Genomic DNA, 57,348 nt, shown 5'->3' with positions numbered 1-57,348 from the left:
TTCTATTGTTTGGTTCATTTTTTTTATCCACCTAAACTATTTTAAGTTTCAGAACTTTCTGTATATTCTGAAAGTTAAAAATACTATTGTTTCATGATTTATAAAGTTTTTGATCTGTGGTGAAATAATTATGATTTATTCATTAACCAACCGAATCTATTTTATTGATATTGAATCTGTAAAATTAAGTTTGTAATTAATATTTTTTTAAATTTTTCCTATTTATAATGGAAGTTGTTGATCTGGACAACAAAATTTATTAATTATACTGATCTAAATTGTATTAGGATGCATTAAGGTGGTTTAATTTGCAGGAATTATAAAAATTAATATTATTGAATTATTTGATATTAATTATTGGAGGATAGGTGAATTATAAATGCTTGCTAAATTGCCTGAACAGCAGAGGAAATCCAGAACATCGGATTTAAATAATAATGTAAATACTAAATTGGTAGGATTGACAGTAGTTTTAATTATTATGTTAGGAGTTACTGGAGGATATTTACTACTTCCATTATTACCAAGCGCACAACCCGCAGATATAGCAATGAATTTAGCCACAAATAACACAACTTACACTCCTGCATCTGCAACACCAACCAAAGTACAGGATACTACAAAGTCGGATAAGAATAAAACTAAAACCACAACACATACAAATACTGCTAAAATCAACAATACATCGCCAAAAACTGTTAAAACAAACAGTGTAAGTAAATCCAATAACACATGACTAAGAATTAAACTCCAATCTAGTGAACTACCCCTCCCTTTCGGAAGGAGCTTCTTCCTTCATTAAATCCACTAATGTGGTTTTTTTCAGAGAAGCTTTAATTTCCGTAGTTCCTACGGTACTGATTAGATTAAGTGTAGTATGCTTGGTTATCGCATACGATAATATTAATTATTGTTAAATTATTATTTATATGTAGTGGTTGGATTCATCCCCACCCTCACACAGGGGGTATTCTCCAACATTAAGATAAAGACAATATTTAATAGATTGAGTTATTTATCTATCTTGTTAATTTTAAAAAAATATAAACCTGAATGAGTCATTTATTATTTAACATCCCGGAGAACTATTATTATTAATTTACTATTCAGTTTCTTGGTTACACCAGTTACTAGATCCTTCATGTATATGGAATAATGGTCAGATGAATCAACCTCATTCCATATAATTTTTGTACCCGAAATATCTGGAGATATAGACATATTTGGTGTTCCAATTTTACTACTTTTTCCGCTTGCAAGATTTTTATAGTATAATGATGAAGTATATGGTTCATCATGCCCTATTGCCATCCATAATACCCTTGTACAATCAATAGCAGCCATAAATATTGTAGATGTGGAACTTGCAAGTTTTGATGTGAATCCTGTTGCTAAATTTTTATAGTTAAGAGTTACAACACCTGAAGTAGTTATCTGCGTCCACACAACCCTGGATCCGGAAATATTAGGAAACATCTGTAGGTCTTTTGTTGCTACTAGTTTACCAACATGTCCAGTTAAAAGATTTTTCATGCAGATTAGTGGTTGACCCGATGAAAGTGTCTGTTCCCATACAACATTGGTTCCGGAAATACTAGGGGATTCCTGATCATATGCCGATGCATATATTTTACCTTTAAAAGTTGTTGCAAGATTTCTCTCATAAATAGCATTGTATTCTGGTGCAATGTTCTGCATCCAGACTATTCTAGTACCTGAGATTTTAGGTTCACTCTGATTTAATGACGATTGGAATACTTTACCACCTGCCCCAGTTGCTAGATTCTTATAGAAGATTGATGATTTGTTAGAGGGATCATACTGTTCCCATACATTGATAGGAGTTTTAAGCCATATTTCTCAATTTTTTTTAAAATTCTTAGTAAAAAAATAAGATTAAGGAATGTTTTATTCAATACTCCAGTAAAATTTCTGTTTTATATCTTCTTGGATATTGTTTTATTGTTTGTGGATTTCGTTGTTAAGGAGTACTTTATCCCCTATTATTTTGATCTTATGGTATGGAATTATTATTTCACCCTTTGAACTTCCAAGGTTGTCAAAGATTCCCCCGTCACCAACAACAAAGGATTCCAATGTTTGGTTTTCAAAGTTTACATCCAGATCTTTTACACGGCCAATTACATTACCTGAAATATCCACAACTTCTTTGCCAATAATTTCTTCTTTTACTTTCATGGTATTTTTCCTTTTAAGATTTTTTTTTATGTATGTTATTATATGTTTGATGTTCTAAATGAAATTTTTTAAAAAAAAATTGATAGAATTTTGAAGTTAGAGAATTATTAAACATTCTTGTTTGGTATGTTTAAAATGGTAGTTCATCATAGTATGCTACCACACCATCTTCTCTGTATATGGAGTTTTCCTGTCCAAATATGATACCATCAGTACTTGCATCGGCATCTACCCAGTTATCATCTATCTTAAATTGTGCTGCTAAGTGCCCATGGGTTAAATGTGAATAATAAAGTAATCATTTGAATGTTTATACCTTGTTCAACATCGATGTCCAGGCTTGTTACCATGGCTATCTCGAGTCGGGATAGTTCACAACAGTTACCAGTCTTATTGTTCATTACCTCGTTAAGGGAACATTCTGTGTTGTCATGATCGTGCCATTTATAATTTGTTTGGACATAACAGAAAATTGCCGGGCATTTATCCCATGATGTTTCTTTATCTTCTGTTATTGATTCAGCAAGTTCAATTATCCTCGGATCTTGGTATGCATTGTCCCAGTTATATTGATTTTGTTGTTCTGGGATAGGTGATAAAAAAAAATACTAATTTATTATTCAAGGTTTAATCTGATTCCCCCAATTCGGGGGGCCAGGAAATTATAAATTACAGCAATTAATGCAAATATCAGGAAGTAACCAATAAAATAGAACAAACCATTCATTACAATGATTAGAATATCGTTTGTTAAATTTGTTACACTTGGATTTCTAGTTAATGCCAGGGATAAAAGGCTTATGAATCCCATGATAACTCCAAATGCACCGAAAACTGCACCTGAAACAGGTGCTGCTGTAGCTACAACTGGTAATGATTTTAGTTCGTGGAGAGTGCCTGATATCTTTTCAAATTCTAACTCCATTTTAATGATCTTTGAAGCTATTTGGTTGTAGAATACTGCAAATAATACACTGCTTACAAATCCGAATAAAAACACAATTACAGGAAATCCAATTATTAACATTGCTGCAAGTGACAATCCATCGGCTCTTATGCTTAGGGGTAAAACTCCAGCAATATTTGCTGCGTCGGGAATTGTGTTGATAAAATATTGAATTAAATTGTTTATTATATCTGTAAATGGTACAACTGCAGCTGCAAGGAATAATCCCAGTATAAATGCCCATATGCCCTCAATAGTTGCAATTAACAGAGCAAATATTTTTTTGGGAATGTGAATTATTTCATTACCCTCCAATCCCACCTTGAAACCTGATATTCTCTGGGCCAGACCATTATACAGAAGGGCTGTAAATAAACTTACAGCCATAATAAGAAAATATGCACCTATAGGCAAGATAATGAGAGATGCCACACCTAAACCTGATATCACATCTTTAAATCCTGCAACTTGAGGTATAAATACCACTAATATTCCAGATATGAATAAGATTATTACTGCATAAATAAATGCTAAAATTGCAGCAGTTGAAGATGCTATTAATGTAAACGATATTAAATGAACCGATTTAACTTCTTTTATATCTTCCATTTTTTCACTTATATTAAATTGGGCCTAACTTTTAATTAATTTAACCCAATATCAGTGTGTTTTTTTGGAAATAGTTGAGATATTTGTATAATAAGAAGATATCTTATAAAAACTGTAGACTTTTTAATTATTATCTATCTTGTTGAGGATGGTTTGAATGTTTTCAATTGATTCATAGAAGGTTTCCTGGTCCTCATCTGATAATGTAGATAATTTCGTTTTAAGGTCATTATTTGAATGCCTTCGCCATTTCCCAACTAGATTCCTTCCTTTATCTGTTATGGCTATGTTGATAACTCTTCGATCATTTTCATCGGGTAAACGTTCAGCCAGTCCATTTTCAACTAATTTATCTATTAATGAAGTCATATTAGACTTGGATATGTAAACTCGCCTTCCAATTTCAGACATTGGCAGTTCACCGCGTTTGCTAAGAACCTTTAGTATATGGTAATATGAATGTGGCATTTTATTTTTATCTGGCCTTTTTTTATGTTTAAAAAGCTTTTTTCTAAACAATGGAAAAAACAGATACAGATCATCTGCCATTTTGTTTAATCTTTCCTCGTCCATAAAATTCACCTTATTTAGTATTAGATATCCATTGTATAAAAATTATTTCTAAAATATGTCAAAAATTAGTGTATTTCAAATTAATCAGAATAAGTGAATAGTAGGATTCTTTGGCAATAATTTATGATAAGTGCTGCTATGAAGGATAATTAAGATTTGATTAGGTGGAGGAAAATGTCTAAAAAAGTAAAAAGCCAATAAATATATATTGTTAGCTCGGATATGGAAAGATTTTTTTGAATTATTTTTTTAGCATATCCCTTGCCATTTTTAGTAATTCAATTTTCTGGTCTGCCATTGATGTTTTCATATCAAATTTTGCTGCTAGAATTTTCTTCTTTTCTTTCATGAGTTCAGATTTTTGTTCTGCCCATTGATATTTTCATATCCAGTTTTGCAGCTAGAAGTTTCTTCTTATCTTCGTCTGAAAGATGTTCCTTTACTTCATTCATGAACATTTCATTCATGAACATCTTTTTCATCATTCCCTTCTTCATTTCACTATGCCTATGTCCTCTTTTCATTCCACCGTACATTTTATCACCGATTTTAATTTTTTTTATAGGGAGAGTTTTCTTTCTATAATTTCACAACAGATGATGGAATTATTACAAGCAGCTGTGGAGTGACTATAAAAATTTATATATATCCATATTCCACCATAGATCAGTAAAGGTGGGATATACTATTGACCAATACTATAGAAAAAAGTCAGCTTAAAAAGGAATTATTTACTTTTTTGATTTTAACATTTACCGCCACTTTCATCTTTTCTTTAGCTGTTTATTTGATTTTAGGACCTTTTTCAAGTCCAGTTTCTAAATTATGGTTTAGTTCGCTTCAGGTGTATATGTTCATACCTGCTATTTCAGCCATATTCTGTTTATCCTTCTTCAAATCTAAGGCACTGACCAATGAGACTAAAATTATATTTTCCATCTTCCTGATCTACGTGCTTGTTTTTCTCCTCGAAAGCTATGGTAAACCATTTATAGGTACTATTGGTTTGCCTCTTGTTTCACTGCACCCAACCAACACAACGGAAATACCTCTGGTTTCTATGAGTGTAGCTGTTATTGGAATTATAACTGTGATCATTTTAAACCTTAAAAAGAAATGGAGAAATAACCTTAAAGACTCAAGATTGTACTTTGGAAAAAATTTAATTTATTACCTGATTATACCCTTACTTCTTTCAGCTGTAATCCTTTTAACCTATCTTTTTAATTATATTACTGGATTGGGCATTCCTGGCAAAGAATATAACCTGTACATTTTCTTAACCACTTTAATTCCCAGCTTAATATTGTCGATCTTCGTACTCTGGCCCAACTACTTTGGAGAAGAATATGGGTGGAGAGCATATCTCCAAGACAGGCTATTCCCGCTTTTAGGCAGTTACAAAGGAGTTCTAATACTTGGAATTATATGGGGTTTATGGCACATTCCACTCATCATGATGGGAGTAATTTATCCCGGACAATCCGTGCTTGGAATATTATTAATGGTCATTAACACCATTTTAATGGGAATTATTCTAAGTTACGCTGTTTTAAAAACAGAAAGCATCTGGATAGCAGTATTACTGCACCTAGTTCCAGATACAATATATCCAACGGCCAACTACTTCATTGCAACATCGATCAATCCTATTTTTGCATTCGGAACAGGGATCTATGGTTCAGTATTTTTAGCAATATTTGCTTTGATACTGTTGAGATCTGATATTTGGAAACTCAAATATTAATGCTTAAAATATTCCTTTTTTATTTTTTTTGGATAAATTTAATAAAATTGCAAACTAAATTTATATTAAAAAAAAAGATTATTTTGCAGATATTAATATGTTTTAAACAATTTATAAGGTGGAAAAATTAATGAGTTCTTCATCAAATGATAATTTAAAAGCCATTGGTCAAACTGTGGTTGGACAACTTTTAACAGCAGATTTTGCAGGAGTCAGAAGTAGATTTGACAGCCAGATGGAATCTTTGAGCGAAGATAAATTAAAAGAATCATGGGAGAAAATTGTTATTGAAGCTGGTAGTCTAATGCAGATATTGCCATCTAAATTTACTGAAAAGGACCATCACAGGATAATTGTTATCAAATGTCAGTTTCAGAGGTTTAATGTTGATGTACAGATAGTATTTAATGAAAAAGAACAAATAAGCGGTTTATTTTTCATACCAGTAAATATGCCATACCATACTCCAGAATATGTTGATAAATCCCTATTTCATGAGTTAGATGTTACTGTGGGTGAGGGGAAGTGGGCTTTACCAGGTACATTGACTTTACCTGAAGGTTCCGGTCCTTTTCCCTGTGTGATACTGGTGCATGGGTCCGGACCCAATGATATGGATGAAACAATTGGACCCAACAAACCTTTCCGTGATCTTGCATGGGGCTTAGCCTCACAAGGTGTTGCAGTTTTAAGATACGATAAAAGAACTTTTAAATATGCCAAAGAATTCACAGCCCAAGATATTGATGAAATAACTGTAAAAGAAGAGGTTATAGACGATGCGCAGGAAGCAGTTCGTTTAATGCACAACATTAAATCCATTGACCCGAAAAATATCTTTGTTATGGGACACAGTTTAGGAGCAACTGTTATGCCCCGTATTGCAATTGACCAGGATCTTTCAGGGGCGGTTATGATGGCAGGGATAACCCGTTCCCTTGAAGAAACTATTTTGGACCAGTTAACTTATCTTTACAATTTAACAGGAAGCATTACAGAGGAACAGAAACAAGAGCTTGAAACTTTGAAGGTAAATGTTGTTAAACTGAAGGATCCTGAATTAGTTGATACGATGTCTCGACAGGATATGCCTTTAGGAATTCCAATGGTTTATTGGAAGGATTTACACGATAATAATCCTGTAGATATTGTTAAAGATTTAAAAATACCCCTACTAATTCTTCAGGGTGAACGTGACTATCAGGTTTTAGCAGCAGTAGATTTTGAAGGATGGAAAAAGGCTTTAGATAAGAATACAAACGCATCTTTTAAGGTTTTCCCAAAGCTGAATCATTTATTTATTAAAGGAGAAGGTAAATCAACACCACAGGAATATGCTGTTGAGGGCCATGTTCATAAAGATGTGATAGATACACTTGTTAAATGGATTTTTGAAAATATAAGATAAAAAAGATGAAAATTTAACCGGAAATTCTACCTACAAATGTTTATTTTAGAAATTTTTATACTTTTTTAGGAAATTTTTTGTGTGATCAAATAGATATATAAAGTTATGAAGGAAATCTATACTGAAATTCAGATCAATGCATCTCCCTCTACAGTGTGGAATATACTCACTGATTTTGATGATTTTAGAAGGTGGAATCCTTTTATTAAAGAAATTTTAGGTAATCTCAAGGTAGGTTCTCAAATTTATGTGCAGATTAAACCTCCAAATTCAAATGCAATGAAATTTAAACCTAAATTATTGAAATATGAACCTGAAAAAGAAATTAGATGGATTGGAAAATTTTACCTCCCCAAATTGGTAGATGGAGAACACAATTTAAGTATTAAGAAATTGGATAATGAGAATGTTCTGTTCGTTCAAAAAGAAACATTCAGAGGATTGTTGGTACCATTTATATCAGGATTACTAAAGGACACCAAAACTGGCTTTGAATTGATGAATAAGGAATTAAAGAAGGAAGCAGAACAAAAATAAATATTATATTCTACGTAGGGATGAATATTTGATATTAAATATTTTTAGAAGTTTAGGGGGGATTTGATGACTGAAACACCTAAGTACTCTGTTGAGAAAAAGGATGAAGATATTGAAATCAGAGTATATCCGGGTTATATTCTGGCCCAAGTAGATGTTGAATCTGATTATGATCAAGCAATTGGATTGGGCTTCCGAATTCTGGCAAACTATATATTTGGAGGAAATAAAAAGCGTTCTAATATCCCTATGACTGCTCCAGTTTCCGGGGAAAACATATCGGTTTCAGAAAAAATACCAATGACAATCCCTGTTACAGAAGAAGCTATGCATTCTGAGAAAATTGAAATGACTGCCCCTGTAAGTGAAGAAGTTGTTGATGAACCAGAGAAGATTGAAATGGTCGTTCCAGTAACTGAAGAAGACAGTGGAAAGCATACATATCGAATTTCTTTTACCATGCCATCCAAGTACACTTTAGACACTCTGCCAGAGCCAGAAGATAATAGAATAATCTTTAAAGAAATTAGAAACCAGAAAATGGTTGTGCTTAGGTTCCGTGGTCGTGTTAATCATAAACTCGCCCATAAAGAAATGGAAGAACTCAAAGGATGGATGGAAAAGGAAGGCATTAAACCAAAATCAAACTATATTGTAGCCCAATATAATAATCCTGTAGTTCCAGGATTTTTCAGGAGAAACGAAGTAATGGTAGAAATTTAAAAACCTCTCCAATCCATTTATTTTTTTATCAATACAAAATATATTGATTGTTTGTAAAAAAGTAGAATATTAAAACGTACAAACATCTGATGGACAAGTTTGCGAATCTGGTTTGATTAGAAGAAATTTGTTTTGATAAATATTTATATTATTCATTGTTTTCCAGTTTGTCTAGTCGGTCCTCGATTTTTTTGAGTTTTTTGTCGGTAAATCCTCTATATTCATTGAATCTACTGTCGAGTTCGCCCATATCGCGTGATATTTTTGAGTACCTCTTTTCAATGTCTATAATATCTTCTTTGGTTGCTAGTTCCCAGTCTTTTATTAGCTGGTCACTTTTATCGTTTAAAAACAGATCTATTTTATTTGAAAGTGTGTCTGTGGATTTTGGAACACCTTTAACCGTGCCTTTTAGTTTTTCACCTACACCAGATACCTTTTCACTGACATTGTTTATCATACTACTATCAGTTGCACCAGAAATTGTTGTACGTACTTTGTCACCTATACCCGTGGATTTTTCAGCACCAGAAGATTTTTCAACCATTACAAACCAACCCCTACTATAATTTATTCAAAATTTACTGGAATTTAAATAATGAATTTAATAATGAATTAATATGAGCTTTATAATCATTTATCTCTATCAAATTTACTTATTCTCCGTTTAAATTCCTGTTCATCCATTTCAAATTTATCTTCTTTCCTCTCGAATTGCCTTTCCCTATTCTCTATTGCACCGAGTGATTTTTGGATTTTTTTAAATCCTGTTGTTGATTCAAAATCCCTTATCTTCTCCCTTATATCGTAATTATAGGATCCTCCCATATCAGATATAGTGGATTTGTTTTCTGTTGTTGACCCTGGAAATTCCGGTGGCAACACCAGATCACTCTTTATTCCATGCGATTTAAGATCTCTTCTTACAAGATCTATTTTCCTTTGAGTTGTCTCCTTTGTCAATGAATCCACATTTTTCTGTGCTTTTCTGATGCGTCTAAATTGTAGGAGTGCAAATATTAATCCAATTATAATTATGATTGCTATGATTATATAAAACATTTTTTGTGAGATTGGCGGAATTTGGGGAATTGCTACCATGATAGTTTACCTCTAAAAAATTATTATTTTAGTTTACAAAGGTTTTTCTAATCTTTATATCTGTATTACTTCCTACATTAAATTTTTGAACTTTTTCATGGTATCCAATCCCATGTTAACTCTCTTGAATATATTTTACATGCTATATTCTGACTGCGTCTATTCAAATGAATCATATTAAATATTTTTATATAATTTCTTCAATATTTTGCAGAGACATCGTTAAAATATAAATTTATTGTGATTTAATATAATATTATTATCATATTCATTATATAAAAATGGTTAATTAAGGCAAATTGCTTTAGATTGTCTATTTCAAAGCTGTATCACTATTTGGATCCAAATAGTACCATTATAAATGTAATTAGTGACTAGAGACATTTAGCATGTTCGGATATATATCTATTTCAAGAAATTATAAGAATACTTTGAGATGATCAAATGAGTGTTTGGCATGAAGAATTGAAAGTTAATCCAGTATCTAATCTCCTATCTTTAGGAAATGAAGCCATCAAATATTTTACTTTGCGGGATCTTCTAGGTAAAAAGGTTGAATCTATTGAAATGTTGTGGGAATTGCCCCAAGCAAATAAAATCCTCAAAAAACAGGAAGATAATGGTTCATGGAAATATCCTACTGGCCCAAATCAGATGGATCATGTTGATTACAACCAATATCAAACTTATCTGATTTTAGGAGAACTAGTTGAAAAATATGGATTTAATAAAGAGCACAAATCAATCCAAAAAGCTGCAGAATATATTTTCAAGTCCCAAAGCGAAGAAGGGGATTTTCGAGGAATTTACGCCAACCAGTATTCCACAACCTACTCTCCCGCTATAATGGAACTTTTAATCAAAGCAGGATACAATAACGATCCCCGCATATTAAAAGGATTTGATTGGTTATTATCCATTAGACAAAATGATGGGGGTTGGGCTTTACCATTTAGAACAATGGGATTTAATATAGGAGATGCCTTTAATAATAAGGAACTTATACAGCCAGATAAATCTAAACCATTCTCCCATCTAGTTACTGCAATGGTACTTCGAGCATTTGCAGCCCATTCAAAGTATCGAAAATCTGATCATGCTAAAAAAGCAGGTCAACTGCTAATTTCTTGCTTTTTTACCAACGATAAATATCCAGATAGAAAAAGTAAAAATTTCTGGGAAAGAGTATCCTTCCCTTTCTTATATACAGATATCATATCTGCACTTGATCCTCTCTATTTCCTGGGTTTTAACACCCAAAATCCAAAAATTAAAGGAGGATTAGAATTTCTAAAAAATAAACAGAATGAAAATGGAAATTTTAATCTAAAGATCACACGTGGAAGTGATAAAGATTTACCATATTGGATCTCTCTCGCTGTTTGTAGGTTGTTTAAACGATATTCATCTTAAAATTTATTCACGGTGAAGTTTGATAAAGAATAATAATTGAAATATACTAATGGCTATACTTTGGAAAAAGTTTAATATTATATGTGGGTAATGGGTCAATAATTCCATGTCATGTATCAAATCTTGATGGTATTGGTCCTGCGGGAAGTATGGGCTGTTCTGTTAACAATATGGTCAACTGGCTTAAATTCCAAATAGCAGATACTGGAATTTATAATGGAATTCGAATTGTTTCAAAAAAGAATTTAGATGAGACAAGAAGAGGACAAATAATGACCCACTCTAGCGATGAATTATATTGTTTAGGATGGGAAAGGGCGATCAATAGTAATCCATACAAAGTCAGGATATACCATGGTGGCGACACCACTTATTCAAAAACTTTTGTGGAAGTTTTCCCATCAAAAAAATTAGGCATAGTTATTATGGTTAATGCAGGACAATATGGACAAGCTTATAGAGATAGTATTGGAAAGAAATTTAATGATTTATTAAATGGCAAATATAACACCAACCCATGGCCACTATTTAAAGAATTAAATAAACCCAAAAATATCCCTGATCCTAACCCCTCAATTATAAAACCAAAAGCTCTAATCACGTATACTGGGACTTATTATAATCCATTTTATGGAAATATCAAAATAATCACTAAAAAGAACTCTTTGTATGGTTATTATGGTAAAAACAAACAGCCTTACAAATTAAGTTATTGGAATAATGATACATTCAATGATCAAGTTCATAGCAATCAGTTTGGCTTTACTAATATCTATAAATGCAAATCTCAACAATTAACTATATACCTCCAAAATTACAGCACTGTACCTGCGGGTACAACATCTGAATTTAAACGTATTAAATAGATTAAACATTTCCAATTTTTTAATTGAGTTTTCAAATCAGTTGATTGGATGTGCTGCAAGGGTATATACAATCCAGGTATGCCTCAAGTCCTCCGTTTTTGTAGATTCAAGATATGTCAATACCAGTGTAATAATAAATCCAAAAAAATTGTTTTCCAGTTATTCATTCTTAACATTTCTAAATTCATTCTTTAATGATTATGGTGAAATAGAATGTTGAACCTTTTCCTGGTTCTGATTCAACCCAAATTTGTCCGCCTTGTTGATGCACAATTTTCTGGGCAATTGCAAGTCCTATTCCCGTTCCTTCATAATCTTCTTGGGTGTGAAGTCGTTGAAATATGGTGAATATCTTTTCCAAGTGTTTAGACGACATTCCGATTCCATTATCTTTAATACTAAAGAGATATTGGTTTTTTTCTTTGGTTGCAGATATATGAATTTTTGGAGGTTTTTCACTGCGGTATTTAATGGCATTTCCGATAATGTTTTGGAACAGTTGAACCTTTAACTGCTTATCTCCATTGATTGTAGGCAATGGATCATGGGTTATAATGGCATTACTTTCTTCTATTTGTACTTTCAAGTTTTCTAAAGCATGTTTTAATACATGTTCAAAATTTACAGGTATGATTTCCTTTTTTTGACTTGATATTTTTGAATATTGTAGAAGATCGTTTGTCATGACATCCAAACGTTTAGCTCCGTCAACTGCAAATCCAATAAACTCATTTGCATCTTGATCTAACTGATCATGATATCTCCTTTCTAACAACTGTAAAAAGCTTGTTATCATCCTTAATGGTTCTCTCAAATCATGAGATGTTATATAGGCAAACTGTTCTAACTCTTTATTTGATTGAGCCAATTTTTTTATGTTCTCATTCAATTTTAATTCTATCTCTTTTCGCTCGGTTATGTCCTGATTAATTCCCACTATTATGCCGGGTTTTCCATTTTTATCAAATTCTGCAACTTCAGCTAATGTATTTAATACTCGTATTGAACCATCATCTAAAATTATTCTAAAATCAAAGTTTTGAGATTTACCTTTAGATAATAATTGAACACGTTGGTTTACGTATTCCTCATCATCTGGATGCATATAATCTGCAAATGAACTTAGAGCAGGGGTGAAAGTATTTGGATCTACCCTATATATTGAATATAATTCATTAGACCAGTTTATATCACCAGTTTTGAGATTCCACTCCCAACTTCCAATATGAGCTATATGTTGTGCTTCAGCAAGGATTTGTTCACTCTTTTTTAAAGCTGTTTCAATCTGTTTACGCTCAGTTATATCTGTGATAAATGAATAATAATATTCAGGATTTCCCTTCAGATCTAAGACCAAGTTGACCAGTAGCTCTATTGGTACTCGCGAACCATCCTTTCGAATATATTCCTTTTCATAAAGGACTGGCTGGCCTGTGCGATTAAGTTCATCTAATCTTTTCTTTTCCATTTCCCTCCACTCTATGGGTGTGAGGGTAGTTGACCAATCAATGGTATGAAGTTCTTCTGTTGTATAGCCAGTGAGTTGTTCAAAGGCTTGGTTGTGTAATCCAAGTCTTCCATCGGGGTAACCTACAGCAAAAGGTTGGGATGCGTGTTCGAGTATATCGGCTAAAAATTCCTTCTCACGTCGTGTTTCACGAAGGGCTTTTTCCTTATCATATGCAGCTGCTTTGTTTCGGTTTCTACGATAAAGTTCTGACACGCTACTTATCATTATTCCAATACTCGTAAAAAGTACAACCCCGATCTCTTCTATTGGTGTTCTTAATGTAAATTGTCCCGAAGATGGTATAATCCAGATTATTGCCATCATCACTGAAACAATTGTTGCAAGTAAACCAGGCCCTAAGCCAGCTATCAGAGCCACTATTATGATTGCCGGATAAAACAAGATGTACGTTGGTAGTCCAGGACCAAACAATGCTGTTAGTGCCGAGTATAGCCAGAATGCCAATATCACCACGAGAATTGCACTAACGTAACGTAACGCCAAATTTAGCCATGGACGTTTCTGAATTTCGTGCAAAACTTCAGTTGTTCTTGTATCCTCGCTTGAAATTTCTAAATCTTCAGCAAATTGTGGTACTCGTTCCGATGGGGGTTTATTCTGTTCTTCATCGGCAAATTTAATGTTATTATCATCTCTGACCATTATAATACACCAAAATTGAATTCTCAAACTGAAAATACGATAGATATTATATGGACTTATCTTTTAATTAAATTTATTTAATTCCAAGAACATTTTCTAATATTCTAAATAAGTAAAAATTATTGACTTTAATATTATTTTGCTTGTTTAATTAAAAAATTATAAAAATAAACTAAATCTTAATTAAAAAAATAATTTGAATAAATATTTCAAAATAATAAATACTATTTTCCCTTTAAAAATCGTTTTATCTCATTTGCAATTGGTTCAGGTTTTCCATAGTCCTGTGCTGAGTCATGGTTAAGGCATTTAAGTTCAACGAGATCAGAACATGGTAATACATTATAGAGTTGGGTCATGCTGTCTTTTAATAAAGACTGGGTTTTGCTTCCCTCAAGTAGCAGAACCTTTGCAGATATAGCCTTGTATTCATCAATGGTTCCTTCGGTTTTTTCAACAACATGTAACTCCGGACCCAATACCGGGATAAGATCCTGGTAGGGTACTTCATCGCCTTTAACGTTTCTTTGGTTGATCCAGAGTATAAGTTTAACAAGAGGTACTAGTACAAGATCGGGGATGGCTCTGACGGGGGCAGCAGAATCTTTTGTAATCTCCACAGTAGCTTTTGCAATATTATTATCGGCTATATTTTTGTCTAAATGCTTTATAGTGACTTTAAATTCATCAAGTCCGGGCTGTCCTGCGAAGATAAGAGGTTCGTAGGCTATGACCTTATGGATCGAAGGTAAAGAAATTGCAGCATGCAATGCAAATAATGCTCCATCTGCAGTTCCAAATACATAATGCGCTCCTGTTTTATTTAACAGGATGTTTAAATCCTGATCTTCCTTTTCGATACTGTAATCACTCCCAAATGGGCCGCTCATGCCACGGCCCCGTCTGTCAGGAATATAGACGGTGAATTCATCAGAGAGTAATTTGCCCATTTTCATAAGATTTTGAGATGCATTCACACCTCCGTGAAGAAGAATAATGCCGGGACCACTGCCCATTTGCCTGTAACCAACGATAGTACCATCTTCAGACGTAACAAAACATTTAGTATATTTTTGTTTTGAACTCATTTTGTAATATATTCTCCAGTTCACAGAAATAAATTAGGTCATATTTGTATAATTAGGAAAAAAATAATAATTTATATTATTTGCAAATAATGAAACATGACATATAGAAATATTTTATCTTTTTGTTAATTTTAAGAGATTTATTTATTCCCTTTTGTCCTATTTTATGTTCCAGAAGAATGGCTACACTAATTATTTTCCATTTGATTTTGCAAGGAATACTACATCTGCTTTTTCTTTTAATAGTTCTCTTATATTGGAGGAGTTATCGTAATGCTCTAGTGATTCTCCACATTTTGGACATGAGAAATTGTGTTCAGATGCTTTTTCAAATTTGTATCTGTGGCCATTAGATTTACATGCGAAAAACATGTTTGCTTCTTCGTATTCAATGGATTTTTCAATTTCTTCAGATAACTTTTCATATTTTTTGGTTATCATATCGAATACATTATCTTGCTCAAATTTCCAACTATAAATGAACCATTTAGTCTCAGGATCCTGACTTTTCTTATATGTAGCAATCCCTGCATCATTTAATTTATATAAAACTTTTCTAACGGTATTTAGCTTTATATCGGTTTCTTCAGCAATTTCTAAGTCAAATGTTTTACCATTTAATATACACTCAATAATTGAAATACTGCCTTTTTCATTATTGGTAATATCCATTAACATTTCTTGGACAACTGGATTGATTAGCATACTTTTCAGCCCTCTTCATCTATAAAAAAATTTATAATGGTTCTAATGTTCTTATAAGTCTTTCTGCAGCATTTTTTATTTCAGGATCCTTTATTTTATCATTTCTTGCTATTTTAAGTGCCATTACTAAAATATTTGGAACATCTTCTGCAGAAATATTTTCCACCATATTTGTATAAGTCTGACCAGATTCATCTTCCATTTCAACCCTTTTCTCTACCATAGTTTCCAACATATCTTTACATTCTTTCATTAAAGTCGGATCATCCTTCATTGCTTCACATTTAGCCATAAGTTCAGTGGTTTTTTTATCATCCATTTATAAAACACTCCTATCTGTTTTAATAATTATGAAGAAGAATTACTCTTAATTCCTAATTTCTTTACATTGTCATTTTTGCAGGTCCTGTAATGAATGGTAATGATATTTTTCCATTTAGATATGCGGATGTGATTTTATTTTGTTTTATAAAGTAACCACATTGTTGGCATTTGACTCCTTTATCCTGTTTTTTCATGAATCCACCATCAGTTTTGTGAATTAAATTACTCATTTTTATCATCACTCCTCTAATTCTATTGATAATTTATTTGTGAGAATAATTAGACTTGTAAGTATTTTTATAGACTGGATATGTACTCATTGGAATTAAGGATAATTTTGTTTGATTTGATTGAAAAATAAAGTTATACTTGAAAGTTTTTTTAATCGGAGACAAGCAGGGATATATTGCTTTTTTTCACAAAAAAATAAGCGATATACTTTTTGGTAAAAATAATAATTATGAAGTGAGTTTTCCCTGCTATATTATTATAATGGGTGGAGGGTCTATATACAAATTTACATTTTTAATAATGAACTTTTTTATTATTTATAATATTTGTTAATTTTCCTGAACAATCAAATATAATTTTGCTAAAAAATTGATATGATGTGAAGTACAACTTAAGCATTTTGATTTCTTTTTCAAGTATTTAAAGAATAATTAAGCTGTCAATCAAACAAGCAAACAATCCATTAATAGAGTGGATCGCATCAATATATACATATAAGCGTTTAACAAAATATTCTGAATATGATTTAAAAGATATATGATTAGTTTTAATTTAAAATAATGTCTATAAATAGCCAAAAAATATAAACTATTTACTTTTATATATTATTTTGCCTGATACTCATTGCAATTGTCATATCATTACGATCTTAAGGATGCGGGGCCATATACATTATTTAAGTAAGAATGGTTGCATTGGTGTCCATTTATCTTTCCAATCAATGGATAAGAGTTGTTTTGCTACAATCTCTGGAGATCCTTGAGTTAATATTGCTCGATCTTCGGGAGATAAGTTATATAATACAAAGGGCATCACCAAGTATGTAGGACCAGTGTGTTCTTGAAAGAACTTTTTATCCTCTTTTTGTAATCTGATCATCTCTTCCAAATCTATGTTCAAACTTCGTATTCGTTCATATAATTGTGTATTCTCAATCTTTATATGGGGATGCCATATCTGATCTATCTTATCGAAGCCTGATTTTAATAGTTTTAGTGAGTCCAATTCGTCGTTTTCTGACGTTAAATGGTCAATTCCAGTGTTTATTTCCTGCAATCCGTCATTAAATATTTCATGTTCTGATGTTAATCGTTCATATGGTACTTCAGGTAATTTGTCTTTGAAGTAAGGAAATATCTTCTCATCTTCAGCCTGATGATGTCCATGTAAGACTGATGAAAAACTCTGAACATATTTAATGAAACCTTCACGATTTAATTTTTCTAGTGCTCCAATCTGCAAAAACTCATTAATATTCTGAAGGGACACTGCAAGGCCACGAGTCATAACTTTGTGAAAACGGATATAGTCCTCTCCTATGTTAGGCTGATTTTCATTAGACATTTAAAAACCTCTTATGTTAATAATTTATTAATAAACACTAATTGTTACAGGAATTTTTTAATATAGATGAGTCACCACCTTTAAAAAGGGAGTAAATGAACCCATATTATTTTTATATCTCACTTTTGAAGTAAATAATTATCATTTTGTATCAAAACAAATGATATATGAAGATATTTGCATGAAATTATAAAGGCGTGTTCTGTGTAATAACCTAGCATATAGTTCAGTTTTATCCGCCAATATTCAATTACATTCAAGAGTTTATTTTTTTATATTGTCAATTTTGTATTTGAGATCTTGCTCAAAAAAAATTCATAAATAACTAATTATTATTTTTTAGTTAAATATTATGTTTTTTAAATTTTGTAGTTATCATCAAATGTTCTATCTTTAATTTCCGATTGAATTTTCTTTCTAGCTTTCATTAATTCTGTTGGTTTTATTATAGATTTAATTTTTCTTCCTGTAAATTCCCTATAAGTTCTTTCAATAGCGAAAGATAATCCTACCAGCATTATTAGTATTAAAATATTAAATGGAGATGTAACTATTGTTTGCCAAACCAATGCAAAAAGGGCAGATAAACACGTAACAATGCCCAAAAATGGGATCCATCTTTTACTTGAAGTTAGTTTATGTATTTTCCAGTTAGATGCGTTCACTGCAGCGAAAATAATTAAAAAACCAGCACTCCCCATAGTAGCAAGGCCAGATATATCAAAAATATTAGCAATTATTAATGTAAGGCCGGCTGTAAGAAGTAATCCTCCGATAGGGCGATTCCAAATATCTTTTTCAAGAATAACAGGTAATTCTCCATCTTTTGCAACAATATAACTAACTCTTGCAGTCCCATAAAGAGTGGCGTTGATGGCAGAACCAGTTGAAAGAAGTGCTGCAATTGCAATCAGAGTAAATCCAAAAACTCCAAGAAATGGCTTTGCAGCAGCAGCAAGAGCATAATCTTTTGCAGCAACAATTTGATTTAATGGTAGATTTCCAACAGTAACAATTGATACGAGAACGTATAATGCTATTACAAATATGACCGTATAATAATAAGCTCTTGGAAGTGTTATTGAAGGATTTTTCACATCTTCTGCTGAATTTGCTATAAGTTCAAATCCTTCATAAGCAACAAAAATTATCATTCCCCCTGCAACAAGCGAAATAAAGGGAGCCCAAGTAGATGGTTGTAATTGACCAGTATTTACGCTCCAAATTCCAACTAATATGAAAAGCATTAAAATAGAAATTTTAAAGGCTACAATCCATTCTTCAGCTTTTCCAACAGTTCGAGCTCCTAACACATTTAGCCCAGTCATTAAAATGATAATACTTGTGATTCCAATATGTCTCCATAAAGCCTGAGAATCTACTGGGAAAAAGCTTGATAGGTAACTTCCAAAGGCAAATGCATACAATGATATCATTACGATATAACTTAAAAAAAGCAATACATTTAACCCTCCGGTAATTAGTCCTGGGCCAAAAGCTTGATCAAGAAATTCAACTGTTCCTCCCTGGCTTGGGTAAGTTACAGATAATTTTGCATAGGAATAAGAAGTAATTAAAGCTACAATACCTGCTAAAGCAAAAGCAATATATGTTCCTCCTCCTGAAAGCTGTACAGCCAATCCCAAGACTGCAAAAATACCTCCGCCCACCATTCCACCAATACCAATGGAGATTACAGCTAATAATCCTAATGGTCCTTTTTTTGCCATTTAAAACCTTCCCTAAATTTGAGATAAATATCCATTGTAAATTAAATTATTTATAAACGTCAAATCCTTCTCTTGTGAAAATTATAGAAATTTACTTTTAAATATATTATGAAAAATGTTGATAAAGCTTCTGCCCAGATTATACCAGCTAAATACTAGCCCCACCATATTATAATATTCCATAAACAGTTGTAAAATGGTTTATAGGAATGTCTAAAATGGTATATAATTCCAAAATACGCCAAAACCAGTGCAACAATATATCCAAAACATAATGCTTCCAATTAACCGTTTTTTTAACCAGACAAATTTATAGGAAATAAACAATATTAGTATTATTTTACTAACTCAAGATTAAATTTATTTAAATTTTTTTGGAATCATTATTAGTTATTCCTACTTTTTTTGTTGTGAGATCATTAACATTCCATTCAACAATTGGATACTTATCAAATTAATAAAGGTGTGTTGCCTGCATATTTTATAGAATAGTGGCAAGAATACCATTTCTTGTTACTTCTTCGTTATTAAATTTAGCTTTGTAGGATTGCTATATTCACAAGGAACCGCAGTTTGACATTTACCACATCCATATCTTGACTTATTTAATTCAAGAATTTTATCCAGATGATGAGAACAAGATCCCTCATCTTTATTGTTTTCAGTTATTGCTCGAGGCGGACACCGGTTAATGCATGTGCCACATTTAGAACAATACTCCTCTACTTCTTGATACAGACGTGGTTTAGGTTCAAGTTCCAAATCCACAATAACACTACCAATACGGCCTGCAGTCCCAAAATTGGTGATCAATGAATGACTCAAACTGAACGTCCCGAGCCCTGCAATGAAAGCAACATGGCGTTCTGACCAATTACTTATATAATTATTGATAGTAAAACGTTTATCTAGAGCAGGAGCCAGTGCCTTTCCCTCTACTACTTCTATTTCATCAATGATTAAAAGTCGTACCGCATCATTAAACATTTCCCCTTCACAACGCCCATAAAGCCATTCTTTAGATGGTAGCCCTTCCAACCGATTAGAACTGCGAATCTCTTCTGTAAACGGTAAAAAGTAAGAAATAACTGAATTTGCTTCGGATAACCATTCTTTTGGTGTTAAATGATCTGGCCCAACTACATTTGGTTCTTTCATTATTTCCCAGAGCTGATCAGATGCTCCTGCTACTCCAAGCAACGGAGGATCATATATCTGCATCATATCAAACTCGTCCACAAAATTCTGCTCGCTGTTTTGAATAAAATCAGCTATAGTTTCTTCAAGCTTGTGTAAGAACAATTAATCCCTCCCAATAAAAGTTTTCTAAAATAGATTAAGTATTTATTGCTATATATGGATTTTATTCTACTTGCCTCATGAATTTCTCTTTTTTATTCTTTTTTGATTAATTTGATTCACATTTCCTTAATCTAACTTCATTATATTCAAATATTAAGAGCCTTTATATTATAATTAACATTAAGGTGAGAAAATGAATATTATTGGAAACATAAGTGATTCTCTGCAATTTCCCATTAAAAATTGGGTAAAGATGATCATACTAGGAATAATTTTGATAATTCCAATCGTGAACTTTATTGGCCTGGGATATTATTTAAGAATTATAAAATCAACTTTAGCTGGTTTAGATGAACTTCCAAATTTTTTAGGTGTTGGAGAACTGTTTATTGATGGTATAAAACTTTTAATAGTCGGTATAATCTACGCAATTGTACCCTTAATTTTATATGCACTCTCATTTGCCTTTCCAGGCCCGATATTTCTCATAATTGCCATTATTTCTGCCATAATAATCAGTATATTTGCATATATGGGCATGGCTAACATGGCTTACTATAACAGTGAAATAGGTGCGGCATTGAGATATCGTGAAATACTAGATAGAATTACAGCAATTGGATGGGGAAAATACATGCTTTGGTGGATAATAATGATGATAATTATAACAGGTGCAGGATCTATCATTGGTATAGTTGGAGGAATTCTGTTATTCTTTGTCGGGGGTTTCCTTGTCTTTTTATTGGGATATAGCTACTTAGCAATATTCCAAGCAAGATCCATTGCATTGATATTTGCTTCAAGCGAAAATACAAGATATATGAACAAGAAGAACCATGCACGATTGAATAATTAAATCAATTTTATAATGATTTCTTATATGGGGGGTGTTTAAATTAAATATAAATGGATATTATTAATTCTAATACTTACTATGATATTAGGTTTAAATTCGGGATGTGTAGCTGCATCAGCGAATTCAACCACTACTCCAACTAGTTCAAATTATATCGTGGGTTATTATATTAACCCAAATGTAACACCCATATCAGAAATCGATTTCAACGCCTTAAAAAGCGCCGGAATAACAGATATATACGTTTTAGTAACAAATAAAAATTATTCACCAGTACTATCAGAAGCCCAACAAAAAGCTAACGCTGTGGGAATAAGAACCAACGCGTGGGTATATCCAGGGTTCAATTATGCCTCAAAAGTCGCACAGATGAGAATAGGAGTTCAATTAGATGTGGAAACATATAATATGCCCAAATATCTTTTACAAATTCTCGCCATGAGATTAGACACCTATGGAGAAACATTTTCAGTTACTGTTAAACCCGATGGATGGGACGGAAACCAATACTACTATCTAATTGCACCCTTATGCGACTACATAGTCCCCCAACTCTATGTAGGTGAATACCAAAAAGGAATAACCAATCTAACAAACAGGATTAAAATCTACAACCAAATCTACAACATCTACAATATCCTTTTTCCAGGAAAAATTGTTGCAGGACTTGAAACATACCAATCCGATAAAACTGCAACTCCCAAGAATACAACTACACTATCAGCAGAAATCAAAGCTGTACAACCATATACACAGGGAGTAATTCTATTCAGGTATGGATTATCCAACTTCAATGGTTTAGAATAAATCATGCAATGGATCCATCAACCATCATCTCCTAAATTAAATTATTAAATATAGGAAAATTAATAAAAAACTAATCCTACCCAGTACATACACTGTAACTGGTTGATAATGATGGCAGATATTAAAATTCTCCTGGTAGAAGATGACAAAATAGAGGCATTGGGTATTAAACATATACTGGAATCATTAGATTACGAAGTTTCTATAATTAAATCACATGAAGAAGCAATAGATGAATTCTTCAACATTATACCCGATTTTATTTTGATGGACACTGTCCAGAATGGAGATAATACCGCAAATAAACTTTCTTCTATGATTAAAAAATTGAATATACCCATTATTTATTTAAATGCTCCTTTTGAAGAATCTAAAACACAAAATATAGGAAATAAAGAACCTCAGGAATATATAAATAACCCATGCGATCCAATTGAACTAAAATGTGCTATTGAACTAGCAATTTATAAAAATCAAGTGGAAAACGAATTAAATGAAAGTGAGGGCAGGTTCAGGAGTTTAGTTGAAAATGTGGAAGATGTTTTTGTGCGTTATGACTTGATCACTTGAAACAACTTAATAGCTAACTATACTAAAATCCAAAGACCATGATTTATTTTTAAATAAAATATTGGGTGTTGAAATGAACTTAAACTGGAGGGTAATGGGCATTGTATTTGTGGTTACATTAATCATTGTAATGCTTACTGGAAATTACCTTCCAAAGGGTGTTGGTTTTTTAGGGCCAATACTAGGCGGGTTAATTGCAGGTTATTTGGTTGGTGGGAATTATACCGATGGAATTGTTAATGGAGGAATTCCTGTAGGTTTAGCCGGACTCTTATACTCTACTGGGATTTTGGCTATTAATGGAAACACCATAACCACAACGTTGAATACTCTAATTTACAATGTATCACATGTAGAACTCTTGGTTAGTGTGATATTTGCAAGTTTCCTATTTTATTTGTAATGGGAATGATTGGTGGACTTATAGGTTTTGCATTTAAGGAAAGAAAAATTATTTGGGAAATATTGAGTTGATCAAAATTTAGGGTGAGTATTTATTTTTTGTTTTCATCAATTTTTTTCTCGATTTCATCCATTCTCTCCAGTATCTTGTCGAGTTTTTCTTCGTAGTTGTCGAATCTTTTTTTGAATCCCTCGGTATTCTTTCCAACTTTTTCAATGGCCTTTCTACTTTCCTTTCTAAAGAGATCTATGAATGAATATGCAAGTGTGGCTGTAACAAGACTCACATATGACATTCCAGTTAATATTACTATAACCCCTATTATGTGGCCTATTGCTGTTACAGGAACTATATCCCCATAGCCCGTGGTTGTCATGGAAACAATTGAATACCATATTGCAGAGTCATAACTTGTGACAGTGGGGTTCACTCCTTTTTCAACTAAGTAAAATATGTAGGAGCCCAATATCAAGATTAAAAAGAGTATAACAGTTGCATAGTCCAATTTTGTTTTTTGGGGATATCTTCGAACTCCCCTTGATGTTGTTTGAAGGACTTTTATTAGTGCAAAAAGCCTTATTATCCCTATCAGTCCAATGATTATGTTAATGTCAAATAACTGTAACAAATTAAAGCTTATGAAATACAATGGAATTCCTGCTATGATGAATGCCCAGTTATTTCTAAGGAAGTTGTCCTTTCCCTGATCCCCTTTGATTATCCTGAAAAACACCAGATCAAAGATGATTAAAATTCCAATTGCAACGTCCCAGATACCAAAGGTGTATACAGAAGTACTTGTTATGCTTGCTACAAATCCTATGGATATCAGGATCAGAAATAAAAGTTCCAGGAGTATTAAAATTGATAATATAGCTTCAAATATTATTCTATAGTGTCTATCCATTTTTATTTCACCCTATGAAACCATTCAAATAAATTTCATATTATATGTTTTATCTCTTATTTTGTAACTATTTTATCATCTTTCTTAACAATAATCCAATCCATTATGGATGTGATGATAGATCCTACATTTGCCGAATTGGATATTTAAATGATCCTACAAAATGAACTAGAAGGTTCTCTAAACAATGAGTTTGAAATTGTTCTGTGTTGGTAGCAATTTTTTAATAATAAACAAAATGAATAAATTTAGTTTTACACTTGCAAGATATGACTAGTTTTCGTAATAATAGTCACTGATTGTTCAACTATTTATTTTTTTATTCTCGCTTTAATTCAAAACAGTTCAGTATTTTAGAATGTCAAAAACAGGAAATTGTATAATAATATAAAAATTTGTAATAATAGAATTCTAAAAAAAAAGTTTCATATTCAACATAGAAAAAAATAAAGAATTAAATCTTGAAGCTTTTTTTGAGTTCGTCTCTAGCTCGTTTCTCTATTTCTTTTCCGCCTTTATCTTGAACCTGCTTTTGCAGTTCTTTCGTAGCCTTTTTAATAACTGAATCAAGTAGTCCCATATTTTTATCTCCTTAAAGATTCATTTATTATTTCGTGAAGAAAAATTCCAACCTAGAGGATTATATTCGAAATTAATATCTGTTATTCCTATTGATTAAGTCTCTTAAATGGTTGAATTGTCTTTCGAAGTCATTTAATCTATCGCTTAGTTCTTGGTTTTTTGTACGCAAGTCTTCCATGTCTCTAGTCATTCTGTAGATTAGTTCATCAATCTCGGAACCCCCAGAAGTTCTTCCAGAGGTTCTTCCTGTAGCCATTCCAGTAGCTTGTTTTTGAACTTGGTCCACTGCACTATCCATAATTTTTTTTGGATCAAACATTTTCATTTCACCTCTATTTTTAGTAAACATTTCTATTTTTTTACTAATTCTTTATCGTATGTATTTATTAGTTTAATAATATGATTTAGTTAGAAAATAAACTTTTTATTGTTTTGTTTCTAGTTTAGTCAAACCTGTTGATGGTGTTTGATGTTTAAAGATTGCTTTGTTCATAGAAAGTATAAATTTCATCCAAAATATTTTAGTTAATTAATGTTACTATTTGTTTATAATATATAAAGTTTATCATTAGAAAATTCTTTTTTTTGAAGTATTATACTTATTTTCGGTGCTTATTTAATTTCACATTTGTCTTCAGTTGGGCACGTATGAACTGTGACCATTTTTATGATTTCTATTTTGTTAATAATTAATTCTTCTACTTTATGTGCGATTTTATGGCTTTCTTGAAGATTTAAATCTTTATCTAGTTCAATATGTAGTTCTGCGGAAGAATATGGACCCATATTATTTATTTTAACATCATGAACGCCTTTAACATCTTTTAAAGATAATACTACTGATTTAACATCTTCAACTATTAATGGATAAGGTAGTTTACCCATTATCGAGTTTACATTATCACATGCTAGCTGAAACGCAGTTTTAAGAACCATGAAAGCGATAAATATTGCTACTATCGGATCTAGGAACGTGAATCCAAATCTGGAGCCAATTACCCCTATTAGAACAGCAGCACAAGAGAATATGTCAACTGACTGGTGACGGCCGTCAGCAATTAGAACTGGACTATTAATCCTTTTCCCGGTTTTAACTAGATAATTAGTCATAGCATAATTTATAAAAATACCAATTAACGCCATAACCGCAGCAATTAAACCTGGTGGTGTCATGGCTTCCCCTAACATAAATTTCTTATAGACTTCAGAGAGTATTTCAAAGGCCACTATTCCTAAGAATACTACAATTATAAGTCCGACTATCGGTTCTGCCCTTCCATGTCCATACAAGTGTTCTTCATCTGCAGGTCTCATTCCAATTCTAAATCCCACATAAGCCATTAATGATGTGATAACATCAGATAATGTGTGGGTCCCCTCCGCAACCAAGGCAGTACTACCTGATAGAAAACCCACCAAAAAATTGAACATAGTGAGAAATATATTGCCAAATATGGCTACAAATGACGCCTTTCGGCCTACTTTTGCTCTAATATCTACATTTTGCAATTTGTTCACCACCGTGAATCGCTATAAAAAGTTAATGGAAAAATTTGAATAAAGATTTTAACTTCCTATTCTGCTTTTTCATTTTTTGAATTTCTTTTTATAAATAAAGTAAGTAATTAATGCTATTATAATCAGCGCAAGGCTGATTTCCTCTAGGTATGATATTTCGTTTGCTGCTGTTTGATATAAGCTTCCAAATTGCCATCCAATAAATCCAAGCAAAAATGCCCTTACAAGTGTTCCTAAAAATGTTATTATAATATATTTTTTGAGATCAAATCGAATAAAACCGCTAAATGCACTTATAGCTACGCTTGGAATTATAGGAACAGCCCTAACTATGTAAATAATATTATCTCATCTGAATGACTATTTTCAAACTTCTTCTCTGCCTTTTCTATATCTTCCCAAGAAACTCCTAAATATTTACCCCAACGCTCTAAAAATGGTTTTCCAGCAAAATAAGCTATGGTATAAATGAAAAGGGAACCAATAGTCACCCCTAAAGAAGCTGGCAGCACGATGTTAATGAAAAGCTTTAAAAACGCATCTGGAGAAATACTAACGCCCTTTAAAACAATGAAACTAGTACCCATTATCACTAATGTAGATGGTATTGGGGCGATTATTTCTTCGATAATACTGGCTATGAAAACTCCTAAAGGCCCGTAAACTATTAGAATATTCTCTAAGTATAAAATAACCTCAGCAAACAAGTTTTTTTCACCTTACAACTTAATTATGTCATAATCATAATTTATTACAATAATAGATGTTTATAAGAAAACTAAGTTTAAACAGCATGATATAAAAAGGTAGCAGTTACTCATAGATACTGATAATAATACATATTTATTTTTTTGACAATCTTTTGAATCAGATTAAAGAGTATTATATTATTTAGCAACGAATTTGGAGACAAATTATAATACTACCTTATTCTACTCCCTTAACGTTTTGAAAGGCTATTCAATCTATGCCTATATCAAAATAGGCCACTATATTGTTTTATTGATTATTAATTATAACTAAAAGTTTAAATAGTATATATTAGAATTACATAACATAATGATAGAATTTAATATCATTATGTTATAAATATATATTGATGGTGGAATTAATGAATAAAAATAAAATGAATAATAAAAGTACTGATCCATATAATGTAAACAGAGGATTGATCTGGATAGGATCTATAATATTACTGATATGTGCAGTTTATATGATAATATTGAAGACATTAAACGACTTCATTACCATAGCAGTACTTATAGGTGCACTAATTATCATAACCAGCTTCTTCTCCTACATTGGTATGGACAATCCAAAAGATGAACGACTAATGAAATTAGGAACTACCTCGGCAACATGGTCTTGGTTCACAACTCTAGGATTCATTTGCTTCCTTATTTTCAGTGGATTTTATTCTAATCGTCAGTTCCAACCTACTGAAATATTTGGACTGGTGATTTTTGTCATGGTCAGCACAATGCTGGTGACGAATACTTACTTCAACCTAAAGGGCGATGTGGAATGAAAACCCGCATGAAAGAATATCGCGCAAGATACAACCTTACTCAAGCCCAACTAGCTGAAAAAGTAGGAGTTAGAAGAGAAACCATTGTTTTCTTGGAGAAAGGAAAGTACAACCCTTCCCTAAAATTAGCACATGATATAGCCAAGATTCTTAGAGTAAAAATAGAAGATATATTTATCTTTGAAAATGACGAAAAAAAGGATTAAGATAATCTAATTTTCATATTCATCTCATTAATCCTTACATAAAAATGATTCTAATGGAGAAAATAATGAAACGAGAATTTGTAACTTGCCTTAACTGTATTAATCCATTAATAAATTTGTTTAGCTTCTTGGTTCCTCTTTGTAACCGGGTGATCTATCGTGTGTATGGCTTGTTGTTTGTGTATCTACCCATTTTCCACAAATGGGACAATTTCCATATCTATGATATACTTGTACGGGGCTGGGGTGGTATTCTTGGCATTGTCAGGGATTTAATTGATAAAAAATTTTGAATAATATTTCTATAACTATTCGTGGGGGTGTATTGTGTTGTCAAAGGTTGTACATTTTGAGATACCTGAGATGATCCTGCAAGGGCTAGTGAACTGCCCCATGGTTTGTATGGGGTTTCCTGCGAGTGCACCATTTAGTGATGGGACTGTTTGTCGCAGATTATCAATGAATTGTTGATAGGCTGTCCACAGGCCATTTTGTGATAGGAAACATAGCATGATATTTATGCTGCTGTTTTTATCAAGAGTGGTTAGTCATGTGGTAGTTAAGAAATATAATGAGTGACTAATGTAGAATCATTTTTCCAATTTCTTTTTTTATTCAGATTTTTTACAGTAGAAGATTTCCCTTCCAAACTGGTCTTTAAAAGTTTTAGATTCAAATCCTGCATTTTTAATTAGTTCTACCCACTTAACCCGTTCAAACAGGCCTAATATATGTCTTTCATGTTCTGTTTTTATTTTTCCGTTTGCATCTCTGAGTATGTATACATAGTCTGCATTATACTGTGTATCTGATTCATCAGGATCCCACTGCCATAACAGGTATCTCACTGCTTTTTCAGGTCCATCACTCCCACCATGTTCTGTGAGACTGTTAAATGTTTCTTTCATAAAGTCCGGACAGATTAATGCCGCTCCACCATGATTTAGATGTGCATATGCAGTTTCCAATGCAAGTTTGAGATCAATTTCATTGTTCATGTACATGATTGCATCGTGTATAAAAATGGAATCAAATTTCTTATCCAATTGTATGGTACGCATATCACCTAAAATATGACTGCATTCCGGGTTTAATTCCCTGCTTAAGTTGAGCATATTTTCTGACATATCTACTAATGTTAGATCATACCATTTCTTTAGATAAAATGCATTGTGTCCACTGCCACATCCCAATTCCAGCATGGTTTCTGGTTTTAAATTTCTATCAAATATTTTATGGAAAAATTCTGCTTCTTCCCTGTACTCCTCCAGCGGAGTTAACAGCCTGTACCAGTCGTTTGAAAGTTCTTTGTAGAGTTTGTTCATAAAGTCATCTTCGAATGTAAAAAGGGATTATTTAAAGTTTAATAAATTTTATATGATTTAACTCTAATATATATTATAATGAACTTCAGGCGGTTCGATAATAAAAGACCTGATTTTGAAAGACTTGAAGAAATTTTTGCTGTTTTGGCCAAGTATGAATTTATTGATATTGTAAAAAAAACTGGCCTTAAAAATACCTTCGGTCGGATTTTTCGTTCCAGAAAAAATTTTGTGGAAGAGTTAGATGCTTCAGCTCCAGAAAGGATTCTTCTTGTTTTTGAAGAATTGGGAACAACTTTCATTAAATTTGGACAGATATTAAGCATGCGTCCTGATATTGTTGGTGTTGACATAGCCAATGAGCTTGCTAAATTACAGGATAATGTACCTCCAGACTCTTTTAAATCCATTAAAAAGGAAATTGAAAACGAATTGGGAAGACCTCTAGATGAAATATTTCAAAAATTCTATGAGGTTCCCATTGCTTCTGCATCCATTGCCCAGGTCCATATGGCCATACTCCATGACGGCACCAGGGTTGCTGTTAAAGTTCAAAGACCCAACATCATAGACCATATAAAAAAAGATCTGATAATAATGCGGTATCTTGGGGGTTTACTCGAGAGAAGGATCTCCAATTTAAAATATTACAATATCAGCGGTGTTATTGATGAATTTGAAAGGGCAATCATAAAAGAACTGGATTTTGAACTTGAAGCCCGTAACATGGAAAAATTCGGTTCCTACTTTGAAAATAACAGCCATATATGTGTTCCTAAAAACTATAAACATTACTCCACCATCAGGGTTCTTACAATGGATTATGTCAAAGGAGTTAAGATCACTGAAATTGAGGGATCTGGTGTTAAGGCCGATGGCCCGACACTTGCTAAGTTAGGGGCTGAATGTTATTTTATTCAGATCTTTAAGTATGGATTCTTCCATGGAGACCCACATCCGGGAAATTTACTTGTTAAAGATGGGAATGTTCTATGTTTTATTGATTTTGGAATTATGGGCCATTTAGATATGGATTTTATTAGTATCCTTATGGAATTGTTTGTTTATATTTTTGACAACGATGTTAACGGAATAATAAATCAACTGCTCTACATGGAAATTATTGATGATAGCATTGACATTCAGAGTTTGAAGTATGATTTAATCGATCTTTTAGACGAATTTTATGGTGCTGAAATTCAGAATATAGGTGGATTTATCAATGAATTTTCCGCTCCAGATCTAATAGAAAAATACAAGATCCAGCTTCCAAAGGACTTTATATTGCTGGGTAAGGTTTTAAATCTGTTGGATGATATTGGTCTTGGTCTGGATCCTAATTTCAACTTGATTGATGTTGCAGAACCTTTAATCCAAAAGTTGTTGGCAAAACGTTTGAATCCATTGAATATTTTAAATTATAAAACCCAGTACCTTTTTGAATTGCAGCATATCAGTAAAGATTTGCCTAGAACAATTAGCCAAACACTTCTTAAGGCTAAAAAGGGTGAAATTGGAATTGAAATGAGGCTTGAAAGTTTAGATAAATTTTCAATAAAACTCGATAAAATGGTTGACAGGATATCAATAGCACTGATTATATCGTCTTTGATTGTTGGTTCATCGTTAATTCTCCAGTCTGGAAGGGGTGTTCCAATCCCGGCGCTTGGTTTTTCAACAATTGGATCTATAATCTTTATAATCGCCACAATACTAGCTATTATTCTCGTTGTTAATATCTTAAGAAGATAGTAGAAGTAATTACACATTCTACTTCTTTATGCGTTTTTTTGTATATGGGAAATTATTATAAATTTGTAGTTACATAATTAATATTATATTAAAAATAGGATGATATGGAGTGTAATAAAATGAAAAAAAGAGATCATGTTTTGGAAATGAAAGATTTTATTCAGAAGATGATGGATGATACTGCTGCAACCTTGGAAGGTATGAGAAGTGAAGTTGAAACCAAGATTGTCGACTATACATTTGTGCCTGGCAGGGATATTATAGAGACAAATGATGAAATTATAGTAAATATTGCACTGCCTGGTATTAAGAAAGAAGATATTACCCTGGATCTATCTGAGAAATATCTTAAAATTGAAGCAAAATTCGACACCGAACAAAATATACAGGGTTCTTATGTGACCTTAACAGATAAAAGGACTGGTGTTGTTAAGCGAAATATAAAATTACCTAAAAAGGTTATTCCAAAAGAATCCTCTGCTAAATTTGAAAATGGTGTTCTAAAAGTTGAGGTATCTAAATTAGAAAAGGAAGAAAGACACAGAGTCATTATCGAATAAAATTTATTCCTCCTTTTTTTAATTACAATAATTTTTTTATTCAGTGTTATTAATTTGATCATTACTTGACCATTTGGATTAAAATAAAAAGTATTTATATCTGATTTTTATATTACTTTACAAATCTATTCATTCCATAAAATTAAGACAATATTAAGTTCTTATTTTATATTTAAAGAGAATTTACAATTTGTGCATGATTTGGGTGTGATTTGGGAAAATCCACTTAAGTAACAATTGAGTATGTAGATAATGTTGTGTGTTTTTAAAACCACAACAACCCCCAATATTAAAACCCCGATTTTGTTTCCCCAGGTAAAATCACCTCCTATTTATTTAGTTTTTTGCCTGGGGATAACATTAATCAATGACAATAATAAATTCTATTTTAGGTGTTTCTCATGCAACAAAATGATTATTACATTTCAAAAAAAACTGAATTGTTAAAAAATTTCAAGGAATTTGCCCAGAGAATTAAGGTTTTTTTAACGGCTGAATATGGTGAAGAATTTTCCAAGGAAGTGATTGCTGAAATGATAACGGATTATGAAAATATTATCCCTGAAATTCCATACATTGGTGGGGAGGATAATCCAATGACACAAAACTTGTTATCATCTATTAATTATCTGATTGTATATGGTGTTTTAAAAAGGAACGATAAAAACCTTGAGAAAATAGGAAATATCTGTTATAAACAGGAAAATGAATTTTTAAAGACCCATAATGATGAAATTTTTCCAATAACCCATCCTGATGCTAGGGATCTCTTAAAATATTTGGCTGAACAGTCTGGTGCATATCCCGAGGATTTTGTTTATGAAATTGTTGAGGGTGAAGGATTTGATGTTGGTCTGGACTTTACTCAATGTGCCATTTGCAAATTTTTTCACAAGAAAAATGCAGACGAATTCCTACCTTACCTTTGCGCCATGGATATCCCCATGAGTGAATATGGCAATTTAGGATTACATCGAACAAAAACCCTTTCAGACGGTTTTAATGTTTGTGACTTCAGATATAAAGCCGGCAGAAATACCAGTGTTGCATCAAAAGTAATTAAAAGATGATGTTCTATTAACACATTTCATATTTAAATTTCCATTTATCCTAAAAAAATATTATTTTAAGAAAATTTGAAAGAATTTATAAATCTCTTAAAATGGAACAAACGATGTGAAGAATTCATACCAGTTTTTTAGGTAATAATATATATCTGACTGTAAAGTGGGATGTATATCATCTTTTTTTATTGTTAATGAGTTTATAACTTGGTTATAAGCAGTTTCTGTGCCGGGTTCAAAACCTACTTCCAACATGGCATTAGGATTTAACTCTATAAGAGCACTGGGTTTTGGTTGAAAATTTTCAGTAGCTTGAGTGTTGGTTTTTGCGTTTCTTCCCGCTATTGTGGTGATATTACCTTGAAGATCTGCTTCACTGGGAGCACTATCGGTAATGGTGATACCATCACTTTCATTCTGTGACATATCCCCTCTCTCAGAGAGCTTCCCTTCACTTGCTGTTATATCCCCTACTATTCCTGTTTCGTTGTATATTGTTATTTGAATATGGTTATCTGTGGAATCATCGGATACTGTTAAGTTTTGAGGATAGTTGAACTTGACCCATTGATTTTCAAATGTCCCACCTGTATTGGTGGAGATATTTTGAATTTCCCTATTTTCTTTGCTCTGAAGAGGATTAGCCTTTGTATTATCTTTTTTAATGGTTAAAGTATCCATAATCTGGTTGAATGTGTTTCTACTTTGAGGTTCCAGGATTATATCTAAGGTGGAATCTTCTGATAGGTATATGGCTGCGCTTGGCCTTAGGATCTGTTCTCCAGCCGGCCCTATATCGAAGTCATAATCTTTTAATGTTTTTCTTCCCGCTGTTGTTGTTAAATTGGACTCTGGTAGGCTGCCATATCTATCGATATTTACACCATCATCGTATATTGCACCAATCAATTCTGTTCCATTGTAAATTTCAATATGTATATGATCATTATTAGAAGCATCATCCAATGTTAATTCTGGAGGATAATTGAACTTTAACCATTGGTTTTCAAATGAACCACCCGTATCATAAACAATTTTTGCATTATCACCAGGTAGATATTTTACTAAAACGAGCATACCAAGGATAATTAATAAAATTACAAAAACTAGATTACGTGTTTTATTCATACTCAAAACCTCGGATTAACATTTAATATAGAAATATAGATACATACGTCAAAAAGTTAGTTAGGTCTCAGTTATTTTTCATTTGATGGTTATTAATTTAAAATGTTAAATTTAATTATAAATTTTTTGTATTAACAGGAGGTAAGTTGTTAGATATATTTTGATATTCTGTTTTGGTGTTTATTTTAAGGCTATTTTTAAACTCCTTTTCTTTTTAATATATTCTAGCATCTTATGTTAAATTTCTTTTATTACCTATATTCCTCCCCTATTTTTCCAGATTTTGGATATTTATGGTTATTTTGGTTAATAGGATGATATTTTTCTTTTTTATTACTTCTTGGTTGTAATACATAACTTAATATACTTGATAGAACAAAGATGAATTAGAGTGTTATAGGGTGAATGTGCACTTGTATCAAAATTTGTATTAACTTGTATAGGAGGGAGAAGTAGATGAAAAATGGTATGGTTTTAATAATAGTTTTTATTTCAGTTATAATTTTATTAGTTGGTTCAGCATCTGCTGCAACTAGTGTTAATTCAATTTCTACTCAAAAAATAGTTAAAAATACTGATAATAATGTTTTATATTCTACACCCGTAACCCACTCTGTAAGCAATGTTAAAAGTACCGTCAAAAAATCTGTTTCAACAACAGCTAAATATCGTCTTATAAATTCTGGAGCCAATAAAATATATTGGAAAGAACGCGGTGGTATCTTCTCATATTCCTGGAAAACATATCAATCAACTCAGGGCAGTATAATTGTTAATGTTCATTACAAAACAAAAACAAATTCATGGAATGGAAAATATTCCATTACCAAAGTGTCTAAAAATAGGTTAAAAATTGTTAACACAAGTCCTGAGGTCAAATTTTATTCAGGACATCCATCAGAAACATCCTATGTAAGTACAAATTTAACACCTGCAAAATATTACTGGAGGATTGCTCTAGGTCTAATAAATAATGGAGGATATTTCTAATATCCACCATTAATTCCCTTTTTATTTTAATAGTACTGGAATTGAAGTTATAATATAAATTTTTATTTTAGAATTTTTTATATATTCTAACAATTCGTAAAGCATGTTAATTAGACATTTAAGTTTAGAATGGTAAAACTATAAATGCCGGAACATTATTTAAATCTGTGTTTAATTGATCTTGCTTAATAGAACTGTTTTATCATGTTATTTTTCAGAGTGATAATTATTCTACTGTTAACATGCTGGTGCTTGTGCTTCCAGAATAAGTTTGATCCTCCTGGAACTTTGCATTAATCGGATAAGTTCCGCTACTTTGATATATGTAATAATATAATAAGGCATATCCACTTGTGCTTGTTACTGCAATGTATATATTTGAATCACTATCAACATTAAATGCTATAATCTTATTAGACAGTGGTTTTCCATGGTTATCTGTTAAATATGCCTTAATAAAAACATAATGATGAGTTGATCCATGAATGTTGTTAACTGTTAGATCTGTGGGTATACCATTAGTCCCAGCTGGTATTGTGCTATATCCTGATTGCAAGATGTTGTTATTACCCATAGATAATGCCAGAATCATTCCTACAATAAATACTAAAATAAAAATTTTATTGTTTATTATTTTCACTTTATCACCATTCCCATGCTTTTTGTTTGTCTACCAAATCCAAATCATGATTATTTAATGAATTTGTTCCATTTTCACTCTTCTTATCACCACCAAATAATTAATAAATTTTGTATATTTATTATTACTTTCTACATTATATTAATGAATTTGGGATTAATAAAGTTTACCAACCAAGAAATTTTTTTTCATATTTCCGTATTTTGTTCCTTAAAAGATTATTCTCGAACTTTTATCATAGATCACGAATTTTCACGACATCCTTGATAATTTCAAGGCCATTACATAGAATAATATTTTGTGAATTTTTCAGAAACCTTTATAAGTGAAAAGTTACCAAGAGTAACATGTTACTGTGGGTAACTTAAATTACCATAAGTAACCTATTATAGAATTTAAGGAGGGAATCTAAATTTCAATTTCACCGAGAAGAAAACGGGACAGAGAAAGAAAGACAAATGAAATAGTTGTTGCTGCTGAAAATGAGTTCTTTTCAAAGGGATATGAAAAAACTACAATGGAATCCATAGCAGCTAAACTCGAACTAACCAAACCCGCTTTGTACAGATATTTTAAAAATAAAGATGACCTTTATTATGCTGTTGTGCTTCGTGGTACAATTATATTAGCAAATATGATGGATAAGGAAGTTGCATCACAAGATACAGGTATAAAAAAAATTTATGCAACAGGTTTAGCATACTGCAAATTCTACAAAGAATATCCAGACTACACAAAGGTTTTGCTGGAAGCAAAAGCCGATTTTAGTCCGGTTAAAGATAGTATAAACCTTGAAAAACTGATAGAATACAGCACAAAACAATTAACAATCATGTGCAATGCAATTGAGACAGGAAAGAAAGATGGAACAATAAGGGCAGATATTGACACGTTCATGACCGCTTTATATCTGATAGAATCAACAACCGCCATACTGCAGTTATCAAAGAATACAGAGTTTGCAATTAAGTCCATGGGAATAAATAAAGAAGAATTTATACGCCACTCCTTTAAATTAATGGGTAATTCAATCGAAAATAATGATAAGGAGAATAATATATGAAAATAATTGTTTTAAATGGAAGTCCCAAGGGGAATGTTAGTGTTACAATGCAGTATGTTAAGTTTATACAGGAAAAGTTTCCAGAACATGAATTGAAAATAATGAACATATCTGAAAGAATAAAAAAGATTGAAAGGAACGAAGCATATTTTAAAGAAATTATAAGTGAAATAGACAGTGCAGATGGAATTTTATGGGCATTTCCACTCTATGTTTTCCTAGTTGCAGCCCAGTACAAAAGATTTATAGAAATGATAACAGAAAAGCAAGTACAATATGCTTTTAAAAATAAATATACTAGTGTATTAACAACTTCAATACATTTCTATGACCATACAGCACATAATTACATGAATGCTATATGTGATGACCTTGATATGAAATATTTAGGATACTACTCTGCAGATATGGAAGACTTGTTCAAGGAAAGTGAAAGAAAAAATTTAACAACCTTTGCAAGAAACTTCTTTGAAGATATCAAATCTGGTGTGGTTACAACTAAAAATTATTTACCAATATCTAAAAAAGAATTCCAATACAAACCCAGTTTAAGCCCCGAAAAAATAGATAATCATAACCAAAAGGTTGTTGTGATTTCAGATTTAATTAAAGATGATTCTAATTTAAATTCAATGGTTAAAACCTTTAAAAACTCATTAGATAATGTCGAGTACTTCAATTTAAATGATATCGATATTAAAGGCAGTTGTCTAGGATGTTTACAGTGTGGCTATAACAATGTTTGTGTATATGAGGGTAAAGATGATTTTATTGACTTTTACAATAAATTAAAGGGTTTTGATGTCATTATCTTTGCAGGTACCATTGAAGACCGTTACTTATCAAGTACGTGGAAAGAGTTCTTTGACAGGGGATTTTTCAACACCCATATTCCAATTTTTAAAGATAAACAGTTGGGATTCATTATTTCAGGACCATTGAATCAAAATTCAAATCTGCGTGAAATCATGGATGGTTACAGCCAATGGCAGGAAGCCAATCTTGTGGACTTTGTAACAGACGAATCTGAGGATTCAAATGAAATTGACATGGCATTACAAAACCTTGCAAGGCAAGTTATTAGATCTGCTAGTTCCAATTATGTTAAACCTTCAACTTTCCTTGGTGTAGGTGGAATGAAAATATTCAGGGATGCTATCTATGGAAGGCTTAGATTTCCATTCCAGGCTGATCACAAGTACTACAGTGAAAATGGATTATATGATTTTCCCCAGAAAGATATGAAAATAAGAGTCCAAAACATGATACTTATTCTAATATCCAAAATACCCAGTATACGGAAGGATATCTATCAAAAGAAACTTAAACAAGAAATGATTCGGGCATTTGAAAATATATAAAATAAATGCTTTCCCCAAATAATTAAATGAAATATTAAATTATGGTTATTTTAATGAAATGGGATGATGAGATATATCTATGGAAAAACCAGACTATGGTAATTGGGTGCCTATAAAATCTATTTAGATTGCAGGATTTTTGGGAGTCTTTTTATTATTATCCTCATTTTTATTCCTTTTATCCATAATTGGGGCGATTTTTTTCTTTATTTGTACAGCGTACTTCATCTATGCAAGGAATAAATTCTCTCCAAATGGGGGGGGAATCTACAGTCTAAGATACATGATCTGGTTTTAGACTGTTTAAGCTGGGATGGTAACGGTAAGTTAATTGATATAGGATGTGGAAATGCACCGCTTAGTATTAAAGCTGCAAAAAAATATTCTAAAGCCCATGTTACAGGCATTGATTATTGGGGTGGGATGTGGGATTTTTCACTAAAAGTTTGTGAAAAAAATGCAAAAATTGAGGGTGTCCAAGACAGGATAACTTTCCAAAAAGCTTCAGCATCTGATTTGCCATTTGAAAATAATTATTTTGATGCTGCAGTCAGTAATCTTGTTTTTCATGAAGTACAAGATACAAAGGATAAGAGAGATGTTATTTAAGAAGCTTTAAGAGTGGTAAAAAAAGGTGGTACATTCGCATTTCAAGATCTTTTCCATGAGAAGAGAATATATGGCGATATTGAGGATCTGTTGGAGACAATCAGAAGCGGGGGAGTTGAAAGTGTTGAGTTTTCAAGCACCAAAGATTCTAAATTCATTCCTAGAGCTTTGAATTTACCATTTATGGTAGGTACCATTGGAATTATCTATGGTAAAAAATAATCATATCTCAGAATTAATTTTTTTTAAAAATAACTAAATACCCAATTGGGGGCATTTTTATGGTTCTGGTTCTTCTAAACCATTGTAACAGCCAACCAATTATTTGGAACTAATATAAAATTTTTATTTGATTAAAATTTCTAATTTTGCTTTTTAGATTGGAATATGACATAACTATAAATATTTAAATACTGAACATTTATTTGTTGTTAATAGGAGGTTACATAGTATGAATTTTAAAGATGTATTCATAGATTCACTTAGTTATCCATTTACCGATTTAAAAAGATTTATAGTATTATTGCTTCTATTTTTGGGATCATTTTTACTTATTCCTGCTTTGGTTGGCTATGGATATTTATTAAAAATTATAGATCATACTATGAAAGGCAAGAGCGGCCTTCCCGATTATGATAAAGCTGGTGATTTAATAGTGCCAGGTATAAAATATTATGTGATCAATTTAATTTATGGAATTCCTTCGCTAATTATTGCTTTTTTACTCTTAAACAGATTAGATCTAAATGCTCTTTCAACAACTCTTACATTAACAAATCCAATAAATATGATCCTACTTATGATAGTTGGATTTTTAGTTAGTATTGTTTTTATCATAGGATTAGCGAATATGGTCTATGAAAAACGTTTTATGGCTGCATTTGATTTTAAAAAAATATTTCATCTAATAAATAAAATTGGATGGAAGAAATACTTAGCATATATATTAGTATACTCTTTAATTGTAAACATAATCAGCCTTTTCACATTAACTCTGTTAATGCCAACCATCAATCCGGGATCGTTAGGAAATATCTTTTATTACCTAATTTTCACTGCTATCAACATTATATTGAGTTCTTATAGCCGTATCTTTGGAAGTAGATTTAAAGGGTTAATTTATCCTTTAGAAATGAAAGAAGGTGAATAAACAAATATTTTAAACATTTAAATTTTTTTTATAACAATTTAATTATTCTTTTTCTTTTTTTAGATCCCATAGCTTATTAAAATACCAAGTTATAAAAGATAAAAATACCGAATTAATGTATGGAGTATTCTTTGCTATTAAAAATTTGAAATATTAATCTTTTTTAGAATTAATAATTTAATTGAATTTATATTAATAGCGTTTTTGATTGTGTTACATCACCACCAAGTTAGAAGTCATTGTGTTTTGGTGTTGGTTGTTCCTTCATATTTGTTGGAAGGTATGATATTATTGCGATCTTAACTGGTTTTGGTCGTTTTAACAGAGCAAATTCCAGTTTGCTCTATACAATAATTAACTAGGTTTCAGTAGTGAAATCTTTCCTAGATCATATGGTTTTAAAGTGAACTACCCCTCCCTTTCGGAAGGAGCTTCTTCCTTCATTAAATCCACTAATGTGGTTTTTTTCAGAGAAGCTTTAATTTCCGTAGTTCCTACGGTACTGATTAGATTAAGTGTAGTATGCTTGGTTATCGCATACGATAATATTAATTATTGTTAAATTATTATTTATATGTAGTGGTTGGATTCATCCCCACCCTCACGGATGGGGTCTTCTCCAACATTAAGATAAAATTACTGGGATATATTTTTACAATTTAGATATTCCCATCCTAAACATCTTGATATATTAAATTTTTATGTTCAAAAACAAATAATATTAGTGGAGCAAGATACATGTACAAAAAAATTTTATTACCCACAGATGGTTCATTAAATGCAGAAAAGGCAGGTAAACATGCTTTATGGTTAGCAAATACCAGCAACGCCGAAATTGTAGTTTTATATGTTTATGAACTTTACAGTCCAAGAATTGGTGTTTTACCTTTATCAATAGTACCTGGTTCAAACGAAACATTATACGAACCCTTGAAGGAAGAAGGAAAAAAATATGCCTATGAGTTTAAAGAAAAATTAAAAATACTTGAAGCTGAGAAAGGTTATAAAAACATTAAAATAACCGCAGTTATTGAAGAGGGAAGACCTTACAATGCAATACTCAATATGATAGAATCTGAAAACTTTGATCTTGTAGTAATGGGTGCTTCAGGTAAACATGGTCTAGATAGATATACTCTGGGAAGTGTAACTGAACGGGTTGTTAGGGAAACTAAGAAACCTGTTTTAGTGATTCCATGACTGTAAAATCTTAACAGTTTATTCTAATTATAAATAATAATCTTTAATTAAATTTAATTCTTATATATTGTTCTATGGTTTAAAATAAGTTTATATGAAGGTGTGACACTTTGAATGGAAATAATAATGGTACAAGTAATGATTCAGTTGGTAAAAGTGGGCGGGGAATAGATTATAAATGGATAGCCCTTTCTAATGTGATTATAGCATCGTTGATGGGAATGATAAATATGAGTATTGTTCTCATTTCGCTTCCAGCTATTTTCAATGGAATTCATATCGATCCTTTAACATCTTTCCAGTACCTTCTCTGGATTTTGATGGGATACGGTCTGGTAACAGCTACGCTACTCCTTAGTTTCGGCAGGTTGTCAGATATTTATGGACGAGTTAAGCTCTTTAAATTAGGTTTTCTAATATTTACTGTAGGATCTATACTTCTCTATCTTACTCCTTCTACTGGAGATGCTGGTGCACTGGAAATTATCATATTCAGGATTGTGCAGGCAGTTGGAAGTGCTTTATTTATGGCCAACAGTTCGGCAATACTCACCGATGCATTTCCATCCAATGAAAGGGGTAAAGCTCTTGGGATAAACATGGTTGCATTGATGTCAGGTCAGTTTATAGGGCTGATCCTGGGTGGAATACTTGCAATATTCGATTGGAGATTTGTATTCCTGGTGAGTGTACCATTCGGTATTCTTGGTACTATCTGGTCCTCATTGAAGCTTAAAGAAACATCTATTAAGGCTCCAAAAACCAAACTTGATATTTGGGGTAATGCAGTATTTGTGTTAGGAATTACATTGCTGCTTGTTGGAGTTACCTATGGATTAATGCCCTATGGAAATGATCCCATGGGCTGGGCCAATCCCTGGGTAATTGCATCCATGGTTGCAGGTCTTGTGTTTCTGGTTATATTTCCATTCATTGAAAGACGTGTCCCGTCTCCAATGTTCCGTTTGGATCTCTTTAAGATTAAAATGTTTACCTATGCCAATGCAGCTGCACTTTTAAATGCCCTAGGAAGAGGTGGTATGATGTTCATGCTCATACTTCTATTGCAGGGTATCTGGCTGCCATTAAATGGGTACAGTTATGCTTCAACACCTTTCTGGGCCGGAATTTACATGCTCCCACTCACTGCAGGTGTGATAATTATGGGTCCAATTTCAGGTTGGCTCTCTGATAAGTATGGTCCAAGATGGATTGCAACTATTGGAATGATTATAACCACCCTTTCATTCCTTGTACTTGCAGATCTTCCTTACAACTTCCAGTACGTGTATTTTGGATTAGCACTCTTTATGATGGGTGTTGGTAATGGTATGTTTGGATCTCCCAACAGTGCATCTATTATGAACTCTGTACCTGCCCAAGACAGGGGTGTTGCATCTGGAATGATGACAACTGTTATGAACACTGCTTTTACAGCCAGTATGGCCATGTTCTTCACCATACTCATAGTTGGAATTACCCAACGGTTCCCTGAGGCAATGACTGCTTCGCTGGTTTCAATTGGAGCTGTTAAACTTGCACCAGTCCTGAGTAATATACCCCCTACAGGTGCTCTGTTTTCAGCTTTCCTGGGTTACAACCCAGTTGAAAGCATATTGGCAAATCTTCCGCCTTCAGTTGTGGCTTCAATACCAGCTGCAACTAAGACCACTATTACAGGAACAACGTGGTTCCCATCGGCCTTTGCAACTGCATTTATGCCTGCACTTAAACTATCATTTTATATTGGTGCGGCTTTCTGTGCTGTGGCTGCTTTGTTATCATGGCTTCGTGGAGGAACCTATATTCATGGAATGGAAAATCCTGAAGAAGTTGAAGAATTGAAGGATTCAAAAAAAGGGTAGTAAGTAAAAAAAAGTCATAAAATTAAGAATTAAATTTTTTTTTATTTCCTTTTTTTTAGTTATCGAGAAGTAATTATTGTGTGGTTAATTTTTTAGAGTTTTTTGTGCTGTTTTCCATTTTTAGTTTTTGTATGGATATATTGAAACATGAGATTGGCTTACTTCTTCTGAGGCCATTAAATTCTTGTTTTGACCATAATAGAAATTAAAAAGTAATGGTTAGTACTGTTCTAGATTGTCAAATTGTTGCTATAGTTGGGTATATTATTTTTTCCTTTTCCAAACCGATTGTCACATTTAGGACAGTTGCATATTTCTCCACTTGGTAGCATTGAATTGACACAATCCATTAGTCCTTTATACCACATTTTGGACATTTCTTAATTTTTCTCATTATATATATTCCCTCCTGTAATTTCAAATTATTTCAAACACCTTTTATTTTTTATTTAATTTTACATATATCGATGCGTATTTATATGCATCTTGTAGTATTCAATTTGAAGATCATATTTTTATATTTTTTTAAAAAGGGATTGTATCACTTAAATTAACATTTATTACACATAGTCCGACAAAATAATTTAAAAAAAATAATTCAATACAATCTATTTTACAACCCCTATTTGTCTTTGGATTTTCTAAATCTTGCTAAAAATCCTTTGCTTGCTGGTTTGATATTTTCATTGAGATAGGTACTGTGTTCGTTCACTGTTTCATCCATTTTATTAATTCTCTGCATCATCTTTTCAAATGATTCCTTGTAATCATCTGCATGGATAATCACAACTATATCATTTGGTTTGAATGATTCCATTGCTTCAATGGTTTTAATTGTGTTTGAATCTACAACTCTTCCTGTTGTTGACCTTAGATTCTTTTTTTTGGAATTCATTAGTTTCACATTCATTGGTTTTTTAGAGATTTTAGAAGTTTCTTCTAGTTTTGTATTATGTTACTGTCTTTTAAATTATTATGTTTCAATCTGGTTGGAATTCTTCTGGGATGATTGCTGCTGCTTCTCCAGCGGAGCATAGTGGTATGGCTTCTATTAAGTTGTTTATCCGTTCGTATGGTATTGATACAAAGGTAATGTCAGTATCGAATTTTTGGTGGTTTCTTGCTGTCCAATCTCCTACGGATACATTGGTATTTCCTGACATTATGGTGTATGAGATTGCTGTATTGCATAATGCGCCGATTAATTGTTGTTTTGGTGATACTCCATCCCAGTATGTGTCTAATGATATGAGTCGACATGCTTGTTCAGGGTTGCATTGGAAAAGTATCATATCTGGCCTTATTTCAGCTTTATCTAAGGGGGTCATTACAATCCTGTCTGCAAGTCCTGTGGGCGGTTCTGTTGTGAGTTTCTGCATTCTCTCAAATGATACTATGGATCCTGTGAGTTTCTCGCCCTTGGTTAGGAATTTTTGCAGTCTTCTTTTCTGGTCATGGGAAGTTACCTCTGTGAATCCACAGTACTTGCTTCCACCTGGACATGTTGAAACATTTTCATCGATTAAAAAACTTTCTCCCTTTGCTGCAAGTTTTAAAGCTCTGCAGATGGATGTTTTTTCATATTTACCACTTGTTACTTCATCATTGGTAAATGATATTGCCAATGGTTCATATTTCAATCCAAAAGTTTGTTTAAAAAGTTTTGATTGTTCTTTGAAATCCATATTTACACCTCATGGAAAAAATAATTAATTTCTTATCTTATTATGTTAGCCATGAACAATAAAATTTTTGTAGTAATTGATTTCCTATTTTTGAAGTGATTATAAAATGTAAAAAAAATTATTAGTTCAATTTAAATTAAAAAAGATATTAGTAAGTAAGGCTTAAATTTGATTTTAAAGCTGTGTAATAGTACCTTCTATTGCGGCCTTTAGAATAACTCCATTTATGGGCATATTTCTCTGTCTGCCATTTATAGTGAAGGTCAGATTATTTTTATTGGTGCCGGTGAAATATTCTGCCTTTTGTTTATTTTCCCTTTGCGATTCAATACCATCGCTGTAGGCTGTGATGGCCATGATTTTTTTAAGGTCTATGTTGGTTGTTCTTTTGGATCCAATAAACACCATTCTTTTATTGGTTAGAATCAGGGATCCTTGATCAATGACCTTTATTTCCTCGTGTGATTCGCTTCTTGCAGCTGCTCCACCCATTCTAAAGGAAACTCCCTTGGCAACTCTTATGGTTGGTCCTCCATAGGCTGCCCTGGTTTGTCTCACGGACCGTGGCTCCTGTAGTGAGATGTTGTTCATGACCATAGATAAATGCTCATTTTTCTTTAAAATTACTGGTTAAGGGTCTTTGGTTGTGATGTTTATTGATCCATTTTGTAGACCCGTTAAAAAATGGTTAAGATCTGTTTGTTCCTGTGCCTTAATTTTCTGTAATTCTATTGCCCTATTATTTGCATCTATTTTTTGTTGTTCCTGGTCTGATACACCACCATCTCCTATTCGTATCCATTCTAGGTCTGTTAGGGATTGATGGTTGTATTTGATCCATACTGGTTGACTGGTATCTGAAATATTTGTTAATTTATATTTTGTACCCTTTTTCTCAAATACTGCACCACAGTTGTTACATTCCAATTTAATTTTGGTTCCAATACCCAACGATCCTTTGTGGGTGGTTAATATCATTATACCGTTTTACATATGATGCAGCTATCCTCTGGATTATCTGTTTCAATATCTGGATTATCTGTATCGGGAGGATTTGGTTCAGATTTATCTGTATCAACTTCATTGATGTTTTCTGTATTATCTGAATCCCATGTTGAATCTTCTATTTCTGAATTTTCCAAATTGTTATCTTCGTTATCTTCAGGAATTTCTGATAGTTCCTTTAGAGTTTCTATTAGGTTTATACCACATTCATTGCAAAATTTAGAATTGGGTGGGTTTTGTGTTCCACATTCTGGACAGAACATTCAGTTTCTCCGTAAAAGTATATTTTTATACTCCATATCTTCGATCGAATTTCTGTCCTTCTTTGAAATCTCTATGGTATTCCTCACCATCGCCTTCAATTTTCTGGTTGATCATATTTTCAATTTCCTTTGGTTTTGGAATGTTTTCAAGCAATAGAGATGTTCTATCATGGCCACTGTAAATTTGTATGTCACCAGAGTTTGAAGCCCTCTGGACAACACCTTGTGAAACAATGATATCTTGTATCTTATTATAATGCATGTAAACACTTTGTTTACTTATTACACCACTTTTTATCATTACCCTTTTATCTGTGAGTATGTAGCATGTGAATCTCCATGCTAGGAAACTCCATAGTAGGGATAAAAATATTAGTGCAATGATCAAAATCAGACCATATGTAAACCATTCAACAAATGGAATAGTGGTTAAATATGTGATCTTTCCCTGTACAACTGCAGCATATCCAATTAATGTTGTGAAGAAGAAGAGTAAAAGTAGCAGTATAATGAATCTAAATAAAGCAGATTCTAATGCTGAAATAAATCTTGGTCTTGTATTGAATAAAATTCTTTCTCCAGGATGTCTTGGTTGATTGTTTCTACTCATACTAAATACATCTCCATTTGAATAACTAAATATTTTACTGAAATGTATCGGTAAAATAATTTTTCATGAAATATATGATAATGATTAATGAATTGAATGTTAATGATGAAATATATGATAATGATTGATATTATATGTTGAATTGAAATATCTGTATTGTTATATGTGTATTATCTTAAAAAAAAGTAAGTGATGGGGTTATTTAATATCCTCTATTTTATTTTAACAATATTTTTTATTTATGTACTGACTGTTGTTGTTGTGTGTACTGGTTTTATTGGTTTGATTGGTTTAACTGGTTTTTTGATTGGGTGGTGTTTTTTCGGTGTTGTTACTTTTTTAAGTATTTTCTCTGTTACAGTTACTTTCCATTCAAGATTTTTGGTTTTGAACTGGAATGCTTTTATTTTCTGGTCAGCAGATGTTGTTGGATTGGTTTTGTAGTTGGTTATTGCTGTGTTTAGTCTTTTTGCCTGTTTTTCAAACTGGTTCAATGATGTTAATAGTCCTTTGGTGTTCTTTTTACCAGCGTATGTTGTTTTTAGTCCTTCAATCTTAGTTATAAGATCGTTTAATTTTGTCTGTGCAGCATCTAATTTTGCAAGCTGATCCGTTGTTAAAACTACCGGTGTAGTTGTTGTTGTATCTGCAGCAAATATTGGTGCTGTACTAGCAAATATTGTGAGTACACAAAATACTGCTAAAAGGTTTTTTCGCATGTTAATCTCGCCTCCGTTCCCAAATTCCAAATATAACTTCTGGAACTTGGACACTAATTTGTACCTTCATGATCACTTATAAAGGTTATGGTTTAAAATCGATAAAAACACCCAATATGCGTGCTGTTTTTAATTTAAAGCTCTCATTAATAGTATGATATTAGCCTATACAAGAAGAGCCCGATAACTGAGTATTTTCAATAAATTAAACTTATTTAAACCCCTTTACATAAAAAACAACAGTTTCAATCGTATTGACTAAGCCCATTCACACCCTTAAAACTATAAAAATGGTAGAAAACACCCCAATACTAAATAATACAATTATATTGGGTTAATACAGTTATTATGATTATAATGCCCTTTTAATCCTTAAAATAGGGATATTTATTCTTTTATTAAAAATTGGGGCATTATTATGAACTTTGATATTATTCTCAATATTCTGTATGGAAACGTCTTTTGTAGTGTTTAATCAAAAGTGAACTACCCCTCCCTTTCGGAAGGAGCTTCTTCCTTCATTAAATCCACTAATGTGGTTTTTTTCAGAGAAGCTTTAATTTCCGTAGTTCCTACGGTACTGATTAGATTAAGTGTAGTATGCTTGGTTATCGCATACGATAATATTAATTATTGTTAAATTATTATTTATATGTAGTGGTTGGATTCATCCCCACCCTCACGGATGGGGTCTTCTCCAACATTAAGATAAATAATTCCGTCATTCAGTAAAATTTGTTCTAATTAGTAAAAGAAATAATTTTTTGTATCAATCTGGTAAGAATTATATAGATCTTTCCTATTGAGAAATAGATCTTTTAGTTAGATCATTTACAGAGCGAGAATAGATTGGATTGTAGGTAGATCAGAAATAATATAATTATGAATTTAGAATAAAATAAAAAAAAGTTTTGTGAAAATTAAATTAAATTAATTTTCAATGCAAAAATTGATAAATTTAAAAAAAGATTTTTGGGGGTTATTCTACTATGTCAGCAAAACCAAAATTCCTTCTTACAGAGTTAACTCTGATTGTAACTTCGTCACCGACTTTAGCGCCTGCAACAAAAACAACAAAACCTTCGATACGAGCAATTCCGTCTCCGTCTCTGCCAGTATCCTCAATTTTAACATCGTATTCTCCGCCTTCCTTAATAGGTGCGTCATTTCCTCTATCATTTCCGTAATTTCCAAACATATTTATACACTTCCAATATATGGCCTTGGGCCCAAAATTCAAATATTTTATTTAAATTATTTGTATTAAATAATTTATTTATTCTACTATGTCAGCAAAACCAAAGTTTCTTCTAACAGAGTTAACTCTTACAGTTACTTCGTCACCGACTTTAGCGCCTGCAACAAATACAACAAAACCTTCGATACGAGCAATTCCGTCTCCGTCTCTGCCAGTATCTTCGATTTTAACTTCGTATTCTCCGCCTTCCTGAATAGGTGCGTTGTTTCCTTTATCATTCCTGTTATCATTTCCGTAATTTCCAAACATACTCATATTAATTCACTTCCAATTTTTAGCCCGAAGGCCGATTTAAATATTTTATTCAATTAATCTATTTAATTCTTTTTATTTATATACCTAATGCTATTATTCTTCAACATCTGCCATAATTCCGTATTCAATTTCTATTTCGCAACCTTTCGGGCCACAGCAGAAGTGTTGTAAATCAAATTTTACCATCATTTTTTCACCTCTCAATAACTAATTTTTTTTACCAAAGTAAAATTTATTATAGAGTTGAATCATTTCTAGATTATTCTTATTAAGATCAGCTTTGTAATTTCCTAACCTGAAAAATTTTAGATGGAATAGTATTTTTGAAATTAAAAATTCAAAAAAAGAATCTGTATTTTTAAGAATAATCCTAAAATAGTAGTAATCCTGCATCAAATCAATCATTTTCAATTTAGTTTTATTGTAAAAGCCAGTAACTTTTCCAACTCTGTATTTATATGTAATCATAATATGTAACTCATAGTATATAAAGTAGTGAATTATAATTTATTTCTTTAAATAATAGAAAGCTTTTTATAGTTGAAAATATTATGGTATATATACAAATCGGTTTTGTATAACTTTTGTATAACAAAAACGATCACTTTATATATTATGTAATACATATATATAGTTTGAAGATGTTAAATAAATTGATATAAACTTTTCCCAATAGTTTAATACAGTCTTTTAAGACCTACTATTCTAGGGGTAGTGCAAATATAAGGTTTTCACTGCAAATTCTTTGACACTTCTATTTTTATTGTTGAGGTAGATTATATGTCTAAAAAGATAGCTGTAGGTTTAAGATTAGATGAAACACAATTAGATCAACTAAAAAGTTTTTCTAAACGTAAAGGCGGAAGTCCAGTCAGCCATCATATTCGGATTGCAATAGCAGAATATTTAGAAAAATATGATAACTGGGACGAACATATAACACAATGATCATATTAACAGATTTTATTTTAGGTAAATGTCAGATTTAACAATTAATATTTGAATATTTAACTAAATTTTTATTAATCGATTTTTTTAAAAAGTGATAAATTATGAGCGAATTAATTCATATAGAAGATAAAGGAGTTATGAAACCAACTAAGCATAAAGACTCCTTTAGATGCAGTAAATGCGGTTTTATGGTACGTAAAAATCAGATACACCACAAATATCAGGAAGGTATTCTTGAAATACCAATATAATAATATTATTCTAAAAAGTAATATAACGATAATACAGGATGAATATTTTAAATTTAAATCTTATTCACAGTTTAAGATGAGGGGATGAAAGGTATGGATAAAACTCATGAACCTGAAGTTTCAGGAAAAGAACAGTTGAAACAGGAAGTTTCAGTAAAAGAAGAGATGAAACAGGAAGTTTCTGGAAAAGAAGAGATGAAACAGGAAGTTTCTGGAAAAGAGCAGATGAAACAGGAAGTTTCAGAAATCGAAGCAAATGAAACCAAATGCCCCGAATGTGGGTCTGAAAATATTATAAACGACCAGGGTCGTGGCGAAGTTGCTTGTGGAGCATGTGGTCTTGTTATAGACGACAGTATAATGGATATGGGTCCTGAGTGGAGAGCCTTTGATAGTGAACAGCGTGATAAGAGAACCAGAGTTGGTGCTCCTATGACTTACACAATACACGATAAGGGACTTTCAACCATGATCGACTGGAGAAATAAAGATATATACGGTCGTGACATACCTGCCAGAAATCGTGCACAGTGGTACAGGCTCAGAAAATGGCAGAGAAAGATCAGAATATCCGGTGCAACCGAAAGAAACCTTGCATTTGCACTATCCGAACTGGACAGGGATTCTTCAAGACTGGGACTTCCAAGAAGTGTTAGGGAAGCAGCATCAGTAGTTTACAGAAATGCTGTTGAAAACAAGTTAATCCGTGGAAGAAGTATTGAAGGAGTTGTAGCAGCATCGCTGTACGCAGCATGCAGAAAATGCGGAGTTCCAAGGACACTCGATGAAATAGCAGAAGTTTCAAGGGTAGGTAAAAAAGAAGTTGGAAGGACATACAGGTTCCTTACAAGGGAATTGAACATCAAATTACCGCCAACATCACCAGTTGACTACGTTCCAAGATTCGCAAGTGATTTAAACCTTTCAGGTGAAGTTCAGTCTAAAGCCATTGAAATTATTGGTATGGCAATGGATAAGGGACTCACATCTGGAAAAGGACCTACAGGAGTTGCAGCAGCAGCACTTTACATAGCATCAGTACTTTTAGGTGAAAGAAAAACACAGAGAGATGTTGCTGAAGTTGCTGGGGTTACAGAAGTAACCATCCGTAACAGGTACAAAGAAATCAGCGAAGAAATTGAAATGGGTTTAACATTATAACTAACCCATTTTAAAATTATTTTGAACTGATATTCTAATAATTTAAATATAAATCAATTTTTTTATTTTTATAAATGGACAAGAAATCCAATAAATTGATATTATAAACTATTAAAATTCGAAGATAAATCTTAAAAGGAGAATGTATACTATGAGTAATAAAAAATGTGGATGTAAAATAGAAGAAATCAAAAAACCAGTCGTAAAAACCGAAGAAAAAGAGGATTGTGGCTGTAAAACTGAAAAAAAACCAGAACCTAAAAAGAATGAAGATTGTGGCTGCGGTTGTGGAAAGTGAAATACCCATTCCTTTGGGAGGGGTTTCTTCCTTCATTGAATCCACTTTTGTGGTTTTCTCAGAGAAGCTTAAAATTCCGTAGTTCCTACGGTACTGATTAAATTTTGCTTATTCATTGCAAAATCACGAATATTAACTGCTGCATTGACATCACGATCATGTTTCTTTTCACACTTTGGACAAATCCATTCACGATGATGTAATTTCAAATTACAGTTATGGTATCCACAATTGCTGCATATTTTACTTGATGGTTCAAACTGTCCTAACTTGAGTAATGTTTTACCATACCACTCACATTTATATTCCAATTTATCTATGAACCCTGCCCAGCCAACATCACTTATACTTTGTGAGAGGTTATGGTTTCGTAGCATGCCTTTAATATTTAATTTCTCTATTGATATTGCTTGATTCTCACATACAATAGATTTACTAAGTTTATGCTGAAAATCATTACGTATGTTTCGTATTCGTTCATGAATACGACTAATTTTTAACTTTTGTTTTTCACGATTATTTGAACCTTTCTGTTTACGTGATAACTTCCGTTGTTCACGTTTAAGTCGTTTCAACTGTTGTTTAAATGGACGTGGATTATTAACCTTAACACCGTTACTAGTAATTAAGAAGTGTGTTAATCCCATATCCAATCCTATGGTGGTTTTTTGATTGAATTTTACCTTCTCTGGTAATGATTTTTTATCATCAATTAGAATACTGATATAATATTTACCAGTATTTGTCATGGAGCTTGTTGCTGTTTGCTGTATACCTTTGAATTGTCTATGTAATTTTGTTTTTATCCATCCTATTTTAGGAAGGTATATTTTATTGTTATTGAAATCAACTTTATAATTCTGTGGCACATTGAATGATTGTACCCTATTTTTCTTTGATTTAAAATGTGGAAATCCTTTTTTTTCTCTGAAAAACTTTGTGAATGCATTATCAAGGTTAAGTGTAGCTCCTTGTAATGATTGACTGTTAATTTCTTTGAGCCATACTTCACTCTGTTTGAGTATTGTTATTTCTTTGTTAAGATCGAAACGGGATATTGATTTACCAGTTTCATTATATGTTCGGATTTTATATTCTAATCCCCAATTATACACATATCGACATGCTCCCAAATGTTTGTTCACCATTTCTTCTTGATTTTTAGTCGGATACATTCGATATCTATATGCCCTTAACATAATACTATTTATTGCTAAATTATTATTAATATATTATGGTTGAATTCATCCCCACCATCATAGTTTGGGAATTCTCCAACATTAGGATAAACTTAATTAAAATAAAAAATTTATCAAAAAATGTAGAGTAGAAACTAATATTGTAATTACTCATCCATTTTTTAAATATTCTTTTTGTTCTTTTATTCCATCTCTCTATTTATTTTACATTAATTTTATTTATAATATCCCAGCATTCTTTAAAGGTTACATTGCATCTTCAAATGCATCTTTATGTAATCCGGAGGCCAGTTGTTTTTTACATTCTTCATCCGAGAAAAGCCTTACCTTAGCTGCTCTGCATGGATAGTGCTGTAATTTAAGCCCTGCTTCTTTTGGAAAATCTTCAACATCAGGTGTTTGTCCAATATATTTTTCCTTGAGGTATCCTGCAACAAATGCTGTAGATCCACATGGAGAAGACCTTAAAACTGTTATATCACTGATCTTATCATCATCATATTCTAATACTATTTTGGGTTTTCCTATTTTTGATACAAACTCATCAAATTTAGGGTTTCCATTTTCTTCAAGTTCGCACATTATATATGGACATGTAACATTTCCATGGGACATTAATTGATTTTTAAATCCATCACCCTTCCACGATGCAACAATTATCCATTCAACCTGGTTGTGAAACATATCAACCAGTTCTAAAGTTAAATCGGGATGATTGGTGTATGCTATTAAAATATCCGCACTTTCAATAATTTTCAAATCCCTTTCAGGAATTACAATTTCATCTATGAACATTGCCTCAGGTTTTTCAAGTTCAATAAACGCTGTATCAAATAATTCATTAATTGTTTCAAATGCCCTGTCCCCATATTTGCCATCTGTAACTATAACTACTTTTAACAACTAATCACCCTTAGAAATTTTTTTTTTAATCAAATTTAGTTTATTTGTATCTCTACCTTAATTTTGAATCATTATCCTCTGTACAGCATCCATTATCCTCTGTTCTTTTATCCTGTGGTTCACAGCAGTTATCATCATCAGAATCACAACAAATATCTTCATCATCCAGATCACAACAGATATTTCCTTCGCCATTACCTTTTCCATTAATCTGATAGTTAAACAGGTCTTGTATCCAATCCCCTATTTCGTCTCTTATCCCTCTAAAATATTCAATTTTTTCTGTTTCACTACCCTCAAATATCGATGGATCTTCAAATGGTTTTTTGAAGTATTTTTTTCCTCCAACAAAAAATGGACATGCATTGTAGGGATTTCCACATACAGTGACAACATAATCAAATTCCTGGCCATCATAGTCTTTTAAACTGTTTGTGGTATGTTTAGAAATATCTATTCCTATTTCATTCATAACCTGGACTGCTGTTTGATTAATTTCTCCCGGATCACTGCCTGCACTGAAAACTTCATAGTTTTCCCCATAGAAATTTCTAAAAAATCCTTCTGCCATCTGAGATCTTGAAGAATTGTGTATACACATGAATAATATTCTTTCCCTTGTCAAAATACTCATCTCCATCTACATAAAAGTTGAAATTTATTAATATAATGTTTATTTTTGTCTGTACTCTAATCGAGATTTACTATATTATGTTTTAAGATGTTTATTCAAGAATTGATTGTTTATAAAATATTTCATGCTAACTCTATACTTTTGAATAACTTAAGTAGAAAAGCCTGAATTCGAAAAAATTCGAATTCAATTATATTAATTGTACCTATTAAAAATTCAGTTTGTAACCAAAAGATAAATCCAAAATACTTATAACAAAATATACAAACTTTTTCTATGGAAAAAAATTGTTGCTGTCCAACAGATACTGAAATGAAATTGATCTGGGAAAGTGAACTTAAAAGGGAGTCAGATTCTTTAAAAAATTCTAATATCCAAGAAATTGCATTATTACTCAAAATAATAAGCAATCCCACCAGATTGCAAATAATAATGCATTTACTAAAAAAAGATTATTGTGTATGTGAATTGGTGTGCCTGTTGAATGAAAAACAAAATCTGATCTCATACAACCTGAGTCTGCTTAAAAAACATGAAATAGTTGAATCCTACAACCGTTCCAAGGATAAGTACTATAAACTGGGTTCAAATGAAAATGCATTACTAATCCTGAATTTTATTAATGAAAAATTAATGGTTAAATAAATTTTTAAAGGAAGTGTATCCATGAAAATTTTATTTGTTGAACCTCCTAAGGATTTATGGTTTGTAATGGGAGAATATACTCCCCCACCACTGGGTATTCTCCAGTTAGCTTCATTTATTGAGTCAAGAATGCCAGAAATTGATATTGAAGTTCTGGACTGCCAGGCTGAATCAGTTGGTTGGAATAAATTAGCGAAACGTATAGAAAATTTTGAACCAGATATAGTTGTTTCCAGTGCCCTTGCAACCTGTAACACCTACACCGTATTAAGAGCCCTTGACACAGTTAAAAAAATAGATCCAAATATTAAAACTGTTGTTGGTGGACAGCACTTCACTGCCCTTGCCCAGGAAAGTCTGGAAGATTATTCTGAAATAGATTTTATTATAAGGGGTGAAGGTGAACTCACACTACTCGACTTAGTTCAAACACTTGAACATGAGAAAACACCCCTGAAGGTTAGGGGAATATCATTCAGACATGATGGTAAAGTAATACACAATCCTGAGCGTCCTCTTATTGATAATCTGGATGATCTTCCATTTCCAGGCTACCACTTTGTAGAAGATCATATTGATAAATACCATTTCAAGATGATGGCCGGTCCAAATGCTGGTTACGCCATGGTGGAAGCTTCAAGGGGATGTGTACACAAATGTACCTTCTGTTCGCAATGGCCATTCTGGGGTGGTAAATGGAGAAGCAAATCCCCTGAAAGAATTGCAGATGAGATGGCACATATCTATAATGAATACGATATCAGTTTTCTATGGCTCACAGATGATAACCTGGGACTGGGAAAGAAAACCAGCGAAATATGTGATGAATTAATAAAAAAAGATGTCACAGATGATTTAACATGGTTTTTCCAGGCCCGAAGCGATGATATTATTAAAAATGCAAAGATTCTACCAAAACTTCGAAAGGCTGGTAACTACTGGATTATGGCTGGACTTGAACGCCATGATGATAACACCCTGAACAAATATCAAAAGGGGATAAAACCTTCAAATTCAAAGCTTTCAATGGATTTATTAAAGGAAAATGGAATATTTTCCCAGGCAACCATGATAATGGGAGATAGAAAAGATTCTCACTCCTCAATGCAAGATTTTAGAGAATATGTTAACTACGTTGATCCTGATCTGGCCGTATTCATGGTGTTAACACCGTTTCCAGGTACCGATCTCTATAAAACAGCCAGGGAAAATGGATGGCTCCAGGAGGATAACTGGGCCAACTACGATATGATACACGCTGTAATGCCCACAGAACACTTAACAATCTCCGAAGTTCAAGAGGAATTGTTTAAATGTTACAGGGATTTCTATGGCAGTATGAAAAGGAGAATAACAGGAATATTTTCTAAAAATATGTTTAAAAGGAAGACATATCGTTACATGGCCAGTCAAGGACTCTTAGAGTATATGAGGGATCTTGTTGATTTACAACCTTAATAAATTCAACCTTGAAAACCTTTATTTTTCATTTATAGGAATATCAGGTCTCATCATCCTTGCGGTAATGTTAATTTATCTGCCACCAACAGGATTTATGTACAATTTCCAGAAACCATTGCTATTCTTGATTTTTATTATTATCTGTATCATGGGAATGGTTGCAGCTATATCCCCAACAAAGTGTATAGGTTTGCTAAAGATTAAGAAACATATTCAAGAAGTCAATTCAGTTGACAAGAAATCTGATAAGAAAGAGTTCATGGGCCATCATCCTGACTGTGATAATTTTAAGAACCACACCTACACTTTAATGGGTAAAAAATACTGTGCAGGTTGCAGTGGCCTTTTTACAGGTTCATTGATTGCAGTTATAGGAATAATTATATATTATTTCCACGGAATGCCAGTATCCAATCCAAATATGATATTTGACATAGGATTTCTATTTGTTTTAACAGGTTTGCTTCAGAGTTTTCTGTTAAATATCCCTTCTAATACAGGAAAATTTATTTTTAACCTGATACTGGTTGTGGGTGCATTTCTGATGCTCATTGGCATTGCTGAAATAACAGGCAGCATCTTTATACAACTGTACTTTCTTTTACTGGTTTTTATTTGGATTATGGCCAGAATATCCAATTCTGAAAAAAAACATGGCGATATATGCGAAAAATGTAGTGAGGGATCTTACTGTGACTACAGATAGATCATCAAATAGTTAGATCCCTTGACATACTTTAATTCCTTGTAATTATATGGCCACTTACAATTTTCAAATGTATTTTATTGAGGGATTCTATCTTCTGCGTGAGTAATTGTATATTGCCCCTGCAACAAATAAAATTCCTATAATAACTATTATTATAGGCCATATATACTGCCAGAAAGCAAATCCATAGATAGATGATATTCCGAACAGTATTAAAAGAATTCCTACTATTAATCCA

Annotated in this window: 70 protein-coding genes (2 of these 70 running past the window's edge); 31 read left to right on the top strand and 39 right to left on the bottom strand. The window is 32.1% G+C overall.

Annotation, left to right across the window (positions count from 1 at the left end):
- Positions 1-18: the 5' end (the start) of a nitroreductase family protein gene (locus K8N75_RS12230; RefSeq protein WP_223792329.1), read on the bottom strand. Its footprint begins 534 nt before the window's first position; the window shows 18 of its 552 coding nt (coding positions 1-18); the start codon lies at positions 16-18; its stop codon lies off the left edge, out of view.
- Positions 19-379: 361 nt separating this feature from the next.
- On the opposite strand from K8N75_RS12230, the gene K8N75_RS12225 reads away from it, so the two are divergent.
- Positions 380-736 carry a hypothetical protein gene (locus K8N75_RS12225; protein WP_223792328.1) on the top strand — a complete coding sequence of 119 codons (357 nt, stop codon included), beginning with the start codon at positions 380-382 and terminating at the stop codon, positions 734-736.
- A 329-nt stretch (positions 737-1,065) separates the two neighbouring features.
- Here the strand turns inward: K8N75_RS12225 and K8N75_RS12220 are convergent, their stop codons facing one another.
- From K8N75_RS12220 to K8N75_RS12195, 6 genes are all read right to left on the bottom strand, one after another.
- A complete protein-coding gene (locus tag K8N75_RS12220) occupies positions 1,066-1,698 on the bottom strand; it encodes a hypothetical protein (protein ID WP_223792327.1) in 633 nt (210 codons plus the stop codon).
- A gap of 261 nt (positions 1,699-1,959) precedes the next feature.
- Positions 1,960-2,199, bottom strand: coding sequence for a PRC-barrel domain-containing protein (locus tag K8N75_RS12215; RefSeq protein WP_223792326.1), 240 nt, complete (start codon positions 2,197-2,199; stop codon positions 1,960-1,962).
- 248 nt (positions 2,200-2,447) lie between these two features.
- Complete coding sequence (locus K8N75_RS12210) at positions 2,448-2,732, bottom strand: transglutaminase domain-containing protein (protein WP_338038053.1); 285 nt, start codon at positions 2,730-2,732, stop codon at positions 2,448-2,450.
- A gap of 83 nt (positions 2,733-2,815) precedes the next feature.
- On the bottom strand, positions 2,816-3,754 hold the full coding sequence (locus K8N75_RS12205; protein WP_223792325.1) for a hypothetical protein: 939 nt from the start codon (positions 3,752-3,754) through the stop codon (positions 2,816-2,818).
- Between the two features lie 123 nt (positions 3,755-3,877).
- Entirely contained in the window at positions 3,878-4,327 is a 450-nt protein-coding gene (locus K8N75_RS12200) for a MarR family winged helix-turn-helix transcriptional regulator (RefSeq protein WP_223792324.1), read from the bottom strand.
- Positions 4,328-4,680: 353 nt separating this feature from the next.
- Complete coding sequence (locus K8N75_RS12195) at positions 4,681-4,863, bottom strand: hypothetical protein (protein ID WP_223792323.1); 183 nt, start codon at positions 4,861-4,863, stop codon at positions 4,681-4,683.
- 152 nt (positions 4,864-5,015) lie between these two features.
- On the opposite strand from K8N75_RS12195, the gene K8N75_RS12190 reads away from it, so the two are divergent.
- The 4 genes from K8N75_RS12190 to K8N75_RS12175 all read left to right on the top strand — a co-directional run bounded on the left by K8N75_RS12190 (position 5,016) and on the right by K8N75_RS12175 (position 8,742).
- Entirely contained in the window at positions 5,016-6,074 is a 1,059-nt protein-coding gene (locus tag K8N75_RS12190; protein WP_223792322.1) for a CPBP family intramembrane glutamic endopeptidase, read from the top strand.
- Positions 6,075-6,204: 130 nt separating this feature from the next.
- Positions 6,205-7,482 (top strand): alpha/beta fold hydrolase, encoded by a 1,278-nt coding sequence (locus K8N75_RS12185; RefSeq protein ID WP_223792321.1) that lies wholly within the window; start codon positions 6,205-6,207, stop codon positions 7,480-7,482.
- Positions 7,483-7,587: 105 nt separating this feature from the next.
- Positions 7,588-8,019 (top strand): SRPBCC domain-containing protein, encoded by a 432-nt coding sequence (locus K8N75_RS12180; protein WP_223792320.1) that lies wholly within the window; start codon positions 7,588-7,590, stop codon positions 8,017-8,019.
- Positions 8,020-8,085: 66 nt separating this feature from the next.
- Positions 8,086-8,742, top strand: coding sequence for an SOUL family heme-binding protein (locus tag K8N75_RS12175; RefSeq protein WP_223792319.1), 657 nt, complete (start codon positions 8,086-8,088; stop codon positions 8,740-8,742).
- A 148-nt stretch (positions 8,743-8,890) separates the two neighbouring features.
- Here the strand turns inward: K8N75_RS12175 and K8N75_RS12170 are convergent, their stop codons facing one another.
- Both K8N75_RS12170 and K8N75_RS12165 read right to left on the bottom strand, forming a co-directional pair.
- Positions 8,891-9,289, bottom strand: a complete 399-nt coding sequence (locus tag K8N75_RS12170; protein ID WP_223792318.1) for a hypothetical protein — start codon at positions 9,287-9,289, stop codon at positions 8,891-8,893.
- An 86-nt stretch (positions 9,290-9,375) separates the two neighbouring features.
- Complete coding sequence (locus tag K8N75_RS12165; RefSeq protein WP_223792317.1) at positions 9,376-9,843, bottom strand: hypothetical protein; 468 nt, start codon at positions 9,841-9,843, stop codon at positions 9,376-9,378.
- A 444-nt stretch (positions 9,844-10,287) separates the two neighbouring features.
- Between K8N75_RS12165 and K8N75_RS12160 the strand changes: the two genes are divergently transcribed.
- Positions 10,288-11,256, top strand: coding sequence for a prenyltransferase/squalene oxidase repeat-containing protein (locus K8N75_RS12160; RefSeq protein ID WP_223792316.1), 969 nt, complete (start codon positions 10,288-10,290; stop codon positions 11,254-11,256).
- A gap of 83 nt (positions 11,257-11,339) precedes the next feature.
- Positions 11,340-12,122: a DUF3471 domain-containing protein gene (locus K8N75_RS14255; protein WP_223792315.1), complete on the top strand. Its 783-nt coding sequence runs from the start codon at positions 11,340-11,342 to the stop codon at positions 12,120-12,122.
- A gap of 184 nt (positions 12,123-12,306) precedes the next feature.
- Here K8N75_RS14255 and K8N75_RS12150 read toward each other — a convergent pair whose 3' ends face one another.
- The 8 genes from K8N75_RS12150 to K8N75_RS12115 all read right to left on the bottom strand — a co-directional run bounded on the left by K8N75_RS12150 (position 12,307) and on the right by K8N75_RS12115 (position 20,956).
- Positions 12,307-14,295 carry a PAS domain S-box protein gene (locus K8N75_RS12150; RefSeq protein WP_223792314.1) on the bottom strand — a complete coding sequence of 663 codons (1,989 nt, stop codon included), beginning with the start codon at positions 14,293-14,295 and terminating at the stop codon, positions 12,307-12,309.
- A gap of 224 nt (positions 14,296-14,519) precedes the next feature.
- Positions 14,520-15,383 (bottom strand): alpha/beta fold hydrolase, encoded by an 864-nt coding sequence (locus K8N75_RS12145; RefSeq protein WP_223792313.1) that lies wholly within the window; start codon positions 15,381-15,383, stop codon positions 14,520-14,522.
- A gap of 192 nt (positions 15,384-15,575) precedes the next feature.
- On the bottom strand, positions 15,576-16,088 hold the full coding sequence (tfe, locus tag K8N75_RS12140) for a transcription factor E (RefSeq protein WP_223792312.1): 513 nt from the start codon (positions 16,086-16,088) through the stop codon (positions 15,576-15,578).
- Positions 16,089-16,119: 31 nt separating this feature from the next.
- The gene (locus K8N75_RS12135) at positions 16,120-16,407 is read right to left on the bottom strand and encodes a hypothetical protein (RefSeq protein ID WP_223792311.1); all 288 of its coding nucleotides are present in this window, start codon (positions 16,405-16,407) and stop codon (positions 16,120-16,122) included.
- A 64-nt stretch (positions 16,408-16,471) separates the two neighbouring features.
- Complete coding sequence (locus K8N75_RS12130) at positions 16,472-16,642, bottom strand: hypothetical protein (protein ID WP_223792310.1); 171 nt, start codon at positions 16,640-16,642, stop codon at positions 16,472-16,474.
- Between the two features lie 673 nt (positions 16,643-17,315).
- Complete coding sequence (locus K8N75_RS12125; protein WP_223792309.1) at positions 17,316-17,987, bottom strand: hemerythrin domain-containing protein; 672 nt, start codon at positions 17,985-17,987, stop codon at positions 17,316-17,318.
- A gap of 359 nt (positions 17,988-18,346) precedes the next feature.
- Positions 18,347-19,717 (bottom strand): APC family permease, encoded by a 1,371-nt coding sequence (locus K8N75_RS12120; protein ID WP_223792308.1) that lies wholly within the window; start codon positions 19,715-19,717, stop codon positions 18,347-18,349.
- Between the two features lie 513 nt (positions 19,718-20,230).
- On the bottom strand, positions 20,231-20,956 hold the full coding sequence (locus K8N75_RS12115; protein ID WP_223792307.1) for an epoxyqueuosine reductase: 726 nt from the start codon (positions 20,954-20,956) through the stop codon (positions 20,231-20,233).
- Positions 20,957-21,212: 256 nt separating this feature from the next.
- Here K8N75_RS12115 and K8N75_RS12110 point away from each other — a divergent pair, with 256 nt between their 5' ends.
- The 4 genes from K8N75_RS12110 (at position 21,213) to K8N75_RS12095 (ending at position 23,655) form a co-directional block, all read left to right on the top strand.
- On the top strand, positions 21,213-21,875 hold the full coding sequence (locus K8N75_RS12110; protein WP_223792306.1) for a DUF4013 domain-containing protein: 663 nt from the start codon (positions 21,213-21,215) through the stop codon (positions 21,873-21,875).
- A gap of 78 nt (positions 21,876-21,953) precedes the next feature.
- Positions 21,954-22,682 carry a hypothetical protein gene (locus K8N75_RS12105; protein ID WP_223792305.1) on the top strand — a complete coding sequence of 243 codons (729 nt, stop codon included), beginning with the start codon at positions 21,954-21,956 and terminating at the stop codon, positions 22,680-22,682.
- A 111-nt stretch (positions 22,683-22,793) separates the two neighbouring features.
- Positions 22,794-23,252, top strand: coding sequence for a response regulator (locus tag K8N75_RS12100; protein WP_223792304.1), 459 nt, complete (start codon positions 22,794-22,796; stop codon positions 23,250-23,252).
- A gap of 73 nt (positions 23,253-23,325) precedes the next feature.
- Positions 23,326-23,655 (top strand): DUF5518 domain-containing protein, encoded by a 330-nt coding sequence (locus tag K8N75_RS12095; RefSeq protein WP_223792303.1) that lies wholly within the window; start codon positions 23,326-23,328, stop codon positions 23,653-23,655.
- 91 nt (positions 23,656-23,746) lie between these two features.
- Here the strand turns inward: K8N75_RS12095 and K8N75_RS12090 are convergent, their stop codons facing one another.
- The 5 genes from K8N75_RS12090 to K8N75_RS12075 form a co-directional block, all read right to left on the bottom strand.
- A complete protein-coding gene (locus K8N75_RS12090; protein WP_223792302.1) occupies positions 23,747-24,562 on the bottom strand; it encodes an ion channel in 816 nt (271 codons plus the stop codon).
- Between the two features lie 454 nt (positions 24,563-25,016).
- Positions 25,017-25,142: a hypothetical protein gene (locus tag K8N75_RS14150; protein ID WP_255590968.1), complete on the bottom strand. Its 126-nt coding sequence runs from the start codon at positions 25,140-25,142 to the stop codon at positions 25,017-25,019.
- 72 nt (positions 25,143-25,214) lie between these two features.
- Positions 25,215-25,463 carry a hypothetical protein gene (locus K8N75_RS12085; protein ID WP_223792301.1) on the bottom strand — a complete coding sequence of 83 codons (249 nt, stop codon included), beginning with the start codon at positions 25,461-25,463 and terminating at the stop codon, positions 25,215-25,217.
- Positions 25,464-25,756: 293 nt separating this feature from the next.
- Entirely contained in the window at positions 25,757-26,665 is a 909-nt protein-coding gene (locus K8N75_RS12080) for a cation diffusion facilitator family transporter (RefSeq protein ID WP_223792300.1), read from the bottom strand.
- 326 nt (positions 26,666-26,991) lie between these two features.
- Positions 26,992-27,369, bottom strand: a complete 378-nt coding sequence (locus K8N75_RS12075; protein WP_223792299.1) for an SNARE-associated domain-containing protein — start codon at positions 27,367-27,369, stop codon at positions 26,992-26,994.
- Between the two features lie 404 nt (positions 27,370-27,773).
- Here K8N75_RS12075 and K8N75_RS12070 point away from each other — a divergent pair, with 404 nt between their 5' ends.
- Both K8N75_RS12070 and K8N75_RS12065 read left to right on the top strand, forming a co-directional pair.
- Positions 27,774-28,190, top strand: coding sequence for a hypothetical protein (locus K8N75_RS12070; protein WP_223792298.1), 417 nt, complete (start codon positions 27,774-27,776; stop codon positions 28,188-28,190).
- On the top strand, positions 28,187-28,396 hold the full coding sequence (locus K8N75_RS12065; RefSeq protein ID WP_223792297.1) for a helix-turn-helix transcriptional regulator: 210 nt from the start codon (positions 28,187-28,189) through the stop codon (positions 28,394-28,396). Before K8N75_RS12070 ends, K8N75_RS12065 begins: the two co-directional genes overlap by 4 nt.
- A 308-nt stretch (positions 28,397-28,704) precedes the next feature.
- Here K8N75_RS12065 and K8N75_RS12060 read toward each other — a convergent pair whose 3' ends face one another.
- Entirely contained in the window at positions 28,705-28,908 is a 204-nt protein-coding gene (locus K8N75_RS12060; protein ID WP_223792296.1) for a hypothetical protein, read from the bottom strand.
- 99 nt (positions 28,909-29,007) lie between these two features.
- On the bottom strand, positions 29,008-29,721 hold the full coding sequence (locus K8N75_RS12055) for a class I SAM-dependent methyltransferase (protein WP_223792295.1): 714 nt from the start codon (positions 29,719-29,721) through the stop codon (positions 29,008-29,010).
- A gap of 78 nt (positions 29,722-29,799) precedes the next feature.
- Between K8N75_RS12055 and K8N75_RS12050 the strand changes: the two genes are divergently transcribed.
- From K8N75_RS12050 to K8N75_RS12040, 3 genes are all read left to right on the top strand, one after another.
- The gene (locus tag K8N75_RS12050) at positions 29,800-31,473 is read left to right on the top strand and encodes an ABC1 kinase family protein (RefSeq protein WP_223792294.1); all 1,674 of its coding nucleotides are present in this window, start codon (positions 29,800-29,802) and stop codon (positions 31,471-31,473) included.
- A 119-nt stretch (positions 31,474-31,592) separates the two neighbouring features.
- Entirely contained in the window at positions 31,593-32,033 is a 441-nt protein-coding gene (locus K8N75_RS12045; protein WP_223792293.1) for an Hsp20/alpha crystallin family protein, read from the top strand.
- A 401-nt stretch (positions 32,034-32,434) separates the two neighbouring features.
- Positions 32,435-33,103: an L-2-amino-thiazoline-4-carboxylic acid hydrolase gene (locus tag K8N75_RS12040; protein ID WP_223792292.1), complete on the top strand. Its 669-nt coding sequence runs from the start codon at positions 32,435-32,437 to the stop codon at positions 33,101-33,103.
- An 87-nt stretch (positions 33,104-33,190) separates the two neighbouring features.
- On the opposite strand, the gene K8N75_RS12035 is transcribed toward K8N75_RS12040, so the two are convergent.
- Complete coding sequence (locus tag K8N75_RS12035; RefSeq protein WP_223792291.1) at positions 33,191-34,225, bottom strand: hypothetical protein; 1,035 nt, start codon at positions 34,223-34,225, stop codon at positions 33,191-33,193.
- A gap of 456 nt (positions 34,226-34,681) precedes the next feature.
- Here K8N75_RS12035 and K8N75_RS12030 point away from each other — a divergent pair, with 456 nt between their 5' ends.
- On the top strand, positions 34,682-35,215 hold the full coding sequence (locus K8N75_RS12030) for a hypothetical protein (protein WP_223792290.1): 534 nt from the start codon (positions 34,682-34,684) through the stop codon (positions 35,213-35,215).
- A 226-nt stretch (positions 35,216-35,441) separates the two neighbouring features.
- On the opposite strand, the gene K8N75_RS12025 is transcribed toward K8N75_RS12030, so the two are convergent.
- Positions 35,442-35,855: a hypothetical protein gene (locus tag K8N75_RS12025; RefSeq protein WP_223792289.1), complete on the bottom strand. Its 414-nt coding sequence runs from the start codon at positions 35,853-35,855 to the stop codon at positions 35,442-35,444.
- A 412-nt stretch (positions 35,856-36,267) separates the two neighbouring features.
- Here K8N75_RS12025 and K8N75_RS12020 point away from each other — a divergent pair, with 412 nt between their 5' ends.
- The 7 genes from K8N75_RS12020 to K8N75_RS11990 all read left to right on the top strand — a co-directional run bounded on the left by K8N75_RS12020 (position 36,268) and on the right by K8N75_RS11990 (position 43,103).
- Positions 36,268-36,918 carry a TetR/AcrR family transcriptional regulator gene (locus K8N75_RS12020; protein ID WP_338038052.1) on the top strand — a complete coding sequence of 217 codons (651 nt, stop codon included), beginning with the start codon at positions 36,268-36,270 and terminating at the stop codon, positions 36,916-36,918.
- Positions 36,915-38,279: a flavodoxin family protein gene (locus tag K8N75_RS12015; RefSeq protein WP_223792288.1), complete on the top strand. Its 1,365-nt coding sequence runs from the start codon at positions 36,915-36,917 to the stop codon at positions 38,277-38,279. The genes K8N75_RS12020 and K8N75_RS12015 overlap by 4 nt, the downstream gene beginning before the upstream one ends.
- Before the next feature lie 243 nt (positions 38,280-38,522).
- Positions 38,523-38,888 carry a class I SAM-dependent methyltransferase gene (locus K8N75_RS12010; protein ID WP_338038051.1) on the top strand — a complete coding sequence of 122 codons (366 nt, stop codon included), beginning with the start codon at positions 38,523-38,525 and terminating at the stop codon, positions 38,886-38,888.
- Positions 38,889-38,900: 12 nt separating this feature from the next.
- Complete coding sequence (locus K8N75_RS12005; protein ID WP_223792287.1) at positions 38,901-39,110, top strand: hypothetical protein; 210 nt, start codon at positions 38,901-38,903, stop codon at positions 39,108-39,110.
- Between the two features lie 229 nt (positions 39,111-39,339).
- The gene (locus K8N75_RS12000) at positions 39,340-40,038 is read left to right on the top strand and encodes a DUF4013 domain-containing protein (protein ID WP_223792286.1); all 699 of its coding nucleotides are present in this window, start codon (positions 39,340-39,342) and stop codon (positions 40,036-40,038) included.
- A gap of 738 nt (positions 40,039-40,776) precedes the next feature.
- Positions 40,777-41,238 carry a universal stress protein gene (locus K8N75_RS11995; protein ID WP_223792285.1) on the top strand — a complete coding sequence of 154 codons (462 nt, stop codon included), beginning with the start codon at positions 40,777-40,779 and terminating at the stop codon, positions 41,236-41,238.
- 110 nt (positions 41,239-41,348) lie between these two features.
- Positions 41,349-43,103 carry an MFS transporter gene (locus tag K8N75_RS11990; protein WP_255590966.1) on the top strand — a complete coding sequence of 585 codons (1,755 nt, stop codon included), beginning with the start codon at positions 41,349-41,351 and terminating at the stop codon, positions 43,101-43,103.
- A gap of 622 nt (positions 43,104-43,725) precedes the next feature.
- Here K8N75_RS11990 and K8N75_RS11985 read toward each other — a convergent pair.
- The 9 genes from K8N75_RS11985 to K8N75_RS11945 form a co-directional block, all read right to left on the bottom strand.
- Positions 43,726-43,998 (bottom strand): hypothetical protein, encoded by a 273-nt coding sequence (locus K8N75_RS11985; protein WP_223792284.1) that lies wholly within the window; start codon positions 43,996-43,998, stop codon positions 43,726-43,728.
- Positions 43,999-44,083: 85 nt separating this feature from the next.
- Positions 44,084-44,788: a DUF169 domain-containing protein gene (locus tag K8N75_RS11980; RefSeq protein WP_223792283.1), complete on the bottom strand. Its 705-nt coding sequence runs from the start codon at positions 44,786-44,788 to the stop codon at positions 44,084-44,086.
- Between the two features lie 174 nt (positions 44,789-44,962).
- Entirely contained in the window at positions 44,963-45,346 is a 384-nt protein-coding gene (locus tag K8N75_RS11975; RefSeq protein WP_223792282.1) for a hypothetical protein, read from the bottom strand.
- Between the two features lie 72 nt (positions 45,347-45,418).
- A complete protein-coding gene (locus K8N75_RS11970; protein ID WP_223792281.1) occupies positions 45,419-45,766 on the bottom strand; it encodes a hypothetical protein in 348 nt (115 codons plus the stop codon).
- Positions 45,766-46,056 (bottom strand): zinc-ribbon domain-containing protein, encoded by a 291-nt coding sequence (locus tag K8N75_RS11965; RefSeq protein WP_223792280.1) that lies wholly within the window; start codon positions 46,054-46,056, stop codon positions 45,766-45,768. Before K8N75_RS11965 ends, K8N75_RS11970 begins: the two co-directional genes overlap by 1 nt.
- Positions 46,057-46,081: 25 nt before the next feature.
- Positions 46,082-46,666 carry a PH domain-containing protein gene (locus K8N75_RS11960; protein WP_223792279.1) on the bottom strand — a complete coding sequence of 195 codons (585 nt, stop codon included), beginning with the start codon at positions 46,664-46,666 and terminating at the stop codon, positions 46,082-46,084.
- Between the two features lie 239 nt (positions 46,667-46,905).
- Complete coding sequence (locus K8N75_RS11955; RefSeq protein ID WP_223792278.1) at positions 46,906-47,415, bottom strand: hypothetical protein; 510 nt, start codon at positions 47,413-47,415, stop codon at positions 46,906-46,908.
- Positions 47,416-48,364: 949 nt separating this feature from the next.
- Entirely contained in the window at positions 48,365-48,583 is a 219-nt protein-coding gene (locus tag K8N75_RS11950; protein ID WP_048190293.1) for a TRAM domain-containing RNA chaperone, read from the bottom strand.
- 78 nt (positions 48,584-48,661) lie between these two features.
- Positions 48,662-48,892 carry a TRAM domain-containing RNA chaperone gene (locus K8N75_RS11945; protein ID WP_048192414.1) on the bottom strand — a complete coding sequence of 77 codons (231 nt, stop codon included), beginning with the start codon at positions 48,890-48,892 and terminating at the stop codon, positions 48,662-48,664.
- Positions 48,893-49,678: 786 nt separating this feature from the next.
- On the opposite strand from K8N75_RS11945, the gene K8N75_RS11940 reads away from it, so the two are divergent.
- From K8N75_RS11940 to K8N75_RS11925, 4 genes are all read left to right on the top strand, one after another.
- Positions 49,679-49,846, top strand: a complete 168-nt coding sequence (locus K8N75_RS11940) for a ribbon-helix-helix protein, CopG family (protein ID WP_223792277.1) — start codon at positions 49,679-49,681, stop codon at positions 49,844-49,846.
- Between the two features lie 104 nt (positions 49,847-49,950).
- On the top strand, positions 49,951-50,100 hold the full coding sequence (locus tag K8N75_RS11935) for a hypothetical protein (RefSeq protein WP_223792276.1): 150 nt from the start codon (positions 49,951-49,953) through the stop codon (positions 50,098-50,100).
- A gap of 225 nt (positions 50,101-50,325) precedes the next feature.
- Positions 50,326-51,261: a transcription initiation factor IIB gene (locus tag K8N75_RS11930; protein WP_048192411.1), complete on the top strand. Its 936-nt coding sequence runs from the start codon at positions 50,326-50,328 to the stop codon at positions 51,259-51,261.
- Positions 51,262-51,412: 151 nt separating this feature from the next.
- Entirely contained in the window at positions 51,413-51,559 is a 147-nt protein-coding gene (locus tag K8N75_RS11925; protein ID WP_223792275.1) for a hypothetical protein, read from the top strand.
- A 68-nt stretch (positions 51,560-51,627) separates the two neighbouring features.
- Here the strand turns inward: K8N75_RS11925 and tnpB are convergent, their stop codons facing one another.
- From tnpB to K8N75_RS11910, 3 genes are all read right to left on the bottom strand, one after another.
- Positions 51,628-52,758 carry an IS200/IS605 family element RNA-guided endonuclease TnpB gene (gene tnpB, locus K8N75_RS11920; RefSeq protein WP_223792274.1) on the bottom strand — a complete coding sequence of 377 codons (1,131 nt, stop codon included), beginning with the start codon at positions 52,756-52,758 and terminating at the stop codon, positions 51,628-51,630.
- 246 nt (positions 52,759-53,004) lie between these two features.
- Entirely contained in the window at positions 53,005-53,661 is a 657-nt protein-coding gene (locus K8N75_RS11915) for a DUF166 domain-containing protein (RefSeq protein ID WP_223792273.1), read from the bottom strand.
- Positions 53,662-53,713: 52 nt separating this feature from the next.
- Positions 53,714-54,286 (bottom strand): arsenate reductase ArsC, encoded by a 573-nt coding sequence (locus K8N75_RS11910; protein WP_223792272.1) that lies wholly within the window; start codon positions 54,284-54,286, stop codon positions 53,714-53,716.
- 321 nt (positions 54,287-54,607) lie between these two features.
- Here K8N75_RS11910 and K8N75_RS11905 point away from each other — a divergent pair, with 321 nt between their 5' ends.
- Genes K8N75_RS11905 through K8N75_RS11895 form a run of 3 tightly spaced genes read left to right on the top strand, consistent with a single transcriptional unit; the run spans position 54,608 to position 57,107 of the window.
- The gene (locus tag K8N75_RS11905; protein WP_223792271.1) at positions 54,608-54,940 is read left to right on the top strand and encodes an ArsR/SmtB family transcription factor; all 333 of its coding nucleotides are present in this window, start codon (positions 54,608-54,610) and stop codon (positions 54,938-54,940) included.
- A gap of 21 nt (positions 54,941-54,961) precedes the next feature.
- Positions 54,962-56,398 (top strand): B12-binding domain-containing radical SAM protein, encoded by a 1,437-nt coding sequence (locus K8N75_RS11900; protein WP_223792270.1) that lies wholly within the window; start codon positions 54,962-54,964, stop codon positions 56,396-56,398.
- A complete protein-coding gene (locus K8N75_RS11895) occupies positions 56,382-57,107 on the top strand; it encodes a restriction endonuclease (RefSeq protein WP_223792269.1) in 726 nt (241 codons plus the stop codon). Before K8N75_RS11900 ends, K8N75_RS11895 begins: the two co-directional genes overlap by 17 nt.
- Positions 57,108-57,197: 90 nt before the next feature.
- Here the strand turns inward: K8N75_RS11895 and K8N75_RS11890 are convergent, their stop codons facing one another.
- Positions 57,198-57,348 carry the end of a zinc ribbon domain-containing protein gene (locus tag K8N75_RS11890; protein ID WP_223792268.1) on the bottom strand. It continues 182 nt past the right edge of the window, so only the last 151 of its 333 coding nucleotides appear in the window; its start codon lies off the right edge, out of view — the gene reads right to left on this strand; it ends in the stop codon at positions 57,198-57,200.

Origin of the sequence: Methanobacterium spitsbergense (assembly GCF_019931065.1) — an archaeon.
GTDB classification, from domain to species: Archaea; Methanobacteriota; Methanobacteria; order Methanobacteriales; family Methanobacteriaceae; genus Methanobacterium_B; species Methanobacterium_B spitsbergense.
Note: the sequence above shows the minus strand (reverse complement) of the source record. Positions and strands in the feature narration are given on the sequence as shown.

Excerpts from the sequence above, each read along its gene's own strand:
- K8N75_RS12225 (WP_223792328.1), top strand. The coding sequence starts at position 380 with ATGCTTGCTAAATTGCCTGAACAGCAGAGGAAATCCAGAACATCGGAT.
- K8N75_RS12220 (WP_223792327.1), bottom strand. The coding sequence starts at position 1,698 with ATGCAGAACATTGCACCAGAATACAATGCTATTTATGAGAGAAATCTT.
- K8N75_RS12215 (WP_223792326.1), bottom strand. The coding sequence starts at position 2,199 with ATGAAAGTAAAAGAAGAAATTATTGGCAAAGAAGTTGTGGATATTTCA.
- K8N75_RS12205 (WP_223792325.1), bottom strand. The coding sequence starts at position 3,754 with ATGGAAGATATAAAAGAAGTTAAATCGGTTCATTTAATATCGTTTACA.
- K8N75_RS12200 (WP_223792324.1), bottom strand. The coding sequence starts at position 4,327 with ATGGACGAGGAAAGATTAAACAAAATGGCAGATGATCTGTATCTGTTT.
- K8N75_RS12195 (WP_223792323.1), bottom strand. The coding sequence starts at position 4,863 with ATGTACGGTGGAATGAAAAGAGGACATAGGCATAGTGAAATGAAGAAG.
- K8N75_RS12185 (WP_223792321.1), top strand. The coding sequence starts at position 6,205 with ATGAGTTCTTCATCAAATGATAATTTAAAAGCCATTGGTCAAACTGTG.
- K8N75_RS12180 (WP_223792320.1), top strand. The coding sequence starts at position 7,588 with ATGAAGGAAATCTATACTGAAATTCAGATCAATGCATCTCCCTCTACA.
- K8N75_RS12175 (WP_223792319.1), top strand. The coding sequence starts at position 8,086 with ATGACTGAAACACCTAAGTACTCTGTTGAGAAAAAGGATGAAGATATT.
- K8N75_RS12170 (WP_223792318.1), bottom strand. The coding sequence starts at position 9,289 with ATGGTTGAAAAATCTTCTGGTGCTGAAAAATCCACGGGTATAGGTGAC.
- K8N75_RS12165 (WP_223792317.1), bottom strand. The coding sequence starts at position 9,843 with ATGGTAGCAATTCCCCAAATTCCGCCAATCTCACAAAAAATGTTTTAT.
- K8N75_RS12160 (WP_223792316.1), top strand. The coding sequence starts at position 10,288 with ATGAGTGTTTGGCATGAAGAATTGAAAGTTAATCCAGTATCTAATCTC.
- K8N75_RS12150 (WP_223792314.1), bottom strand. The coding sequence starts at position 14,295 with ATGGTCAGAGATGATAATAACATTAAATTTGCCGATGAAGAACAGAAT.
- K8N75_RS12145 (WP_223792313.1), bottom strand. The coding sequence starts at position 15,383 with ATGAGTTCAAAACAAAAATATACTAAATGTTTTGTTACGTCTGAAGAT.
- tfe (WP_223792312.1), bottom strand. The coding sequence starts at position 16,088 with ATGCTAATCAATCCAGTTGTCCAAGAAATGTTAATGGATATTACCAAT.
- K8N75_RS12135 (WP_223792311.1), bottom strand. The coding sequence starts at position 16,407 with ATGGATGATAAAAAAACCACTGAACTTATGGCTAAATGTGAAGCAATG.
- K8N75_RS12130 (WP_223792310.1), bottom strand. The coding sequence starts at position 16,642 with ATGAGTAATTTAATTCACAAAACTGATGGTGGATTCATGAAAAAACAG.
- K8N75_RS12125 (WP_223792309.1), bottom strand. The coding sequence starts at position 17,987 with ATGTCTAATGAAAATCAGCCTAACATAGGAGAGGACTATATCCGTTTT.
- K8N75_RS12120 (WP_223792308.1), bottom strand. The coding sequence starts at position 19,717 with ATGGCAAAAAAAGGACCATTAGGATTATTAGCTGTAATCTCCATTGGT.
- K8N75_RS12110 (WP_223792306.1), top strand. The coding sequence starts at position 21,213 with ATGAATATTATTGGAAACATAAGTGATTCTCTGCAATTTCCCATTAAA.
- K8N75_RS12105 (WP_223792305.1), top strand. The coding sequence starts at position 21,954 with ATGATATTAGGTTTAAATTCGGGATGTGTAGCTGCATCAGCGAATTCA.
- K8N75_RS12100 (WP_223792304.1), top strand. The coding sequence starts at position 22,794 with ATGGCAGATATTAAAATTCTCCTGGTAGAAGATGACAAAATAGAGGCA.
- K8N75_RS12095 (WP_223792303.1), top strand. The coding sequence starts at position 23,326 with ATGAACTTAAACTGGAGGGTAATGGGCATTGTATTTGTGGTTACATTA.
- K8N75_RS12090 (WP_223792302.1), bottom strand. The coding sequence starts at position 24,562 with ATGGATAGACACTATAGAATAATATTTGAAGCTATATTATCAATTTTA.
- K8N75_RS14150 (WP_255590968.1), bottom strand. The coding sequence starts at position 25,142 with ATGGGACTACTTGATTCAGTTATTAAAAAGGCTACGAAAGAACTGCAA.
- K8N75_RS12085 (WP_223792301.1), bottom strand. The coding sequence starts at position 25,463 with ATGTTTGATCCAAAAAAAATTATGGATAGTGCAGTGGACCAAGTTCAA.
- K8N75_RS12070 (WP_223792298.1), top strand. The coding sequence starts at position 27,774 with ATGAATAAAAATAAAATGAATAATAAAAGTACTGATCCATATAATGTA.
- K8N75_RS12065 (WP_223792297.1), top strand. The coding sequence starts at position 28,187 with ATGAAAACCCGCATGAAAGAATATCGCGCAAGATACAACCTTACTCAA.
- K8N75_RS12060 (WP_223792296.1), bottom strand. The coding sequence starts at position 28,908 with ATGCTATGTTTCCTATCACAAAATGGCCTGTGGACAGCCTATCAACAA.
- K8N75_RS12055 (WP_223792295.1), bottom strand. The coding sequence starts at position 29,721 with ATGAACAAACTCTACAAAGAACTTTCAAACGACTGGTACAGGCTGTTA.
- K8N75_RS12050 (WP_223792294.1), top strand. The coding sequence starts at position 29,800 with ATGAACTTCAGGCGGTTCGATAATAAAAGACCTGATTTTGAAAGACTT.
- K8N75_RS12045 (WP_223792293.1), top strand. The coding sequence starts at position 31,593 with ATGAAAAAAAGAGATCATGTTTTGGAAATGAAAGATTTTATTCAGAAG.
- K8N75_RS12040 (WP_223792292.1), top strand. The coding sequence starts at position 32,435 with ATGCAACAAAATGATTATTACATTTCAAAAAAAACTGAATTGTTAAAA.
- K8N75_RS12035 (WP_223792291.1), bottom strand. The coding sequence starts at position 34,225 with ATGAATAAAACACGTAATCTAGTTTTTGTAATTTTATTAATTATCCTT.
- K8N75_RS12030 (WP_223792290.1), top strand. The coding sequence starts at position 34,682 with ATGAAAAATGGTATGGTTTTAATAATAGTTTTTATTTCAGTTATAATT.
- K8N75_RS12015 (WP_223792288.1), top strand. The coding sequence starts at position 36,915 with ATGAAAATAATTGTTTTAAATGGAAGTCCCAAGGGGAATGTTAGTGTT.
- K8N75_RS12000 (WP_223792286.1), top strand. The coding sequence starts at position 39,340 with ATGAATTTTAAAGATGTATTCATAGATTCACTTAGTTATCCATTTACC.
- K8N75_RS11995 (WP_223792285.1), top strand. The coding sequence starts at position 40,777 with ATGTACAAAAAAATTTTATTACCCACAGATGGTTCATTAAATGCAGAA.
- K8N75_RS11985 (WP_223792284.1), bottom strand. The coding sequence starts at position 43,998 with ATGAATTCCAAAAAAAAGAATCTAAGGTCAACAACAGGAAGAGTTGTA.
- K8N75_RS11980 (WP_223792283.1), bottom strand. The coding sequence starts at position 44,788 with ATGGATTTCAAAGAACAATCAAAACTTTTTAAACAAACTTTTGGATTG.
- K8N75_RS11970 (WP_223792281.1), bottom strand. The coding sequence starts at position 45,766 with ATGATATTAACCACCCACAAAGGATCGTTGGGTATTGGAACCAAAATT.
- K8N75_RS11965 (WP_223792280.1), bottom strand. The coding sequence starts at position 46,056 with ATGTTCTGTCCAGAATGTGGAACACAAAACCCACCCAATTCTAAATTT.
- K8N75_RS11960 (WP_223792279.1), bottom strand. The coding sequence starts at position 46,666 with ATGAGTAGAAACAATCAACCAAGACATCCTGGAGAAAGAATTTTATTC.
- K8N75_RS11950 (WP_048190293.1), bottom strand. The coding sequence starts at position 48,583 with ATGTTTGGAAATTACGGAAATGATAGAGGAAATGACGCACCTATTAAG.
- K8N75_RS11945 (WP_048192414.1), bottom strand. The coding sequence starts at position 48,892 with ATGTTTGGAAATTACGGAAATGATAACAGGAATGATAAAGGAAACAAC.
- K8N75_RS11940 (WP_223792277.1), top strand. The coding sequence starts at position 49,679 with ATGTCTAAAAAGATAGCTGTAGGTTTAAGATTAGATGAAACACAATTA.
- K8N75_RS11935 (WP_223792276.1), top strand. The coding sequence starts at position 49,951 with ATGAGCGAATTAATTCATATAGAAGATAAAGGAGTTATGAAACCAACT.
- K8N75_RS11930 (WP_048192411.1), top strand. The coding sequence starts at position 50,326 with ATGAAACAGGAAGTTTCAGAAATCGAAGCAAATGAAACCAAATGCCCC.
- K8N75_RS11925 (WP_223792275.1), top strand. The coding sequence starts at position 51,413 with ATGAGTAATAAAAAATGTGGATGTAAAATAGAAGAAATCAAAAAACCA.
- tnpB (WP_223792274.1), bottom strand. The coding sequence starts at position 52,758 with ATGTTAAGGGCATATAGATATCGAATGTATCCGACTAAAAATCAAGAA.
- K8N75_RS11905 (WP_223792271.1), top strand. The coding sequence starts at position 54,608 with ATGAAATTGATCTGGGAAAGTGAACTTAAAAGGGAGTCAGATTCTTTA.
- K8N75_RS11900 (WP_223792270.1), top strand. The coding sequence starts at position 54,962 with ATGAAAATTTTATTTGTTGAACCTCCTAAGGATTTATGGTTTGTAATG.